The 57671-nt window shown below is 28.3% G+C and carries 51 protein-coding genes, 1 tRNA gene and 1 other annotated feature (1 of these 53 running past the window's edge); of the genes, 10 read left to right on the top strand and 42 right to left on the bottom strand.

Annotated features, from left to right (window positions below; translation table 11 throughout):
* On the bottom strand, nt 1-501 hold the 5' portion of the coding sequence (locus HMPREF2782_RS03710; RefSeq protein WP_070640952.1) for a class I SAM-dependent DNA methyltransferase. It extends 228 nt beyond the left edge of the window; the window shows 501 of its 729 coding nt (coding positions 1-501); the start codon lies at nt 499-501; its stop codon lies off the left edge, out of view.
* Nucleotides 501-3128 (bottom strand): valine--tRNA ligase, encoded by a 2628-nt coding sequence (locus HMPREF2782_RS03705; RefSeq protein ID WP_070640950.1) that lies wholly within the window; start codon nt 3126-3128, stop codon nt 501-503. Before HMPREF2782_RS03705 ends, HMPREF2782_RS03710 begins: the two co-directional genes overlap by 1 nt.
* Nucleotides 3129-3575: 447 nt before the next feature.
* On the opposite strand from HMPREF2782_RS03705, the gene HMPREF2782_RS03700 reads away from it, so the two are divergent.
* Together HMPREF2782_RS03700 and ppdK are read left to right on the top strand one after the other, a co-directional pair.
* Nucleotides 3576-4397, top strand: a complete 822-nt coding sequence (locus HMPREF2782_RS03700; RefSeq protein ID WP_070640948.1) for a pyruvate, water dikinase regulatory protein — start codon at nt 3576-3578, stop codon at nt 4395-4397.
* Complete coding sequence (gene ppdK, locus HMPREF2782_RS03695; RefSeq protein ID WP_070640946.1) at nt 4390-7020, top strand: pyruvate, phosphate dikinase; 2631 nt, start codon at nt 4390-4392, stop codon at nt 7018-7020. Before HMPREF2782_RS03700 ends, ppdK begins: the two co-directional genes overlap by 8 nt.
* A 97-nt stretch (nt 7021-7117) precedes the next feature.
* Here ppdK and HMPREF2782_RS03690 read toward each other — a convergent pair whose 3' ends face one another.
* Genes HMPREF2782_RS03690 through HMPREF2782_RS09495 form a run of 3 tightly spaced genes read right to left on the bottom strand, consistent with a single transcriptional unit; the run spans nt 7118 to nt 9105 of the window.
* Nucleotides 7118-8047 carry a TlpA family protein disulfide reductase gene (locus tag HMPREF2782_RS03690; RefSeq protein ID WP_070640944.1) on the bottom strand — a complete coding sequence of 310 codons (930 nt, stop codon included), beginning with the start codon at nt 8045-8047 and terminating at the stop codon, nt 7118-7120.
* Nucleotides 8037-8963 (bottom strand): 4Fe-4S binding protein, encoded by a 927-nt coding sequence (locus HMPREF2782_RS03685; protein ID WP_083304887.1) that lies wholly within the window; start codon nt 8961-8963, stop codon nt 8037-8039. The genes HMPREF2782_RS03690 and HMPREF2782_RS03685 overlap by 11 nt, the downstream gene beginning before the upstream one ends.
* On the bottom strand, nt 8950-9105 hold the full coding sequence (locus tag HMPREF2782_RS09495; protein ID WP_004839104.1) for a CD1871A family CXXC motif-containing protein: 156 nt from the start codon (nt 9103-9105) through the stop codon (nt 8950-8952). Before HMPREF2782_RS09495 ends, HMPREF2782_RS03685 begins: the two co-directional genes overlap by 14 nt.
* A gap of 104 nt (nt 9106-9209) precedes the next feature.
* Between HMPREF2782_RS09495 and HMPREF2782_RS03680 the strand changes: the two genes are divergently transcribed.
* Together HMPREF2782_RS03680 and HMPREF2782_RS03675 are read left to right on the top strand one after the other, a co-directional pair.
* Entirely contained in the window at nt 9210-9884 is a 675-nt protein-coding gene (locus HMPREF2782_RS03680; protein WP_070640940.1) for a response regulator transcription factor, read from the top strand.
* Nucleotides 9881-11005 carry a HAMP domain-containing sensor histidine kinase gene (locus tag HMPREF2782_RS03675; protein ID WP_070640938.1) on the top strand — a complete coding sequence of 375 codons (1125 nt, stop codon included), beginning with the start codon at nt 9881-9883 and terminating at the stop codon, nt 11003-11005. The genes HMPREF2782_RS03680 and HMPREF2782_RS03675 overlap by 4 nt, the downstream gene beginning before the upstream one ends.
* Before the next feature lie 211 nt (nt 11006-11216).
* Here HMPREF2782_RS03675 and HMPREF2782_RS03670 read toward each other — a convergent pair whose 3' ends face one another.
* The 13 genes from HMPREF2782_RS03670 to hpf form a co-directional block, all read right to left on the bottom strand.
* Complete coding sequence (locus tag HMPREF2782_RS03670; RefSeq protein ID WP_070640936.1) at nt 11217-12632, bottom strand: Na+/H+ antiporter NhaC family protein; 1416 nt, start codon at nt 12630-12632, stop codon at nt 11217-11219.
* Between the two features lie 13 nt (nt 12633-12645).
* On the bottom strand, nt 12646-13866 hold the full coding sequence (locus tag HMPREF2782_RS03665; RefSeq protein ID WP_070640934.1) for a pyridoxal phosphate-dependent aminotransferase: 1221 nt from the start codon (nt 13864-13866) through the stop codon (nt 12646-12648).
* Nucleotides 13867-13902: 36 nt separating this feature from the next.
* Entirely contained in the window at nt 13903-14574 is a 672-nt protein-coding gene (locus HMPREF2782_RS03660; RefSeq protein ID WP_083304886.1) for a helix-turn-helix transcriptional regulator, read from the bottom strand.
* A gap of 756 nt (nt 14575-15330) precedes the next feature.
* Entirely contained in the window at nt 15331-16581 is a 1251-nt protein-coding gene (locus HMPREF2782_RS03655) for a dicarboxylate/amino acid:cation symporter (RefSeq protein WP_070640931.1), read from the bottom strand.
* A 141-nt stretch (nt 16582-16722) separates the two neighbouring features.
* A complete protein-coding gene (gene trpS / locus HMPREF2782_RS03650; protein ID WP_019117433.1) occupies nt 16723-17811 on the bottom strand; it encodes a tryptophan--tRNA ligase in 1089 nt (362 codons plus the stop codon).
* A 34-nt stretch (nt 17812-17845) separates the two neighbouring features.
* Nucleotides 17846-18955 (bottom strand): peptide chain release factor 2, encoded by a 1110-nt coding sequence (gene prfB / locus HMPREF2782_RS03645; protein WP_070640929.1) that lies wholly within the window; start codon nt 18953-18955, stop codon nt 17846-17848.
* Nucleotides 18956-21670 (bottom strand): preprotein translocase subunit SecA, encoded by a 2715-nt coding sequence (gene secA, locus HMPREF2782_RS03640; RefSeq protein WP_039920545.1) that lies wholly within the window; start codon nt 21668-21670, stop codon nt 18956-18958. It lies immediately after the preceding gene.
* A 126-nt stretch (nt 21671-21796) separates the two neighbouring features.
* The gene (gene aroQ, locus HMPREF2782_RS03635) at nt 21797-22231 is read right to left on the bottom strand and encodes a type II 3-dehydroquinate dehydratase (protein ID WP_004839113.1); all 435 of its coding nucleotides are present in this window, start codon (nt 22229-22231) and stop codon (nt 21797-21799) included.
* Complete coding sequence (locus HMPREF2782_RS03630) at nt 22212-23699, bottom strand: shikimate kinase (RefSeq protein ID WP_070640927.1); 1488 nt, start codon at nt 23697-23699, stop codon at nt 22212-22214. The genes aroQ and HMPREF2782_RS03630 overlap by 20 nt, the downstream gene beginning before the upstream one ends.
* Nucleotides 23700-24929 (bottom strand): 3-phosphoshikimate 1-carboxyvinyltransferase, encoded by a 1230-nt coding sequence (aroA, locus tag HMPREF2782_RS03625; protein ID WP_070640925.1) that lies wholly within the window; start codon nt 24927-24929, stop codon nt 23700-23702.
* The gene (gene aroB / locus HMPREF2782_RS03620) at nt 24916-25947 is read right to left on the bottom strand and encodes a 3-dehydroquinate synthase (RefSeq protein ID WP_070640923.1); all 1032 of its coding nucleotides are present in this window, start codon (nt 25945-25947) and stop codon (nt 24916-24918) included. The genes aroA and aroB overlap by 14 nt, the downstream gene beginning before the upstream one ends.
* Nucleotides 25947-26753: a prephenate dehydrogenase gene (locus tag HMPREF2782_RS03615; protein WP_070640921.1), complete on the bottom strand. Its 807-nt coding sequence runs from the start codon at nt 26751-26753 to the stop codon at nt 25947-25949. Before HMPREF2782_RS03615 ends, aroB begins: the two co-directional genes overlap by 1 nt.
* 104 nt (nt 26754-26857) lie before the next feature.
* Nucleotides 26858-27391 (bottom strand): ribosome hibernation-promoting factor, HPF/YfiA family, encoded by a 534-nt coding sequence (hpf, locus tag HMPREF2782_RS03610; protein WP_004839118.1) that lies wholly within the window; start codon nt 27389-27391, stop codon nt 26858-26860.
* A gap of 114 nt (nt 27392-27505) precedes the next feature.
* Between hpf and HMPREF2782_RS03605 the strand changes: the two genes are divergently transcribed.
* The 3 genes from HMPREF2782_RS03605 to HMPREF2782_RS03595 are packed head-to-tail and all read left to right on the top strand — an operon-like array spanning nt 27506 to nt 30886.
* Nucleotides 27506-29416, top strand: a complete 1911-nt coding sequence (locus HMPREF2782_RS03605) for an alpha/beta hydrolase family protein (RefSeq protein ID WP_070640919.1) — start codon at nt 27506-27508, stop codon at nt 29414-29416.
* Nucleotides 29413-30294 carry a YihY/virulence factor BrkB family protein gene (locus HMPREF2782_RS03600; protein WP_070606088.1) on the top strand — a complete coding sequence of 294 codons (882 nt, stop codon included), beginning with the start codon at nt 29413-29415 and terminating at the stop codon, nt 30292-30294. The genes HMPREF2782_RS03605 and HMPREF2782_RS03600 overlap by 4 nt, the downstream gene beginning before the upstream one ends.
* Before the next feature lie 55 nt (nt 30295-30349).
* On the top strand, nt 30350-30886 hold the full coding sequence (locus HMPREF2782_RS03595) for a 5-formyltetrahydrofolate cyclo-ligase (protein WP_070640917.1): 537 nt from the start codon (nt 30350-30352) through the stop codon (nt 30884-30886).
* Nucleotides 30887-30936: 50 nt separating this feature from the next.
* Here the strand turns inward: HMPREF2782_RS03595 and HMPREF2782_RS09490 are convergent, their stop codons facing one another.
* The 12 genes from HMPREF2782_RS09490 to HMPREF2782_RS03535 all read right to left on the bottom strand — a co-directional run bounded on the left by HMPREF2782_RS09490 (nt 30937) and on the right by HMPREF2782_RS03535 (nt 43178).
* A complete protein-coding gene (locus HMPREF2782_RS09490) occupies nt 30937-31191 on the bottom strand; it encodes a hypothetical protein (protein ID WP_070640915.1) in 255 nt (84 codons plus the stop codon).
* Between the two features lie 241 nt (nt 31192-31432).
* Entirely contained in the window at nt 31433-32725 is a 1293-nt protein-coding gene (serS, locus tag HMPREF2782_RS03585; protein ID WP_019117425.1) for a serine--tRNA ligase, read from the bottom strand.
* A 40-nt stretch (nt 32726-32765) separates the two neighbouring features.
* Nucleotides 32766-32931 (bottom strand) — a binding site (T-box leader).
* A 35-nt stretch (nt 32932-32966) separates the two neighbouring features.
* A complete protein-coding gene (locus tag HMPREF2782_RS03580) occupies nt 32967-33629 on the bottom strand; it encodes an NAD(P)H-hydrate epimerase (RefSeq protein ID WP_070640913.1) in 663 nt (220 codons plus the stop codon).
* A 9-nt stretch (nt 33630-33638) separates the two neighbouring features.
* On the bottom strand, nt 33639-34598 hold the full coding sequence (locus HMPREF2782_RS03575; protein ID WP_019117423.1) for an ATP-binding protein: 960 nt from the start codon (nt 34596-34598) through the stop codon (nt 33639-33641).
* Nucleotides 34595-35356 (bottom strand): DnaD domain-containing protein, encoded by a 762-nt coding sequence (locus tag HMPREF2782_RS03570; protein ID WP_070640910.1) that lies wholly within the window; start codon nt 35354-35356, stop codon nt 34595-34597. Before HMPREF2782_RS03570 ends, HMPREF2782_RS03575 begins: the two co-directional genes overlap by 4 nt.
* Nucleotides 35346-35921, bottom strand: a complete 576-nt coding sequence (locus HMPREF2782_RS03565) for a GNAT family N-acetyltransferase (protein ID WP_261668603.1) — start codon at nt 35919-35921, stop codon at nt 35346-35348. Before HMPREF2782_RS03565 ends, HMPREF2782_RS03570 begins: the two co-directional genes overlap by 11 nt.
* Nucleotides 35911-37236: a replicative DNA helicase gene (gene dnaB, locus HMPREF2782_RS03560; RefSeq protein ID WP_070640908.1), complete on the bottom strand. Its 1326-nt coding sequence runs from the start codon at nt 37234-37236 to the stop codon at nt 35911-35913. The genes HMPREF2782_RS03565 and dnaB overlap by 11 nt, the downstream gene beginning before the upstream one ends.
* Complete coding sequence (gene rplI, locus HMPREF2782_RS03555) at nt 37236-37676, bottom strand: 50S ribosomal protein L9 (protein ID WP_026074017.1); 441 nt, start codon at nt 37674-37676, stop codon at nt 37236-37238. Before rplI ends, dnaB begins: the two co-directional genes overlap by 1 nt.
* Nucleotides 37657-39663 carry a DHH family phosphoesterase gene (locus tag HMPREF2782_RS03550; protein ID WP_070640906.1) on the bottom strand — a complete coding sequence of 669 codons (2007 nt, stop codon included), beginning with the start codon at nt 39661-39663 and terminating at the stop codon, nt 37657-37659. The genes rplI and HMPREF2782_RS03550 overlap by 20 nt, the downstream gene beginning before the upstream one ends.
* Nucleotides 39660-40550: a DUF2232 domain-containing protein gene (locus tag HMPREF2782_RS03545; protein ID WP_070640904.1), complete on the bottom strand. Its 891-nt coding sequence runs from the start codon at nt 40548-40550 to the stop codon at nt 39660-39662. The genes HMPREF2782_RS03550 and HMPREF2782_RS03545 overlap by 4 nt, the downstream gene beginning before the upstream one ends.
* 159 nt (nt 40551-40709) lie before the next feature.
* Nucleotides 40710-42281, bottom strand: coding sequence for a catalase (locus HMPREF2782_RS03540; protein ID WP_391486491.1), 1572 nt, complete (start codon nt 42279-42281; stop codon nt 40710-40712).
* A 216-nt stretch (nt 42282-42497) separates the two neighbouring features.
* Nucleotides 42498-43178 carry an ABC transporter ATP-binding protein gene (locus HMPREF2782_RS03535; RefSeq protein WP_261668602.1) on the bottom strand — a complete coding sequence of 227 codons (681 nt, stop codon included), beginning with the start codon at nt 43176-43178 and terminating at the stop codon, nt 42498-42500.
* Between the two features lie 95 nt (nt 43179-43273).
* Between HMPREF2782_RS03535 and HMPREF2782_RS03530 the strand changes: the two genes are divergently transcribed.
* Nucleotides 43274-45391 carry a metallophosphoesterase family protein gene (locus tag HMPREF2782_RS03530; protein ID WP_070640900.1) on the top strand — a complete coding sequence of 706 codons (2118 nt, stop codon included), beginning with the start codon at nt 43274-43276 and terminating at the stop codon, nt 45389-45391.
* Nucleotides 45392-45447: 56 nt separating this feature from the next.
* Here the strand turns inward: HMPREF2782_RS03530 and HMPREF2782_RS03525 are convergent, their stop codons facing one another.
* From HMPREF2782_RS03525 to HMPREF2782_RS03495, 7 genes are all read right to left on the bottom strand, one after another.
* Entirely contained in the window at nt 45448-46224 is a 777-nt protein-coding gene (locus tag HMPREF2782_RS03525) for an enoyl-CoA hydratase-related protein (protein WP_004839134.1), read from the bottom strand.
* A gap of 155 nt (nt 46225-46379) precedes the next feature.
* Nucleotides 46380-47858 carry a DUF1846 domain-containing protein gene (locus HMPREF2782_RS03520; protein ID WP_070640898.1) on the bottom strand — a complete coding sequence of 493 codons (1479 nt, stop codon included), beginning with the start codon at nt 47856-47858 and terminating at the stop codon, nt 46380-46382.
* Between the two features lie 318 nt (nt 47859-48176).
* Entirely contained in the window at nt 48177-49310 is a 1134-nt protein-coding gene (locus HMPREF2782_RS03515) for an FAD:protein FMN transferase (protein WP_070640976.1), read from the bottom strand.
* Between the two features lie 24 nt (nt 49311-49334).
* Nucleotides 49335-49805, bottom strand: a complete 471-nt coding sequence (locus HMPREF2782_RS03510; RefSeq protein WP_004839137.1) for a hypothetical protein — start codon at nt 49803-49805, stop codon at nt 49335-49337.
* Complete coding sequence (gene glgB, locus HMPREF2782_RS03505) at nt 49798-51603, bottom strand: 1,4-alpha-glucan branching protein GlgB (RefSeq protein ID WP_070640895.1); 1806 nt, start codon at nt 51601-51603, stop codon at nt 49798-49800. Before glgB ends, HMPREF2782_RS03510 begins: the two co-directional genes overlap by 8 nt.
* Nucleotide 51604: 1 nt before the next feature.
* A complete protein-coding gene (udk, locus tag HMPREF2782_RS03500; RefSeq protein ID WP_070640893.1) occupies nt 51605-52219 on the bottom strand; it encodes a uridine kinase in 615 nt (204 codons plus the stop codon).
* Between the two features lie 2 nt (nt 52220-52221).
* Nucleotides 52222-53166, bottom strand: a complete 945-nt coding sequence (locus HMPREF2782_RS03495) for an NAD(P)-dependent oxidoreductase (RefSeq protein ID WP_070640891.1) — start codon at nt 53164-53166, stop codon at nt 52222-52224.
* Nucleotides 53167-53254: 88 nt separating this feature from the next.
* On the opposite strand from HMPREF2782_RS03495, the gene HMPREF2782_RS03490 reads away from it, so the two are divergent.
* A complete protein-coding gene (locus HMPREF2782_RS03490; protein ID WP_019117412.1) occupies nt 53255-53653 on the top strand; it encodes a VOC family protein in 399 nt (132 codons plus the stop codon).
* 26 nt (nt 53654-53679) lie between these two features.
* Here the strand turns inward: HMPREF2782_RS03490 and HMPREF2782_RS03485 are convergent, their stop codons facing one another.
* From HMPREF2782_RS03485 to HMPREF2782_RS03465, 5 genes are all read right to left on the bottom strand, one after another.
* On the bottom strand, nt 53680-54153 hold the full coding sequence (locus HMPREF2782_RS03485) for a nucleoside deaminase (protein WP_070606112.1): 474 nt from the start codon (nt 54151-54153) through the stop codon (nt 53680-53682).
* A gap of 93 nt (nt 54154-54246) precedes the next feature.
* A tRNA-Arg gene (locus tag HMPREF2782_RS03480) sits at nt 54247-54323 on the bottom strand.
* A 46-nt stretch (nt 54324-54369) separates the two neighbouring features.
* A complete protein-coding gene (locus HMPREF2782_RS03475; protein WP_070640889.1) occupies nt 54370-55593 on the bottom strand; it encodes a D-alanyl-D-alanine carboxypeptidase family protein in 1224 nt (407 codons plus the stop codon).
* Between the two features lie 8 nt (nt 55594-55601).
* Nucleotides 55602-56435 carry an aminoglycoside 6-adenylyltransferase gene (locus tag HMPREF2782_RS03470; protein ID WP_070606114.1) on the bottom strand — a complete coding sequence of 278 codons (834 nt, stop codon included), beginning with the start codon at nt 56433-56435 and terminating at the stop codon, nt 55602-55604.
* Between the two features lie 78 nt (nt 56436-56513).
* Nucleotides 56514-57092 carry an NUDIX hydrolase gene (locus HMPREF2782_RS03465; RefSeq protein WP_004839145.1) on the bottom strand — a complete coding sequence of 193 codons (579 nt, stop codon included), beginning with the start codon at nt 57090-57092 and terminating at the stop codon, nt 56514-56516.
* A gap of 107 nt (nt 57093-57199) precedes the next feature.
* On the opposite strand from HMPREF2782_RS03465, the gene mscL reads away from it, so the two are divergent.
* Nucleotides 57200-57607: a large conductance mechanosensitive channel protein MscL gene (mscL, locus tag HMPREF2782_RS03460; RefSeq protein ID WP_070640886.1), complete on the top strand. Its 408-nt coding sequence runs from the start codon at nt 57200-57202 to the stop codon at nt 57605-57607.
* Nucleotides 57608-57671 lie beyond the last annotated feature (64 nt).

Raw genomic sequence — 57671 nt, 5'->3', positions numbered from 1 at the left:
AATATTATCCCAAGTATAAAAAATATCTTCATACTCATAAATATAAGATTTTGAGCCAAAAACTTCTTCCATTTTATATTCTGAATTTATATCAAAAATCAAAAGTCCATCCTTTTTCAAATTTTTATAAGAATTTTCTATTAATTTTTTCAAATCTTTTTCTTCCAAAATATAATTTATAGAGTCAAGCAAAATCACAATTAAATCATAGGAATTTTCATTTTGAAAATTTACCATATTATAATTATACAAAGATACATTTTCTTCTTGAAATTTTTTCGAAAAAACTTCAAGCATAGATTTTGATAAGTCTAAGGCGTCAATTTTTTCAAAAAAATCAAAAAAATGATTGGTTAGCATGCCCGTTCCGCATGCTAACTCTAACATTTTTTCTTTTTTTATATTATTTTGTCCGACTAAATTCTTGATATTATTTGCATATTTTTCATAATCAAGGTCAAAGGATAATTTATCGTAAATATAAGCAAAATCTTTATACATTATTTATCTTCTATTTCCTTGTAAGATTCTTGAGTTTTTACAAGTAAGTCTTTATATTTTTCTAATTTTTCACGTTCTTCATTTACAACTGCTTCTGGTGCTTTTGAAACAAAGCCTTGATTGTTGAGTTTTCCTTCTGCTCTTTTTATTTCAGATTCTAATTTTTTGATTTCATCTTTTAATCTTTTTCTTTCCTTATCATAATCAATTAAATTTTTCAAAGGAATATAAATTTTAAAATCATTGAAAATCAAACTAACCGCATCTTCAACTTCTTTATCTTCGCTTATAATTGAAATCTCTCCAGATTTTGAAAGATTTACAAATTGTCCCTTTAAAATATCTAAGAATTTTCTAGTATTTTCATCAGATGAGTAAATTATTAAATCTTGTCTTATTTTTGATCCAAGATTTAAACTTTGTCTTTGATTTCTTATAGCTTTTATAGCCTCAATTGCTCCATCAACAACTCTTGCCTCATCATCAAAATTAAAATCATCCCTAACTTGTGGCCAAGATTCAACTATAAGCATATCTTTTTTATTTGGCAATTGCTTATAAATTTCTTCAGTAATAAATGGCATAAATGGATGAAGAAGTGAAATCATATCTTTTAAAACATAAAGCAAAACTTTTTTAACTGTAGCTTTTTTATTTTCATCATCAGAATTTAATCTTTCCTTGGCAAATTCAATATACCAATCGCAAAATTCTTCCCAAATAAAATCTTCAATCCTGCTTGCAGCAAGTCCGATTTCATATTTATCTAAATTTTTAGAAACTTCTTCAACTACATTATTTAATCTTTTTAAAATCCACTTATCTTCAAGACTTAAATCTAAATTTTTAAATTCGATATCATCATTTTCATCAACGTTCATCAATACAAATCTTGTTGCATTCCACAATTTATTGGCAAAATTTCTGCTTGCTACAATTCTTTTTTCATCATAGCGCATGTCATTTCCAGGAGAATTGCCAGTAATTATTGTAAATCTTAAAGCATCTGCTCCGTATTTATTTACAACATCAATAGGATCAACTCCATTTCCAAGAGATTTACTCATTTTTCTTCCTTGAGGATCTCTAATTAGACCTGTGAAAAGTACATGGTCAAATGGAGTTTTATTTGTATTGTAAAGGGAAGAAAATACCATTCTTATAACCCAGAAAAATATAATATCGTAACCTGTTACAAGAATATCTGTTGGGAAGAAATATTTATAATCTTCAGTTTCTTCCGGCCATCCCAATGTTGCAAAAGGCCAAAGTGCTGATGAAAACCAAGTATCTAGAGTATCTTCTTCTTGAGTAACTTTTTTTCCATCCAAATATCCATTTTCATCAGGATCTTCTTCTGAAACAATAATTTCCCCATCTTCTGTATAGAAAACCGGAAGTCTGTGTCCCCACCATAATTGTCTAGAAATACACCAATCTCTAATATTTTCTAGCCAATTCATATAAGTTTTTCCCAAAGAATCTGGGATTAAATTTAAATCTCCATTTTTATAAACTTCGATTGCATCCTTTGCCAAATCTTCCATTTTAACAAACCATTGTTTTGAAATTAATGGTTCAATTACAACATTTGTTCTTTCACTATATCCTACTGCATGCTCAATTGTTTCAGTCTTTACCAAAAGATTTTCTTTTTCTAAATCTTCAATCATTAGTTTTCTAGCATCATACCTATCAAGACCAGAATATTTTCCATACCCTTCTTTAATTTTTGCACCTTCATCAATAACTACGCATTGACCAAGCTTATGTCTTTTTCCAACTTCAAAATCGTTAGGGTCATGAGATGGAGTGATTTTTACACAACCTGTACCAAATTCCATATCAACATAAGAATCTTCAATCAAAGGAATTTTTCTGCCTACAAGTGGCAAAATTAAATTCTTCCCAATTTTATCTTTAAACCTTTCGTCTTCTGGATTTACAGCAACAGCCAAATCTCCAAGCATAGTTTCAGGCCTTGTTGTAGCTATTGTTATAAATTCATCGCTATCTTCAAAGAAATATTTTATATACCACAAATGTCCTTCTTGGTCTTTGTGATAAACTTCTGCATCAGAAAGAGCAGTTTTTGCTTCAGGATCCCAATTTACAATTCTATTTCCCCTATAAATTAATCCCTCATCATACATTTTTTTGAAAACTTTTCTTACAGCTCTTGTAAGATTTTTATCCATAGTAAAAGAATCACGATCCCAATCGCAAGAAACTCCTACAGTTCTTAATTGTCTTTTGATTGTTCCACCGTATTCTTCTGTCCAATCCCAACATTCTTCCAAAAATTTATCACGACCAAGTTCATCTTTTGATTTTCCTTCGTTTTTTATTTTTTCTACAACTTTTGCCTCAGTCGAAATAGATGCGTGATCTGTTCCTGGAATCCAACAAGCTTCATAACCTTGCATTCTTTTATATCTAATAATAATATCTTGAATTGTATTGTTTAGGGCATGACCCAAGTGTAATTTTCCTGTGATATTTGGTGGTGGCATAACAATAGTAAATGGTTTTTTATTTTCATTGACTCTTGCTTTAAAATATCCACCTTCTTCCCATTTTTTATAAATTTCTTTTTCAAATTTTTGTGGTTCGTATTTTGTTTGCATATTTTCTCCTTATTTTCAAAATAAAAAATTAAAAATAAATAATAAAAAAAGTAACACAATTCTCAAGGACGAGATTATCGCGTTACCACCTATCTTCCTTTTTTATAAAAAAGGCTCTTATTTGCATTCATGCATGCTACATTAAACTATTTCAAAACAACCTTCATAGTTTCAATTTAAAGACTTTCACCAGCCGTCTTCTCTCTAAAAAATTTCCCCTACTACTCCTTTTTGTCAAAGTTTATTATTCAATTCTTTTTCTTATTATATTTTAAATTATTTTTTTGTCAATTTCACTTGTAAAAGTTAATGTTGAAAATTCAAATAATATATTTGTAAAATATTAATAATTATTAGTTTTAATGATTGAAAAATGTTTTCAGCTCTTGGATTTTTGATTAAAAATGCTATAATATTAATAGAATCTTATATTAAAGAGGTGACAGGATGAAGCTTAGTGTAAACATTATCTCTGATACAAGTGGATACGCTACAGAAAAAATTGTAAAAGTATCTCTTAGTCAGTTTAATGTTGAATCAATTACAAATATATATCCAGATGTAAGAGATATAGATTCTCTTAAAGATATATTAAATTTTATAATTGAAACTTGCGATAATTTCATTATCTATCACTCATTTCAAGATTCAAGGATGAATGTTTATATCAATGATTTTTGTGAGCTAAATAATATTACTTATGTTGATATAACCGGCTATTCCATAAGGGCTATTTCTAAAAAACTTGAATTAGAACCAAAGTATGCTTTTTCTGAAGAGTCCCTTTATGAAACTGACCGATTTAAAACATTAAATTCATTAGATTTTGCCATCAAATATGACGATGGCAAAGATTTTAGGTCACTTAAAGCTTGTGATATAGCAATAATTGGAGTATCTCGTTCTTCTAAAACGCCATTATCAATTTATATGGCAAGCAAGGGCTATAAAGTTTGTAATATTCCTATACTTTTAAATACTAGCCTGCCCGATGAACTTTTTGAAATTGATAGCAAGAAAATTTTCGGTCTAACTATCGATAAAAATATTTTAAAGTCTTTTAGGCAAGAAAGACTTAAAAGTTTGGGCTTATCTGGAAAAAGTCAATATTCAGATATAAGAGCCATTCAAAAAGAATTGGACTATGCCAAAGCGATTATGGAAGATTTAGATTGTGTAATGATTGATGTTACATATAAATCTATAGAAGAAACGTCTGATATAATAATTAATCATATTAACAGTAGGAAAGGGGAAAAAAATGACTGAAAAATATGTTTACAATTTTAACGAAGGCGACAAGGACATGCGCTCTTTGCTCGGTGGTAAAGGCGCAAATCTAGCAGAAATGACAAATATGGGAATCAATGTCCCATACGGTTTTACGGTTACAACAGAAGCATGTGCAAGATTTTACAAAGAAGATAAAAAAATTTGGGAAGATCTTAAAAAAGAAATAACAAATCACATCAAAGATTTAGAAGAACATAATGGAAAAACATTTGGTTCAACAGAAGATCCACTCCTTGTATCTGTAAGAAGTGGTGCTCCAATTTCTATGCCAGGTATGATGGATACAATTTTAAATCTTGGTTTAAATGATGATGCTGTTATAGGTCTTAGCAAAAAAACAAACAACGAAAGATTCGCTTACGATTCTTACAGAAGATTTATTCAAATGTTTGCTGATGTAGCAATGGGAATCAATAAAAATAATTTTGAAAAGGTTCTTAGTGCAAAAAAAGTTGAAAAAGGCGTAACAGAAGATACTGAACTTGATGCTAACGACTTAAAAGATGTCGTAGAAAAATATAAAAAAGTTTATAAAGATATTGAAGGAGAAGATTTCCCACAAGAGCCAAGAGAACAATTAGACAAAGCTATTACTGCTGTATTTGCATCTTGGAATAATGAACGTGCAATTTTATATAGAAGATTAAATGATATTGATGATTCTATGGGAACTGCTGTAAATGTTCAATCAATGGTATTTGGAAATATGGGAGAAACTTCTGGAACAGGTGTAGCTTTCTCAAGAAACCCTGCAACTGGTGAAAATAAATTATTTGGTGAATATTTAATGAACGCTCAAGGCGAAGACGTTGTAGCTGGAGTTAGAACACCAAAAGAAATTGCAACATTAAAAGATTCATTACCAGAAGTTTTTGATCAATTCCATGATACTGCAGAAAAACTTGAACAACATTACAAAGATATGCAAGATATGGAATTTACAATCCAAGAAGGACAATTATACTTACTTCAAACAAGAAACGGTAAAAGAACTGCTCATGCTGCAGTAAAAGTTGCAGTTGATATGGTTCATGAAGGACTTCTTAATGAAAAAGAAGCAGTTTTAAGAATTGATCCTAAAGATCTTGATGGTTTACTCCACCCTACACTTTCTCAAAAATCTATAAAAGAAAATGAACCTGTTGCTAAAGGTCTTGCAGCAAGTCCAGGAGCTGCTGTAGGTTACATTGCATTTACTGCAAAAGAAGCTAAAAAAAGAGCTGCAAAAGGTATAAATGTAATCTTAGTTCGTGAAGAAACTTCTCCAGAAGATCTTGAAGGAATGGTTTCAGCAGTTGGAATCCTTACAGCAAGAGGCGGTATGACAAGCCACGCTGCTGTAGTTGCTAGAGGAATGGGAAAATGTTGTGTATCTGGTGCTCATGAAATATATGTAAATGAAGATGAAAGATTCGTAAGAATTGATGGTAAAAAATATTCAGACCAAGACATAATTTCAATAGATGGTTCTACTGGAAATATTTACGTTGGAGCTTTAGAAACTGAAAATCCAAAACTTGAAGGTACATTTGGAGAATTTATGAGCTGGGTTGACAAATATCGTGATATGAAAGTAAGAACTAATGCAGATACACCTCACGATGCTAAACAAGCTTTAGAATTTGGTGCTGAAGGAATTGGTTTATGTAGAACTGAACACATGTTCTTTAAGGCTGATAGAATTTTCCAAGTTAGAAAAATGATTTTAGCTCACAATTTCGAAACAAGAAAAGAAGCTTTAGATAAAATTCTTCCAATGCAAGAAGATGATTTCTATCAAATTTATTCTCTAATGGGCGAAAGACCTGTTACTGTAAGACTTCTTGATCCACCTCTTCACGAATTTTTACCAAGAGGACAAGAAGAAATTAGAACTCTTGCTGAAGATTTAAATATGGAAATATCTGAAGTTAAAAAGAGAATCCTAGATCTTGAAGAAGTAAACCCAATGCTTGGATTTAGAGGACTAAGACTTGGTGTAAGATATCCAGAAATTTCAAAAATGCAAGCTCGTGCTATAATTCAAGCTGCAATGCATTGTCATGAAGATGGAATTAATGTTGTTCCAGAAATAATGATTCCACTTTCATCTGATGTTAAAGAACTTGCTTATGTAAAAGCTCAAGTAAGAGAAGAAATTGAAAAAGTATTTGAAGAAAAAGGAAAGAAAATTGACTACTTATTAGGAACAATGATTGAAATTCCTAGAGCTGCTATAACAGCTGATCAAATTGGAGAAATTACTGACTTCTTCTCATTTGGTACAAACGACTTAACACAAATGACTTTTGGTCTTTCAAGAGATGACGCTGGTAAATTCTTGGATCTTTACTTAGATAAAGATATTTTCGCAAAAGATCCATTCCAAGTTCTAGACCAAAAAGGTGTTGGTTTCTTAGTTGAAACTGCTGTTGAACGTGGTAAAAAAGCAAATCCAAATCTTCACTTAGGAATTTGTGGAGAACACGGCGGAGAACCTACTACTGTTAAATATTTATATAATGTAGGGCTTGATTATGTATCATGTTCTCCATTTAGAGTTCCAATTGCAAAACTTGCAGCAGCTCAAGAAGCAATTGAACATCCAAGAAATAAATAATTTAAAATTAATACAAAAATACCAGAGTTTTAAAACTCTGGTATTTTTGATTCATCAAGAAGGATAATATAAATCTAAATTCGAAAATTTTCATTTTCTACATTTTGTCTTTTATTATTTTTTCTATCATTTCTTTTACTTCTTTGTATTTGTCTTCTTTGTCGATCGCTCCTACTATTGGATCTCCAACTATATTTCCTTCGCTATCTACAAGGATTGATGTTGGATATGACATTATTGTTTCTGTGTATTTTTCAAGTTCGCTACCTTTGTCTATAGTAATATTTTTGTATTTTGCCCCTTGTTTTTCTAGGATTTTTTTAGCTTCTTTTATTGTATCTTCCTCGCCTACTTTGGCTTCTGAATTTATTCCTATTACTTGTCCACCCATTTTTTCTATTTCATCGTTTAATTGTTGTAATTTTGGAAGCTCTCCTACGCATGGTGCACAACCATTAAACCAGAAATTTACGAGTGTTAATTTTTTATCTTTGAATATGTCTTTTGTAACATCATTTCCATCAAAATCTTTTGAATTAAATGTTGGGAATTTTTTTAATTCTTTTGTTGAAACTGCTCCATCTTCTTTTTTGTTTGATGCACTTTCGTTTCCTGCTTTTAATTTTGTTATTTCTTCTTCTAATTTTGCAATTTCTTCTACGTCTTTTGTCAAAAGTTCATAGTCTTCTTTGGATAATTCATCTTTTGCTTTTTCTACTAAATCTTTTAAATATGCATCGTATCCTTTATCTTTATTATCTTCTGCACTTGACTTATCTGCTTTTGAAAATGCTACTTGCCATTGCTTATCGTGTGAAGCTAAGATGTCATTTTGTTTTTTCATCAATTCGTCAATTTTAGCTTTATTATCGTCCATCTTGTTTGACTTATTTGAATTGCTTTCAACTTTTTCTACTGATGATGGATTTGAGTTCATATTGTCTTTGTTTTCTTGTTTTGAACAAGCTGTTAATGCTAATACTAATGTTGCTGATAATGCTAATACTTTTACTTTTTTAAATTTCATTTTTTTCTCCTTTAATGTCTTCTTTTAAATTTTCTTTTTTATTTTCTTCTTTTTTCTTATCGAGTCCAAATTGATATTTGAGGGCACAGGTTGGACACGATGTGATACACATTCCACACCTTATACATTCGGTATGGTTTTGGTCTTTTCTAACGTCTACATCCATTTTACAGGCTTTTACGCATTTTTTGCAGGATATGCACTTGTTGTTGTCAAAATTTATTTTGAATAGGGATATTTTATTAAATAGGGCATAAAATGCTCCCAAAGGGCAAATCCATTTGCAAAATGGTCTAAAAAATATTATTGATAGGATTACAGTTATTATCAAAATTGTAAGTTTTAGGTTAAATAATGAACCTAAGCTTGCTCTTATTGATGTGTCTACTAAGGAAAGCGGGATTGCTCCTTCTAGAACTCCTGCTGGGCAAATGTACTTACAAAAATATGGATTGCCCATTCCCAATTCATTTACCACAAGAACTGGCAAAATAATAACGGCAACTACAAGTATCAAATATTTTATGTATCTTAATGGTTTTAATTTTTTTGTTGAAAATTTTTTGCATGGAATCTTGTGTAAAATTTCTTGGATAAAACCAAATGGACACAAAAATCCGCAAACTAGTCTTCCTACCATTACTCCAACAAAAATCAAAAATCCGCTTATATAATAGGAAAATTTGAATTTTGATGAGCCAACTACTGCCTGATATGCTCCTATTGGACAAGCTCCTGTTGCTGCTGGGCAAGAATAGCAATTAAGTCCAGGAACGCAAATCTTTTTTATATTCCCCCTATAAATTACTCCTTTAAAAAAATTAGGAAGGTGAATATTTGTCATAAGACTTGCTAAAATTTGGATTAGCCACCTAAATTTTGCTATAGTTTTTGATCTAATCTTATCCAATTCCAACACACTCCAGACATAATTTTATCGCCTTGCTAAAGACCGTATCTACTTCTCCACGGAAGGCTCCATAAGAAATAAAACCTATTGCAAGGATCAAAAATCCTATTTGTATATTTTTCTTTTTCTTAATTTCTATATCAATCACCTCTTTACAAATTAATAATAACAGATTAGATATAAATTTTCTGTTAAGATTTTCTTAACATATATTTTATTATGATTTGATATAATACTTATAAAGGAGAGAACATGAAAATATTAATAGTAGAAGATGAAAAAATATTAAATAATACAATAAATAAATCTTTAAAAGATGCAGGTTATGAAGTCGAATCCGCTTTTGACGGCTTTGATGCTATGGAAATGATAGAAATCGAATCTTATGATCTTATAGTTTTAGATTTAAATCTTCCAAATATGGATGGAATGGAAATTTTGAAAAATTTGAGAAAAGAAGATGTTGAAACAAAAGTTTTAATTCTATCTGCAAGAAGTCAAATCCAAGATAAGGTCGAAGGTCTTGATGCCGGAGCAAATGATTTTTTGCAAAAGCCATTTCACTTGGACGAATTAAAAGCAAGAGTTAGATCTCTTACAAGAAGAAACTTTATACAAAATAATACAGAGCTTTCTTTTGATAAGATAAAATTTGATAGTAAAAATAGGACGATTTTTATAGACAACAAAGAATTAAAATTGACAAGAAAAGAATCTGGAATTTTGGAATACTTGCTTTTAAATCAAGGAAGACCAGTAAGCCAAGAAGAATTAATTGATCACGTTTGGGATTCTAGCGTTGATTTATTAAGCAATTCAATAAGAGTGCATATATCTGCCCTTAGAAAAAAATTAAAACAAGAACTTGGCTATGATCCAATCGAAAATAGGATTGGAATAGGATATTTGTTGAGGAAAATAAAATGAAAAAAATGTCATTAAGGCTTCGAATCGCCATTTTAACAAGTATTTTGATAGCTCTTACAAGTTTAACCATGAATTTTTTTATGAACAAAACCGCATATTTTTATATAGATTCTTTGGGTGGATATGTCGATAAAATGGAAAACAAAGAAGATTTGTATATAAATATTGACAAGGATAAAATTGGCGATTTTGATACAAATTTTTCAGACCAAGTCACAATTACAAAAAATAATTTTTCAAAAAAATCTTGGATAATAACAAGTTTAGTTACAATTTTTGGAGGAATAATTTCATACTTTCTAAGCGGAAAATTTCTAGAACCCCTTGATAAATTCTCAAATCAAATTGAACAAATCCAGCTTAAAAATATAACCGATTACGAAGTAAAAGAAAATCCAATAAAAGAATTTCAAAAATTAACCAAATCTTTTAACCAAATGCTAGAAAGATTAAACGAATCTTACAAAAACGAAAGAGAATTTACAGCAAGAGCAGCCCACGAGTTGAGAACTCCCCTTACCATAATAAATTCACAAATCGACCTATTCGAAGAAGAAAATATGGATGAGGATGAAATAAAAAATCTTGTAACAATGATAAAAAACGAATCAGATAGACTTTCAAAACTTGTAACAAGCCTTTTAGATTTAAGCGAATTAAGGTCAGTTACAAGAAACGAAAAAATTGAACTATCATCTTTAATTGAAGAGGCTATTCAAGATTTATCATTTATATCCGACAAAAAAAATATAAACATAGAAAATCTTTGCCAAGAAATATATATAGAAGGAAGTGATTTACTAATCTATAGAGTATTTTATAATTTGATAGAAAACGCAATAAAATACAACAACAATAATGGATTTGTAAAAATTTATTCCAAAAAAAATAATGACTTTGCAGAAATTTATGTAGAAGATAGCGGAATAGGAATAGCAAATAGCGAAAAAGAAAATATCTTCAAAGCCTTTTATAGAATAAAAGCAAACGAAGAAATAGGCTCAGGACTAGGACTTTCCCTTGTAAAAGAAACAATAAAACTTCATAGAGGAAAAATTAAAGTTTTAGACAAAGAAAAAGGAAGCCTAATAAAAGTTTCCCTACCAATTTCTAATTTATAAATAATTTTAAGCACAAAAAAACTAGGCACAAAGCCTAGTCAGAACGTCGACAAACCTACTAATAAATTAGGTTTATCGACGCTTTTTCTATCCTTTTAAAATATTATTAAGTTATTCCGTGTTTAAGGGTTCAGCTCAAACTTGGGTTTGTTTTCAGTATTAGCTCTAGAAAACTAGGGCTTAAAATTTTAAAATCTTATTCTTATAATTATTATTTATTATTTAAAGGCTTATCTAATTCTTCGCCATTAGGTCCTTCATATTTTAGACCCCATCCTGTTAAAACAGCTATTAAAAACACTAAAAATAGCATTAATGTATATATAGACCCTTTTGCAACTGTAGATGGTGGTAATCCACTTAGAGCTGATCCAATAAATACGAATACACTTAGGAATGGAATATTATGTGGTATACCATGCGCAAAACCATCAAGAAGATTTGCTCTTCTATAAGGATGTATATCTGCTTTTTCTCCTAGTTTATTTGCTATTGGTCCAAATGTTAAAATAGAAGCACTTGTCACCCCACCAAATAATAGTGTAGTAAGAACTATTCCAATACCAATAGCTAATTCTGTACCCCTCACTGTTTCGCCTAACTTGCTTTCATATATACTATTTACTAATTTATCTAATGCTCCAGAATTTTGCAATACCCCCATGATGCCAAATACTGATATTACTAGAGTTACTGTTCCCATCATATTGGCTACTCCATCAGGTATAAATCCAACTATAGTGCCATCTTTTACGTGAAAAACATCTTCTAAGGTTATTAATCCTGTAGATAGTCCTACTATAGTTCCCAATATTATTCCAGTAGAAACAGATGCGTATATATTACTTGTTTTAATTGCTACTATTATTAGAATTACAACAGGTATTAGCATTAAAAGTGGTTTTGGATCAACTAAAATCTCAGACGCTTCATTTATTCCTCCATCTCTGCCACCTAATAATGCAAATAATACAAGTGTTATAGAGCCAGCAACAAGAGAGTATTTTAATCTACTCCCCACAACACCTGTAACATCAGCCGGCATTCTATTATGCTTAAATGTTTGAGTGTTTGATGATGCTATAGTTGTGTCAGATATAGGTGCGAGGTTATCTCCGAAAATACATCCACCCATTAATGCTCCTGCTAAAAACATTGGGTTTGCTCCTAAAGACACACCTGATTCATAGAATATAGGAAAAGCTGCAAATAAAGTTCCTATAGAAGAACCTGTCGCTGTTGAAAGAATGCAGCATGAAAGAAATGAAAAAGCTACAAATATTCCACCTTTCATTCCTATCTTTTCAGATAACCAAAGAAATCCTCCAGAAACATTTGTTGATTTCATCAATTGTGAAAAAATCCCAATTATAAAGAGAATTACAACTACTTCAATAGAAGTTCTACTAGATACACCATCAACTACAGAGTTCCAAAATTTATTAAAGTTTTCAAAATCTTTGACAAACATACTTCCAATTATTAAACCTATAAACCCACCAGCTGCAAGAACATGCATATCAAACACTTTAAATATTACAAATACAATCATGCATATTGCAAAAAATATTAACATTGGTATGAAGCTTAAAGTCCAGGAAATTTTAAACTCTAATTTATCTTTCATAATCAATCTCCTTTTATTTTAGTTTAGTTTTACCAAGCTCTATCAAAGCTTGTCTTATTTTGTGTAAAGCTTCTCTTGCTTCGTCATCATCTAAAATAGCTCCACTAACTATCCTTAAATAGCCTTCTCCTTCAGAACCATATGGTGATCCCTCATTTACTAAAATTTTTGCATTTTCAAGAATATAATTATAAACTTCATTAGAAGTTCCTAATTGTTTTACATTTATCCATGTTAACATACCACTTTCTGTAGGTAGTAATTTTGTTCCCGGGATATTTCCTAATTCTTCCTCAACTATATCTTTTCTTCTTTTTAATTTTTCATAAATTTCTGGTAAAATATTATCATCTTCTAAAGCAGCTATAGCTCCGAAGGATGATGCGGTAGATGTTGCTCCAACAACGCTAACTGCACTTCCATATAAAACATCCATTATATGATCATTCGTATAAATATATCCTACTCTGTAGCCACTTAGGCCTAGTCCTTTTGATAGAGAACATACTGTAATAGTTCTTTCCCACATTCCTGGAAGTGTACAAGGATGTACAAACTCAATTCCATCATATATATGGTCTTCAAAAGCTTGGTCAGAAACTAAAATTAGATTATTATCTATAATAAACTTACTCAAAGCCTCTAAAGACTCCCTTCTAAAAACAGTTGTAGTTGGATTGTTTGGATGTGTGATCAGTACCATTTTTGTCTTATCAGTTAAACGCTTTTTAAATTCCTTTATATCAAATTGATAATTGTTTTCTTCATAAATAGGTACTGATACTGTTTTTGCTCCTAGTAGTTTAGGATTTAAAGAATTATTAGGATAACTTGGATTTGGAACCATTACTTCATCACCTTTATCCAAAAAAGGCATCATTGCAAAAATTAATCCAGAGTCTGATCCTGGTGTTACTATGACATTTCTGCCTGGATCTATATTCAGTCCTGTTTGCTTGCTAACTTTTTTTGCTATTGATCCTCTTAGTTCTTTTAATCCAATTGGCATACTGTAGTGCGAAGGAAAACCAGTGTTTATAGCATCTACAGTAGCCTTCATAACTGATTCTGGAATTGCTGGATCAGGGTAAAACACATCAGCCCAAGCCATAATTTTAACACCATTATCCAATAATTTTCCAACATTATCTCCTACGTCTGCTTTGCTGACTTCTCCAAATAATCCACCTTCTACGTCCTTAAAAGCATCTGTCATTAAATTTTTAATGTTCATAAACCACTCCTCCTTAAAACGTTTTCTTATAATTAATTACATACTTCCTAATTTTTGAATATATCTATAGATAGTTTGAGGTGATAAATTAAATAGATTTGCCACACTATTAACAGAATCCTTTATATTAAAAATCCCTAATTTATACATAATGTTGATTGGATTTTTAATATTTTCAACTTCATTAATAGGTACATCTGAATCAGATTCCAGAATGCATCTTCTAATCGAATCATCTAGAAATTTATCTACTGAATCATTCTTATGATTGCTAAAATTTTCTAAAATATTGTCATCTTCAATATCATTATTGAGGTTAATAAGATAGTCTATATCATTTTTCATCTTTAACAGTTTAGAAATGTCATAATTTACACATAGAAGACCAATTAATTCCCCATTGTCATCTTTTATATAATAAGTACTTGACCTTGTAATTTTTCCTTCATTACTTCTTCCAATATAATTTACCACAGAATCTTTTGTTCTATAATTATCTTTAGTTATTATTGATAATGCATAATCGGTTATCCCTCCTCCAACTTCTCTACCAGTAATATGACCATTAGCTACAAAAATAATTGATTCTTTAATATTTTTTAAGTCATGAACTAAAACCTCACAATCTGGTCCGTTAATGTCTGCTATAAATTTTGCTATCCTAATATATTTTTTGAGTATCATTTGATTTTTTATATTATTTTCCATGACTTTATTTTATAATAATATTTTCTCATTGTCAACTATTTTTGATAATTTTTTCTCTCAATTGGCTTTTTACATAATAAGAATATAAATTTTAATCAAGTATGAGCTAATTTATAGCCCCTCTCACACCACTCGTGCGTACCGTTTGGTATACGGCGGTCCAATATTTTCTTGTATCATAATATTTATTACTGATGTATCTATTTAACTTTATTCTTTTTGTATCTGAACCTTGAAAGATGAATACTTCATTCCTTATGTTCCATCAAGTCATAGTACATCCTTTTCAAATATTAAAATAAATATCGTTCCCCTCTTCACTCTATTTCCGTTACAGAAACTTCTTTGCTACTATGGGTTCGCTGAATTCTAACTATTCATTATTACTACTATTTAGCTAGTGAGACCTCAAAGGATAAGCCCAATACTTTCATCGTTTACTTGTGGAATTTATGCTTTGGGTTTCCGGTTAACTTTTGGATCTTTATTATCTTATGCTAGCTTGACAACCTTTACTCCTTATATTCTGTTACTGTTAGTCAAGGCACAATTTCGATATTGCTTCTTCTCTCCTAGGTGTGACCATCTAAAACTTGAAAGTTGCTATTAGATACGTTGATAACTAAGATCTGTAGGATTTTCATCCCAGCACTAGAACATGCCAGTCATACATAAAAACAAACCATAAAAAATTGAGCTGAACCCTTACATCCATATTCCGGATTTTGGGATTCAGCTCAGAGCCTAGTTTTTTAATTAAATTTCTTCAGCATTTATAATTTCATCATTGAAACCGTCTTTGTAGTCATCATTTTTAACTATATGTTTATTAAATATTTTATCTATACCAACTGAGATTGCTGTATCTCCTGATATATTTGCAGCGGTTCCAAATGAATCTTGAGTTAGATATAGTGTAATCAATAATGATGCAAGCTCTCCTTCTGAAGGAATTCCTACAACTGGTAAAAATGGTAGTGCACTCATTACAGCTCCACCTGGTGCTCCAGGGGCAGCAACCATAGCTATTCCCAAAATTGCCATATATCTTAACATTAATAAATAAGAATGATCCATTCCATACATGGTTAAAATTGTAAATGTACAAGCAGTGATTGTAATCATTGAGCCTGGCATGTGAACTGTAGCTCCAAGAGGAATTACAAAATCTCTTATTCCCTTACTAACACTATTTGACTTAGCACATTCTAAGTTTACAGGAATTGTTGCAACAGATGATTGAGTTCCAACTGCTGTTAAATATCCTTTGATTTGGTTTTTGATTAAAACAAGAGGATTTTTCTTTGTATAAAGACCATTTATTATAAATAAAGCAGATATGTATAATAAGTGAAGAGCAATTACACACAAAAATATTTTCCAGAAAATTGAAAGAACTGCAAATACAGAGCCAGTAAATGCCATTTTTGAGAAATTACCAAAAATAAAAAATGGTAATAATGGAACAATAGCTGTTGATAAAACTTTTGTAATTATCTCATTAAATTCTCCAATTAAACCATAAGAATATTCTCCCTTACCATGTTTTCTTAACCAAGAAATTGAAATTCCCATCATAAAGGCAAAAATAATTGCTGATGTAACATCAAAAAATGGTGTGATAGGCACTTCAAAAAATGGATTAACTTCAATTTCACTTGAAGCTTGGATTTTAGCAACTTGATCTTGACTAATAAAAGCTGGGAAAATATTTGAACTCATTAAATAAGATAATGAACCACCAACTATAGTTGATGTATAAGCAATAAGAACAGTTACAGCAAGTAACCTTCCAGCTCCTTCTCCAAGATCTGCTATTCCTTTAGTAACAAAAGCGATTATCATAAGTGGGATAACAAAGTTTAAAAATGCACCGAAAATTGATGAGAATGTAACTGCAATTCTTACAAACCATTCAGGCAAATATAAACCAGCTAAAGTACCTAAGGCAATCGCTATCAATAATTTAGGTATTAAACCAAGTTTTTTCTTTTCAGATTTACTCATAAAAATTTAAACACTCCTTTTTTAGCTATATTTTTATGTAAAATATATAGCTCGTAACGTGACTACCTATCCATTATAGGACATAAAGAAAAAAAGTGCAAATAAAATTGCACTTTTTTAACAAATTATTATCAATTTTTCTTATTTTTGGTTATATTTTCTTTGAAGTTCAGAAATTAAATTATTATCATCAAAATAATTTATGCCCATAGCGTCTTTTACTTGTTCAAGTTTCATTTTTCCATAAGCACTTGCTTCTTTCGAACCATTTTCCATAATTTCAAATAATTTGGAAATATCTTTTTCATAATAAGCTCTTTTTTCTCTAACCGGAACAAGAAAATCTTCCAAAACTTTATTTAAGAATTTTTTTATTTTTACATCGCCGAGTCCACCACGTCTATAATGATCTTTTAATTCATCTAAATTTTTATATTCTGGCAAATATTTTTCAAAATGATAATCTTCACAAAAAGCATCAAGATAAGTAAATACAGAATTTCCCTCAACCTTTCCAGGATCTGTAATTTTTATATGTCCTGGATCTGTAAACATTGACATTACTTTTTTCTTTACTTCTTCTTTTGAATCTGATAAGTAAATACAATTATCCAAAGACTTGCTCATTTTTGCATTCCCATCAATTCCTGGAAGTCTTCTACAAACTTTATTTTCTGGAATTACTGCTTTAGGTTCTCTAAAAATTTCTTTGTAAGTACTATTAAATGAACGAACCAATTCTCTAGCTTGTTCAAGCATTGGCTCTTGGTCTTCTCCAACTGGAACAATATTTGAATCAAACAAAATAATATCTGAAGTTTGGCTAACAGGATAAATTAAAAATCCAGTTGGAAGACTTGTTTCAAAATTTTTAGATTTTATTTCGCTTTTTACTGTAGGATTTCTTTCAAGCCTTGATAGGGTAACTAAATTTAATAAATAAAAAGTTAATTCTGTAAGCTCTTTTACATAAGATTGAACAAAAAATGTCACCTTATTTGGATCAAGTCCAACTGATAAATAATCAAGCATAACTTCTGTAATATTTTCTCTGATTTTTTTTGGATTATCAAAATTATCTGTTAGGGCTTGAGCATCGGCAATCATAACATACATTTTGTCATAATTTCCTTCATTTTGCATTTTAACCCTATTTTTTAATGAGCCAACATAATGGCCCAAGTGAAGTTTTCCTGTTGGTCTATCTCCAGTTAAAATTATATTTTTCATTTTTTCTCCTTTTTAATAAAAAATAAGGGAAAGATTATTCCCTTCCCTTATTAGCTAAATATTCATCTATAAATCCGTCAATATCTCCATCCATTACGCTTTCAACATTTCCAACTTCAAAATTTGTTCTATGATCTTTAACCAAAGTGTATGGATGAAATACATAAGATCTTATTTGATTTCCCCAAGCTATTTGGGTGTAATTTCCTTGAATATCTTCAATTTTTTCCCTGTGTTCTTCTTCTTTAATTTGAGTAAGTTTTGCCAAAAGAAGTTTCATTGCTGTTTCTTTATTTTGAGTTTGGCTTCTTTCAGCCTGACTTGATGCTATAACTCCTGTTGGGATGTGAGTAATTCTTACAGCAGAATCAGTTTTATTAACATGTTGTCCACCAGCTCCACTTGCCCTATAAGTATCAATCCTCAAATCTTTTGGATCAATTTCTACACTCATATCATCATTTAATTCAGGAAAAATATCAACTGATGCAAAAGAAGTGTGGCGTCTTTTTGAAGAATCAAAAGGAGAAATCCTTACAAGCCTGTGAACGCCTTTTTCTCCTTTTAAATATCCATAAGCAAAAGAGCCTTTTACATGAATTGTTGCAGATTTTATACCACCAGCTTCTTCGTTATTTAAATCTGTCACATCAAATTTAAAATTTCTTTTTTCGAAAAATCTTGTGTACATTCTCATAAGCATTTCAGCCCAATCAGTAGCTTCAAGACCACCAGCTCCAGCATGTATTACAAGATAGGCATTATTTTTGTCGTATTCTCCATCAAGCTCAGTTTTTATTTTAAAAGAACCTATTTCTTTTTTTAATGAATTTAAAATTTCTTCAATTTCATTCAAACTTTCTAAATCTTCATTGCTTTCTTCAATTATATCCAAAAGATCAGATTGGTCTTTTAATTCTTCTTCAAAGCTTGTAAAAGTTTTAAAATTATCTTTTTTATCTGACAAATCTGCCATTATTTCTTGAGCTTTTTGGCTGTCATCCCAAAAATTTTCTTCTAGAGTTTGTTGTTCAATTTGTTTTATTTCTGTATTTAGCTTTTCTGGGTTAAGATGAGAGCCAATCATATCAAGATTTTTATCAAGTTCTTTAATGATTTCTCTTAGCTCATAAATTTCTGCCATCTAATTACCCTTGATGTGTCCTTTTTTGGCTTCTCTTTTTAATCTTCTTCTTTCAGCCCTGTTTGTTGCTTCTTCTGGATTTTCAGGATTTTCAAATCCTTCTTCATCAGGTTTTAAAACTTGTTTTCTTTCAATATTTTGTCTGATTTCAACACCCATCATAAGTCTTACAGTTTCTTCTTGGATGGCATTAGTCATTTCTTCATACATATCAAAACCAGTATTTGTGTAAGCTCTTACAGGATCATCATTTCCCATTGCCCTTACACCAATTTCTTTTCTCATTTGATCCATTGAATCGATATGTTCCATCCATTTTGTATCAATTACTCTAAGTAAAACAACTCTTTCAACTTCTCTCATGTTTTCTTCGCCAAATTGTTTTTCCTTATTTTCATATTTTTCTAAGCTTGTTTGGTAAATATAATCTATAAGTTTTTCTTGAGTAAAATCATTTATATTTTCAAACTTCAATAATTCAACAGGAATTGCAATTGATTTTAAATGGTTTAATAAAGCTACCATTTCCCAATTTTCTGGTTTTACTTGTGGATTTGTAAATGAATATACGGATTGTGAGATTGAATCTTTTATCATTCCAAGGATTGAATCTCTCATATTTTCTCCGTAAAGAACTTGTTTTCTTTCGTTATAGATTATTGTTCTTTGTTTGTTCATTACATCGTCGTATTGAAGAACTCTTTTTCTTGTTGCAAAGTTATTTGCTTCAACTCTTGTTTGAGCTTTTTCAATTGACCTTGTAACCATTTTTGAAACAATTGGTTCATCTTCTGGATAATTGTAGTTTTCTACAAATTTTGAAATTTGTTCTCCAACATTAAGCCTAATCAAGTCATCTTTTAATGAAATGAAAAATCTTGATTTTCCTGGATCTCCTTGCCTTCCAGAACGACCTCTCAACTGATTATCAATTCTTCGTGATTCGTGTCTTTCTGAACCAATTATATAAAGTCCACCGACTTCTCTAACTTTTTTGGCTTCTTCATCTATGCCAGGTTTTACTAGAGATTTGTAGTGTTTATATTTTTTTCTTGCTTCTAATATTTCTTGGTTATCTGTTTCTTGGAAGGAGTCAACTTGTTCAAGCAATTCTTCTGAAATTCCTTCTCTTTTCAATCTTTGTTTTGCCATATGATCTGCATTTCCACCAAGCATAATATCAGTACCACGGCCTGCCATATTTGTTGCAATTGTTACAGAATTTAATCTTCCTGCTTGAGCAACTATATCAGCTTCTCTTTCGTGGTTTTTTGCATTTAATACAACGTGTTTTATTTTTTCTTTTTTAAGAGCATTTGATAATTTTTCAGAATTTTCTATTGAAATTGTACCTACAAGGATTGGTTGACCTGTTGCATGTACTCTTTTAATTTCTTCAATTATCGCATTATATTTTCCATTTTCATTTATATAAACATAATCTACATCATCAACTCTTTGAATTGGTTTATTTGTAGGAATTTCTACAACGTCTAGATTATAAATTTCTGAAAATTCTTCTTCTTCTGTTTTTGCAGTACCAGTCATTCCTGATAATTTATCATACATTCTAAAGTAATTTTGGAAGGTAATTGTTGCAAGAGTTTTTGATTCTGATTGAACTTCAACGCCTTCTTTTGCTTCAATTGCTTGATGAAGACCATCTGAATATCTTCTTCCTTGCATAATACGTCCAGTAAATTCATCTACAATCATAACTTCGCCATTATTTACAACATAATCAATATCTCTTGTCATTGTAGTGTTTGCTTTTAGGGCATTGTTGATGTAGTGAGCAAGTTCAAGATGTTCTGGATCTGATAAATTTTCAATTCCAAAGAATTTTTCTGCCTTTGCTGTACCTTGTTCTGTAAGGTTTGATGATTTTCTTTTTTCATCAACTAAGAAATCCACTTTTTCTACAACAAATTCCCTATCAAATGGATCTTGATCTAAATCTTCATTTGGATCTAAAATTCTTCCTTCAAGGCCTTTTATAAATTCATCCGCTTTTACATAAGTATCAGTTGATTCATCGCCTTCTCCAGAAATGATAAGTGGTGTTCTAGCTTCATCTATTAAAATTGAGTCAACCTCATCGACTATGGCATAGTGAAGTCCTCTTTGAACCATATTATCCTTATAAATAACCATGTTATCTCTTAGATAATCAAAACCAAATTGGTTGTTTGTTCCATAAGTTATATCACAGTTATAATTTTTTTGTCTTTCTGAATTTGTAAGTCCATAAATTATACAACCTACTGTAAGACCTAAAAATGAATAAACTTTTCCCATCCACTCTTGGTCACGCTTTGCAAGATAATCATTTACTGTAACTATGTGAACGCCTTTTCCATCAAGGGCATTTAAATAAGCAGGAAGAGTTTCAACCAAAGTTTTTCCTTCTCCTGTTTTCATCTCTGCAATTTGTCCATTATGTAGAACAATTCCTCCAAGTAATTGAACAGGATAGTGTTTCATACCCAAAACCCTATCACTTGCTTCTCTTACTGTTGCAAATGCCTCTACCAATAAATCATCAAGACTTTCTCCCTTGTTTAATCTTTCTTTAAATTCATTAGTTTTATCTTGTAACTGTTTATCTGTTAATTTTTGCATATCTTCATCTAGTGCCAAAATTTTATCAACCAATTTTTGGTTGTTATCAATTTCTTTTTGACTAAATGATTTAAATATATTTAATAACGCCAAATCTTTCACCTCTAATTCTCTGTATATCCTACCCTTTTTATAAGCTTTTGGCAATAAGTTAGGATTAAACTATCACAAATATAATATTAAATGAAAATCAACAAATTGTAAAATAAATTTACAAATTTATTTATCATAATTTTCTTTTAAAAAATCAATCGCTTCTATATAACCATCAAAGCCCTTGCCTTTAATAGTTTTTTTGGCAAAATATGAAACATAGGATATTTTTCTAAAATCTTCTCTTTTATTTACATCTGTCAAATGCACTTCAACTGTTGGAATATTTACAGCTTTTAGTGCATCCAAAATTGCAATTGATGTATGGGTATAAGCTGCTGGATTTATTACGATTCCATCATACAAATTATAAGCTTCTTGAATTTTATTTATAATTTGTCCTTCAGAATTTGATTGGTATATTTCAATTTCAATGTCCTTTTCTTTAGTGTATTCTTTTATATATTTTATTAAATCTTTATAATTTTTTGAGCCATAAATATTTTTTTCTCTAATTCCAAGCATATTTATATTTGGTCCGTTAATTATCAATATTCTCATAAAATTTCACCTCAATTTCCTTAGCACATTCCAGCAAATTATTATTTTCCACCTCAAAATCTTTAAAACTGTCATATAATTTTTTTCTCTTTTTATATAAATCAAATAAATTATATTTTTTTGAAATAGGTCTTCCCTCTGTTTCTAGATTTTCTAAATTTCTTTTTACTTCTACTATTAGAGAATTTTCTTTTAGGAAATAATAATTTTCTTTTCTTTCAACAACACCTCCGCCACAACTTATAATAAGAGAAGTTTTTTTTGAAATTTCTTTTATTATTTCACTTTCTTTTCTTCTAAATTCGTCTTCCCCATATTTATTAAAAAATTCTTCAATATTGCCATATTTTTTTACAAATTCTAAATCAATATCGACAAGTTTTCTATTCATATTTTTTGCTAAAATTTTTCCAAGACTGGTTTTACCTACTGCTGGCATACCTATTAGGGCAATATTTATTTTTTCTTTATAAATTGATTTTTTTATTTTTTCAATCAGCGATTCATCAATTTTTTTATCTAAAAACAATTCGCTTGCTTTTACTGCTTGAGCAAGCAACATATCAAAACCTGTTGCATATTTTATATTTTTTTCTTTGGCACAAGCTATAATTTTTGTCATATATGGATTGTAAATTAAATCTACAACTGCCTCCAAATTTTTAAAATCATCAAGCTTAATTTCTTTTAAATATTTTCCATTATTTGGATACATTCCAACAGGAGTTGTATTTATTATAATTTCAAAATCAAAATAATCTTTTACATCTTTAAAATAAGGTTTATATTTTCTTGACAAAAATACTATTTTTTTCGCACCTTCATCTTTTAAAACTTGGATTACAGTTTTTGATGAGGCGCCTTTACCTAAAATTAAGCATTTTTTATCTTTTACATTTATTTTATTTTTTCTCAAATTATAAGAAAATCCATAATAATCAGTATTGTAGCCGTAAAGTTTTCCATTTTTATTTACAATTGTATTTACTGCTCCAATTTTTTCTGCTTTTTTTGAAACAAAATCTAGATACTTCATTACTGTTTTTTTATAAGGAATTGTTACATTTATGCCTTTAAAATCTTTTCTTTCAAAAAAATAATCTAATTCTTCTTCTTTTTTTTCAAAATATTGGTAATCATAAAAGGCTATTTTTTCGTGAATTATTTTTGAATAAGAATGAGCTAAACTTTTTCCCAAAAGTCCATATTTTTCTTCTTCCTTTTGTAAATTTTTCGATTGATCCATAATTTCTTGGAAAATAGGAAGAAAATATTCTCCGTATTCAGGGCTTTCCTCTTTTATTTTTTTTAAAATTTCTCGCTCTCTTTTTGGATCGTAAATTTTTTTATTATGGGAAATCTTGTAGGCTCTAACTTTTTTTGAAAGGTCAAATCTTTTTTCTAATAATTTTATAATTTCTTCATCAATTTTATTAATTTGATTTCTAATCTCTTTTAAATCTTCCATTTAAGCTCCTAAATACTCAATTTTCCCTCCTAATTTTTCAAAAGTTTTAAAAAATGAAGGATAGGATTTGTTTACTGCCTTATAATTTTTTATAATAATATCATCTTTTGCCATTAAGGAAGCGATGCTTGCTGCCATTACAATTCTGTGATCGTTAAATGAGTCGACTGTTCCAGATTTTATTTTCCCTGAAATTTTTAGATTATCTCCAACAATTTCGCATTTCGCTCCCAAATCATTTAGCATTTTTGAAGTTGATTCAAGCCTATCGCTTTCTTTAAGCCTCAATCTTTTTCCATTTGTAATGTAGGAAGTTTTATCTAGGTATGTTAGAAGAACTGCAAGTATTGGACAAAGATCTGGAATTTGAGAAATATCTATTTCAAGTGTCTTATTTTCATTTTTGCAAAGTTTTATTTTTTTTATAATATTTACAATTTCCCTATCTTTTTGCAAGGAATCTTCTTTCAAATTGTTAATTTTTATTTGAGAATTTATAAGATTTGCCCCATAAAAAAAGGCAGCATTTGACCAATCGCCTTCTACATAATAATTATTTGGCGATTTTATTCGTGGATTTTCTATAAAATAAGAATTATTTTCTTCTTTTACATCTACATTAAAATCTTTTAAAACTTCTCTGCTTATGTCAATATAGCCAAGCGATTCGGGTTTTTCTTTTAATTTTATCGATGTTTTTCCAGATAATTTGCTTGACGCAAGCATAATTGCGGTAATATATTGACTGGATTTATTTTCAAAAAATTCAAAATCGCCACCTTGTAAATTTCCTCTCATTGTATAAGGAATTTTATCAGATGAAATTTCAAGACCATGCTTTCTCAAATTTTTTATTAATTCATAATTTGGTCTTTGACTTAATCTTTCCTCTCCAATAATTTTTACCTCTTTTGCAAAATGATTTGCCACAGCTGTAAAAAATCTTAGTGAAGAACCCGACTCGTACATATCTATTGTGGCTTTTTCTATTTTTTCTTTTGGAGGAGTAACTTTTACAAAATTTTCAAATTTTTCAATCCCAACTCCCAAATTTATTAAAGCATCAATAGTTACATTTATATCTTTTGAAAATTCATTAATATAAATATTTGTAGGATTTTCGCAAAGACCTGCCAAAATCAAAGCCCTATGTCCATATGATTTTGAGGAAATGGCGTCAATTTCTCCTTCAAGCCTTGATGGATGAATTAAAATATTATCTGTTTTCATAAATTTTCCTCAAATCCTTTAAATCTATATTTAAAATTTCGCAAGTTCCAAGATTTCTCACAACAATTATATTTATCCTGTCATTTCTTGATTTTTTATCAACCATGCAAACTTTTAATATTTTTTCTGTATCAAAATCAATTTCTTTATCAAGATTATATTTTTTTAACACTTTTATAAAATCATCGTAAAAACTTTCGTAAAAATTTTTAACCATAATTTTCATACCAAGAGCAACCGCATGGCCATGGCTTATTTCAAAATTTGAATTTTTCTCTATAGCATGAGCAAATGTGTGGCCATAATTTAAAATTTGCCTAATACCAAAATCTTTTTCATCATCTTTAACCACATCTTTTTTTATATCCAAGCATTTTTTTATAATTGATGGGAGATTTTCGTAAGTTTTACTTACATTTTCTTTTGAAATTTCATCAAAAATAGACTTGTCCCTAATCATTCCATATTTTATAGCCTCAGCCAAACCATCATTAAAATAATAATCCGATAGAGTTTTTAAAAAATCTGTATCTATAAAAACTTTTTTGGGTTGGTAAAAAGTTCCACACAAATTTTTTCCTGCCTTCAAATTCACAGCAGTTTTTCCTCCAACTGATGAATCAATTGCTGATAAAAAAGTAGTTGGAATTGAAATGTAATCAATTCCTCTAAGATACAAAGATGCAACAAGTCCAGAAATATCTCCTACAACTCCTCCACCAAAAGCAATTACTAAATCAGACCTTCTATATTGATTTTGTGCAGCAAATTCTAAAATTTTTATCAAATTTTCTGTCGATTTAGAATTTTCTCCGTTTTTTATTATAAATTCTTTATAAAAAAATCCATCAAGCTCTTTAATTATTTTTTCTTTGTGGATTTTATAAACTAAGTCATCGCTTATAATTAAAATTTTTGAATTTTTATAATTTTCTTTTAAATATGTATTTAATTTTTTTATAATATTTGAGCCTATTTCTATTTCATAGGGATTTATCAAATCTACACTTAATTTCATTACCACATCTTCTTTCTTGTGTCATTTCCTTTTTTTAGTTGGGCTTTTAATTTATCTACGTCGTTATTTTTCAAATCATTTTTTAATTCTTCCAAGTTTTCCATCATTGTATTTATGTCCTCAATCAAAAAATCCTTGTTTAATAAAAATAATTCTGACCATAAGTTTTCATCAATCTTTGAAACTCTTGTCATATCTTTTAAACTCCCAGCAGAAAATCCATCATGGTAAATGCTTTTTTGATTTAATACATAAGCATTAGAAATCACATGACATAGTTGAGATGTAAAAGAAATCATTTCATCGTGTTTTTTGGGACTTGCCTTTACAAATTTATTAAATCCAATTTTTTTAAATAAAGAAATTTCCTCATCATCTAAATCATCAACATAAATCATCGAAGCATTTTTGTATAAATCTTTTAAAGAAGATTCAAAGCCATAAACTTCTCTACCAGCCATAGGATGAATTGATTTATATACGAAAGAATATTTTTCTGATAATTTTTTTATATATGGATACAAATTATTTTTTACTCCAGAAATTTCCATAACAGTTTTGGATAAGTATTTATAATTTTTTCCAACAAAATTTTTTATGGTTAATGGATTTAAACAAATAATTGTAAGATCCATTTTTTTTAATTCATTCTTATCTTCAATTATTTTTATACCAAAATTCTTGGCCGATTTTTTTGTTTTTTCATCAATATCATAGCCATAAACTATATTATCACTATACTCTATAAAAGCCTTAGCAAAAGAACCGCCCATTAATCCTAAACCAACTATAGCAATTTTTTTCATTATTTATCCCTCATATTTAAATATTTTTATTTATATTATATCAAAAATATTTTTAGTGAACACAAAAATACTGCTGCAAAATAATTTGCAGCAGCTAATTTATTTTATTCGGGAATAATTAATCCGTAATGTCCATCTTTTCTTTTATATACAAGTCTTGTTTTCATTTCTTCATCATCTAAGTATATAAAGAAATCGTGATTTAATAATTCCATTTGCATACAAGCTTCTTCATCGCTCATAGGTCTTAGAACTATTTCTTTTTGTCTTTTAATTTTTGGAATATTTTCTTCTTTTCCTTCTTCAATGTTATCAAAGGATTCAAATTTAATTGATTCACCATTTCTTCTATTTCTTTGTAATTTTGTCTTTTGTTTTCTAATTTGACGAACCAAAGCATCTATTACTTTATCAATTCCTGTTGAGAAATTATCATTTACTTCCTCAGCTCTTAAAATTGTTCCGCCTTTAAGAAAAATGGTTGATTCAACTTTTTTTAAATTACCTTCAGTAGAAAATTTGAGGTCCATTTCTTCTTCCTTGTTGAAATATTTGTCAAGCCTATCAAATTTTTCCTTAGCTTCTTCTTTTAAGCTTTCATAAACATTGATGTTTTTACCTTTAATATTTAATTTCATATTGAACCTCCGTCCTTTTGATATTATATATATACCCCCGTAAGTTTAATGTAAACCTTTAGTTTTTTCTTTATTAAAATTTATTGTATAATGAGATAAATGCAAGGAGGAAAAATGGAAAAAACAAAAATTAATGATATTTTAACTTATGATTTTTATTCAAGTCTTGAAATATCTAATGACGAAAAATATTTGGCTTTTTTAAAAACAAATGCTAATTTAGATGAAAATAAATACATTTCTTATCTTTATCTTTTTGATATAGAAAAAAATAAAAAATATAAAGTTTCTGATAATAAAAATATTGGAATTTTTATTTTTGATGAAGATGATAATTTAATTTACAAGGAAAAATCCGACGATAAATTTGATTATTTTTATAAAAAAGATAGGTCAATGGGAGTTGGAAGTTTAGAATTTAAAATTGATAAAAATGTTTCATATATCAAAGATTTAAAAAACGGATATTATTTGATAAAAGCTTCTGACAAATTAAGTGAGGACGAAAAGAAAAAACAAAAGGAAAATTCTTTTTATAAGGAAGTTACCAAATTGCCTTTTTGGTTTAATTGCATAGGTTATATAGATAATCAAAAACAAAGTCTTTACCTTTACAAAAAAGAAGATAAAAGTCTTCAAAAAATAAGAGATTTTGAAAATGAAAGTCTAAATGCTTTTGCAATAAATAAAAACGCAAATAAATTAGCTCTAGTTTTGGGAAAAAATGATAATAAAGTTTCAAGGCTTAGAGATGATTTGATAATTTTAGATTTAGAAAATAAGGAAGAAAAAATTATAATCGAAAATGAATTTGCCTATTACGATATATTTTTTAATGAAAAAGATGAAATTATTTTTGTGGCAAGTGATATGAAAAAAGGCGGAATAAATGAAGACGCCTTTATTTACAAAGGAAATTTATCTGGAGAATATAAAAAAATAAGTCCTGATGATTTTGATAAATCTTTTGGAAATTCAATTGGAAGCGATGCAAGGCATGAAGCTTATAGGACTTTTTTTTACAAAAACAATAAATTTTATTTTGTAGTTACAGAAAAAGAAGAATCAAAACTTTATTCCTTAGATGAAAATGAAAATATAAAACTTGAAATTTCTGATTGTGTTGAAGATTTTGCAATAGCAAATGATAATATTTATTATTTTGCCATGACAGAAGATAGAATTTCCCACTTAAAAGAAAAGAAAAATGGCAAAATTTTACTTGATAATAAAATAAATTCATCACTTGGAAAAATTGAAGAATTTTTCTATGAATCAAATGGTGATAAAATTAGAGGATTTGTTCTTTTGCCAGTAGATTTTGATAAAAACAAAAAATATCCTACCATTTTATCAATCCACGGCGGACCAAAAACAGAATTTTCAAATATTTTCCACCACGAGCACCAAGTTTTTGCAAATGATGGATATATAATTATTTATACAAATCCACACGGTTCAAGTGGAAATGGTGTAAAATATTCTGATATTAGAGGAAAATATGGAACTATTGACTATGAAGATTTGATGAATTTTACAGATTTTGCTATAAAAAAATATCCACAAATTGATGAAAATAATATGGGAGTTTATGGCGGATCTTATGGTGGATTTATGACAAATTGGATTGTTTCACACACGAACAGATTTAAGGCTGCAAATTCTCAAAGATCAATTTCAAATTGGACTTCATTCTATGGAGTTTCTGATATAGGATATTATTTTGCACCTGACCAAACAGGAGCAAATCCTTGGGATAATTTAGAAAAAATGTGGGAGCAATCTCCTATTAAGCATGCAAAAAATGTAAAAACTCCAACAATGTTTATTCATTCTGACGAAGATTATAGATGTCCATTAGAGCAAGGTCTTCAAATGTATACAAGAATAAAAGAAAATGGCGTTGATACAAAAATGTATATTTTTCACGGAGAAAATCACGAATTGTCAAGATCTGGAAAGCCAAAAGCAAGAATAAAAAGACTAGAAAAAATTAAAGAATGGTTTGATGGGTACTTGAAATGAAAGGAAAAATAAAATCAAAAAAAACTAAAAAATTTATTTTTACCCTAATCGAAAGAGCAAAGTCCCACGATATTATGACCTTGGCGTCTTCTCTTTCCTATTATTTTTTGTCAGCTGCAATTCCCATGCTTTTGGTTTTATTAAATCTTGTTACAAAATATATGAAAGGTAACGAAGATGTGATTGTAGAATTTATTGAGCTTTTGCCAGAAACAATAAGAGGTGTAATTTTGATGCTTGTAAAATCAATCATTAATTCATCATCAGTTTCCACACTTTCTACAATTACTTTAATATTTGCTCTTTGGTCAGCATCAAAAGGAGTTTCAAAAATAATTCTTGCAATAAATGTAGCTTACGGGCTTGAAGATGATCATTCCATGATAAAAAATAAAATATTTGGATTCTTATATACCTTTATCCTTATTTTTATCCTAATATTTTTATTTTTGCTAAGAATTTATTCAAATGGAATTTTAAACTTAATAGAAAATGTATTGCAACTTGTAAATTCTTCATTTTCTCTAGAAAAATTTACTTGGCTAATCAATTTAGTTTCTGGAATACTTCCGCCAATAATTTTAATTCTTGGCCTAAGCCTTTTATACAAGTGTGCACCTTACAATAATTCAATAAAAATAAGCTTCAAAGACGCCTTTGTCGGCTCAATTTCTACAACAATTATGATTACCATAACAAGCTTTGCCTATTCATTTTTCTTAAATAATATGAGCAATATGTCTGTTATTTACGGAGCTTTGGCAGGAATTATAGCCTTATTAGTTTGGATGCTTTTATTTTCATTGACAATAATTTTGGGAGCAGAAATCATTGCAGCCTATATGAAAACAAAAAATAAATTTACAGGATTAAATTAAGAAAAAAAATTTTAAAATTATTGAATCATAATATAAAAGATTTTGGAGTGATTTAATGAAAAAAGAACTAAGACGTTATTTTATAAATAACAGAAAAAAAATCCCAAAAAACGATAAAAAAAATTGGGATGAAAAAATAAAAAATAAACTTTTAAAAAGCGATTATTATAAAAATGCCAAGTCGATTTTTATTTATTATTCAACAGAAGATGAAATTGATACAAAAAAAATAATAAAACAAGCATTTTTAGATAAAAAGGAAGTTTATATACCAAAAATTATAAAAAAATCTGAAATGATTCCAGTTTTGCTCACTTCATTTGACGATCTTATTGATGGAGCATATAAAATAAAAACATCAAAACTTGAAAAAAGTTTGGAAAAAATAGACCTTACCATAGTCCCAGGACTTTCCTTTGACAAAAATAAATACAGACTTGGCTACGGCGGAGGATATTATGATTATTACATAAAAAATCATAAGTCCTTTTACATCGGTTTATTTTACCAAATAAATAAATCTTTCAAATTAAATTTCGATAATTTTGATCAAAAATTAGATTTAATAATTACTGATAAAAATATATTCTAAAGAAAAAACTCTAAAGTTTTATTTAAGACTTTAGAGTTTTTGTTTATATTTTAAAAAATTATAGATACTATAGAAAATATAGAAGCACAAATTATAAGTAAATTCCAAAATAAAGATTTGTTTTTATATACCAAAACAAAATTTACAAAAAATATAATATAAAAAACAAGCATAATGAACTTAGCTAAATTTTCAGGCACATTATATCCAAAATAAGAACTAACTATAATGAAAATCATAGCTATAGCGAAAATCGCCCTTATAGTTTTATAGTATAAATTATCCTTTAACATTTCAAAATTCATATCATTTCCCCTCGTTACGAAAAATTTTTGAGTATTTATTCTTGATTTATATTGTAATTTTATTATAAAGAAAATCGTAATCATTATCAATAGCTTTTTTAAAAATTTCTATTTAGCTTCTAATAAAATTTTTTAGTAAATTTCTGCTAGAATTTTTTATTTTAAAATTCAAAATAAAAAAAGACAGCAAAGATAATTTTCTACTTAACTCTACTGCCTTTTTAATTTAAAATCTTAATATTTATTTTTTATTTTTTGGAACAAGTTTTTCCATTCCGCCCATATACATTTGTAATGGTTTTGGAATTTTAACTGATCCGTCTTCTTGTAATAAGTTTTCTAAAAATGCAATTAACATTCTTGGAGGAGCTACTACTGTGTTATTTAATGTGTGAGCAAAATAATTTCCTTTTTCTCCTCTTAATCTTATTTTAAGTCTTCTTGCTTGTGCATCTCCAAGATTTGAACATGAACCTACTTCAAAATATTTTCCTTGTCTTGGGCTCCACGCTTCAACGTCGCAAGATTTTACTTTTAAATCTGCCAAGTCTCCTGAACAACATTCGAGTGTTCTTACAGGAATTTCTAATGATCTAAAAAATTCTACTGTATTTTTCCATAATTCATCGTAAAATTTCTTTGAATCTTCTGGTTTACAAATTATAACCATTTCTTGCTTTTCAAATTGGTGGATTCTATAAACTCCACGCTCTTCAATTCCGTGAGCTCCAACTTCTTTTCTAAAACATGGAGAATATGATGTCATTCTTAGTGGCATTTCATTTTCATCTGTGATTGAATTTATAAATTTACCAATCATTGAGTGCTCACTTGTTCCGATTAAATATAAATCTTCGCCTTCGATTTTATACATCATATCTTCCATTTCAGCAAAACTCATTACGCCTGTAACAACGTCAGATCTAATCATAAATGGTGGAATGTGATATTCATATCCCTTGTCAATCATAAAATCTCTTGCATAAGAAAGAATTGCTGAATGAAGTCTTGCAATATCTCCTTTTAAATAATAAAAACCTGCTCCTGATGTATCTCTTGCAGAATCTAAATCAATTCCATTAAAGCTTTCCATAATATCAACGTGATAAGGAACTTCAAAATCTGGAGTTACATTTTCGCCAAATCTTTCAATTTCTACATTTTCGCTGTCATCTTTTCCTATTGGAACTGAATCGTCAATTATTTGTGGGATAACTTGCATTTTTTCTTTTAATTGGTCTTGGAATTTTCTTGTATCTTCTTCGATTTGAACAAGTCTATCATTTATATCTGAAACTTCTTCTTTTACTTTTTCAGCTTCATCTTTTTTTCCTTGGCCCATAAGAGCACCAATTTGTTTTGAAGTTTTATTTCTTTTTGCCCTTAAATTATCTCCCTCAGTTTTTACATCTCTTAATTTTTCATCAAGCTCAATTACTTCATCAACCAAAACTAATTTTTCATCTTGAAATTTTTTCTTGATATTTTCTTTTACAAAATCTGGGTTTTCTCTTACAAATTTTATGTCTAACATATTTCCTCCTAATTTTTTTACAATAAAAAAATCTCATCCCAAAAGGGACGAGATTATCGCGGTACCACCCAATTTAATGAAATAAATTCATTCACTTTAAATTTATAAGCTCAAAGACGGATTCATTAACTTTCGCCAAAGATTTTCACCAACCATCTTCTCTCTAAAGGTTATTTTTAATTACTACTTCTTATCACAGCTTTATTCAATTAATAGTAATATACTTTTATTTTTATTTTTTTCAAACATTAACAAATTTTTCAATAGCAATTTGAGGAAGTCCTATATCACAAACTACAGTTTTATCCCTAAAATAATTATCTTCATAAAGACCTTTTTTTAAAATTTGCATACAAACAATTAAGTCGCTATCAACATAAGATCCATAATTATTTTCCCCATTTGCATCAAAACCTGATGGCAAATCAATAGAAATCGTGTAAATATTTTTTTCATTTATCAAATCAATTATATTTGCATAAATTCCAGAAACAGGTCTATTTAAACCAGTTCCAAATATTCCATCAACAATCGTATTTACCCTATCAAGATTTTTTCTTAAAAAATTCATATCTTCAATCGTTTCAATCGAATAAATATTTTCTGTAAGATTTTTGCAAGCATTATAATTTATTATAAAATCTTTGCTTGCTTTGTTTTTATTTCCAATAATATAAATATCACAATCTTTAGAAAGGGCAAGCAAATTTCTAGCAAGAGCAAGTCCATCAGCTCCGTTGTTTCCACAAGAAACAATAAGAGCAAAAGAGTGTCTTATATCAAGATTAATATTTTCCATCACAGAAAGTGCTGCTCTTTCAACCAAACACAAAGACGGAATTTTAATTTCATTTATTGCATAGCTGTCAATATTTTGCATGGTTTCACGATCTACTAAAAGCATATTTTACTCCTAAAATAAAAGTCTTAAATCTTCTCCAAAAATTTCCATTACATGGCTTGAACCAATAATTCTTGAAAAAATCCTATCTCCATAAAACTCCATTAGCTCATCTTCAGAATAATTTGATGAAAAAATAATTGGTTTTTTATTAATCATCCTATCATTAACAATTTCAAAAAGATTTGATTCATTAGAATTTCTGTCATTTTCGCTTCCCAAATCATCAATAATTAAAAGGTCAGATTCAAAAATCAAATCATATCTTTCTTTTAATTCCTCTTTTCTTTCAGAAAAAGCATACAAATAATCATTCATAAATGAAAATAATTTTGTAGCTGTAAGATAAAGAACTGAATAATTTCTATCCAAAATTTCCTTAGCAATAGAATTTATCAAAAAAGTTTTGCCCCTTCCAACATCTCCAAATATATAAAGATTTTTATAATTTTTTGAGAAATTTTCAACATACATTTTTGCATCATTTTGAATTCTAATTATGTTTTCATAGGGACTAATTGGATAATCTTTGTAAAGATTTTTAGAATATAAATTTGCGTTAAATGTTCTAAAATTTTCTCTTTGAACAAGCCTACTAATATTTGATTGGGAATATTTTTTCTCTATTATAAGTTTTTTTCTACACCTACAAATTTGTGTATTTACAAAACCTGTATCCTTACATATATCACAATGATAATGGATTTTTAAATAGTCTTTTGGGTAAGAATTTTCAAGTAAAATTTCTTCCTTTTGTCTATCAAGCTCTTTTAATTTTTTCTTTAATTCATCTACATTAATTCCTTCTTGAGCCTTTGTTATTGCCATTTGCCCAAGCGATGCAATAGTTTTGTCAATAACTTTAATTCTTGGAAATTTTTCATATATTTCTTTTTTTCTTTTTTCTTGTTCTTCTTTATTTTTTATTCTTCTTTTTTCAATTATTCTTGAAATATTGTCATTGGGACTCATCTTATATCCCCTCCTTCAAGAATTTTTTTAAATCTTTCTTCCCTTGCCTTTTGGGCATAAGATTTTTCATTTGGATTTTTATTTTTTGACCTATAAACTTTTTTTGCACTCTTATATTTTCTTGGAGATTTTTCTCTCATTAATTTCGCTCTTTCTTCTTTTATTTTTAAGTCATTTAAGGAAAAAATACTTTGATCTCTCCAAGTTTTTAAAAATCCCATTACATATTTTACATCAACATTATTTACTTCTTTTGCTTGCCTAAAAGCTTCTGTAACAAGCTCAGGATCTTGTTTATATTCATCTAAAGTTTCGTGAATCCTTCTAATATCTTGTGGAGTAAGCTGTCTTTGAATAATTCTTTCAACCTGATTAAACATTACAGATTTTCTTTTTGAAGTATCAAGCATATTTTCGCTTGCATTTTCCTTTGAATTTCCAAAATAAGCTTGTCTTAGAGAAATTATTTCAAGATAAAAAGTCCCATCGCCCCTATCTTTTTTTCTAAATACTCCCATATTTGTCCAATATGAAATTATTTCGTTCATTTTTTCATCATCAAAGGCAAGTTGTCTTTTTATTTTTTCTAAATCAACTTCTCCACTAGATTTTAAATCCTTATATAAAAGCAAAAAAACTTTTAGGCTATCTCCGTCTGCCATGGGTACGTATGTATTTAAAAACATATTTTCAAATGATGTTTCTCCCATATCCAAACTCAAATTTTGAATTTTAAATTCCAAATTATTACCTTCCATCTTTTCTTATTTTCATTTTTGTAATAAAACTATAAATTTTGCCATTTTTCATTAAAAAATATTTATCGTCAGGATATATTTCTTGATTTTCAAAAATTTCTATTGTATCGCCACATTTTTTAAATCCTAATTTTTCATACAAAGAAATCGCTCTTTTATTAAAATTATTTACATCAAGATAAAGTTCATTAAATTTTAAATCCTCAAAATAATAATCAAGTAAGATTTTCATAGCCTTAAAACCATAACCTCTTGAAGTATATTGTGGATCAAAAACAATTCCCAATTCACTTTTTCTTAAAATCGGATTATAATTTTTTAGACCGATAAAGGCAATAAAACTATCATCGTCAATTTTTCTTACTGCAAAATATCTTTTCCTATAAATATTTACATTCATAAACCAAACTTCGCAATCAATTTGAGAAAAATTTCCATAATTATAGCCTTTTAATCTTTCATCCTCATTCATTGACCATTTTCTTAATTCATAAGCATCATCTAAGTCTAATTTTTTTAAATATATCTTATCGTCTTTACCAATTATTTTCATTTTATTTTTCATCATGACTTAGGTCTTTAAAAGTTGTGCATTGTTTGTGGAAAAATAATTCCATAAGACCAGTTGGACCATTTCTGTGTTTTGCCAAAATTACTTTTGCCACATTAGGATTATCATCTACGTCATAATAATCTTCCCTATACAAAAGCATAACAACATCAGCATCTTGCTCGATTGCTCCTGATTCACGAAGATCTGATAAAATTGGCTTGTGATCAGATCTTTTGTCAGCCTCACGCGATAGTTGGGCAAGTGATAAAACTGGGCAATTTATTTCTTTTGACAAAGATTTTAAACCTCTAGAAATTTGTGCAATTTCTTGTTGCCTATTATCAAATCTTCCCTCGCCAGTCATAAGTTGCAAATAATCAATTACAATTAAATCAAGTCCTTCTTCTGCCTTTAATCTTTTACATTTACTTCTAAGCTCTGACAAAGTAATTCCTGCAGTTTCATCTACATAGATTTCTTTTTCTTTAATTTTTGTGATTGCATTTATAATTTCAATCCACTCGTCAGCTTCCAAATTTCCTGTAATAATTTTTTCAAGATCAATCATAGAAACCATAGAAATTAATCTTTGATTTAATTGATAAGTTGACATTTCTAATGAAAAAAACGCAACAGATTTGCCAGCGTTTGCCGCATTCCATGCCATAGTAAGACCAAGAGCAGTCTTTCCCATCGCAGGTCTTGCAGCAAGTAAAATTAATTGGGAATTTTGAAGACCTGACAGTTTATCATCAACACTTGAAATTCCTGTCGTAACTCCAGTTATTTTTCCTTCATTTAGACTTAAAAGTTCAAGTTGTTTTATTGTTTCATCCATAGTTTCAGAAACTCTTACAAGGCCCTTATCAAGATTTTTTTGGCTTATTTCAAAAATTTTTGATTCTGCCATTTCTATAACTTCTTTAGCATCTTTTTTTTGCTCGTAAGATTTTCCAACTATTTCATCACACGCGCTTATTAATGCTCTAAGGAGAGCTTTTTCTTTGACATTCTCACAGTATTGATCCATGTTTGGAGTATAAAATGAGGAGAGTGTTATCTCTACAATAAACTGCTCTCCTCCAACTTCCTCCAAGATGTTTTCTGATTTTAATTTTGATATAAGACTTACTTCATCTATTTTTATATCTTTTTGATACATATTAACTAAAGTCTTATAAATTCTTTGGCATCTTGAATCATAAAACTCATAAGGCTTTACTAATTGTATAGCCTGATCTATGGTTTCACTTTTTGTAATTATACAACCAATTATGGCCATCTCTGAAGAAATATCACTAGGCATTTGCCTAAGATTTTCTTCCATTATTCTGCCTCAACCTTCACTTTTAATTTTGCAGAAACTTGTTGGTAAAGCTTAATTGTAACTTCATAATCTCCAAGTGAATCAATGTCAGCCTTGTCGATTTTTTTCTTATCTACTTCAATATTTTTTTCATCAAGAGCTTTTTTAATATCCATATTTGTAATTGAACCAAATAATTTTCCATTTTCTCCAGCTTTTACCTTGATTATAACTTCTGTTTTTTCAATTTTTTCTTTATTTTCCATTGCAGCTTTTATGTTTTCATCTTCTTCTTTTTTTAGTTGTTTAAGATGTTCATCAAGCTTTGCTAAATTTTCTTTATTTGCTTCTACTCCAAGATTATTTGGTAAAATATAATTTCTAAAGTAACCTTGCTTTACATTTACAACTTCGCCTTTTTTGCCGATTTTTTTAACATCTTCAGTTAATATTATCTTCATTTTTTTCAACTTCCTCCTCTAAATATTCTTTTATAGCTTTTTTAAGCATAACTTCTGCTTCTTCTATACTCATATCAAGTTGGGTTGCAGCTGAAGTTAAATGTCCTCCTCCGCCAATTCTTTCCAAAATTAATTGAACTGAAATATCTCCCAAACTTCTTCCTGATATATGGATTTTATCATTTGATCTTGTCAAAACAAAACTTGCTTTAACACCTTTTATATTTAATAAATCATCAGCAGCTTGACTTGCTATTAAAGTTGAGCCATCCATTTCTCTATTAAAATGACCTATTGCAATAAAATCATTTACCACTGTCGAATCAGCTATTACTTCTGATTTGTATTTTACTATTTCAAAATCATCTTTGAACATTCTTTTTATTATAATTGAATCTGCTCCCCATCTTTTTAAAATTGATGCGGCTTCGAAAGTTCTTACTCCTGTTTGATAAACGAAATTTTTTGTATCAACAGTAAGTCCTGCAAGAAGGGCTTCTGCAACTGGAACTCTTGCCTTAAATGATTCATCAAAATAATTTAAAATTTCTGTTACAAGCTCGCTTGCACTTGATGCATAAGGCTCAATATAAGAAATTGTTGCATTTCTTATATAGTCATTTCCCCTTCTGTGATGATCAATTATTACAATTTGTTCTGTCTTATCAATTAATGATGGAGCTTCTGTAGAATTTTTTCTGTGATTGTCTGTCACAATTACCAAAGAGCCTTGATCCATCAATTCCAAAGCTTTTATTTCTGTAACAACATTTTCTCTAAATCCTTCCAAATCTTCAACAGTTCTATTGTAAATATTTTCTATTGGTTTGTTTACTTCATTTAAAACAAAATAACATTCTTTGCCAATACTTTTTATTCCTTCATAAATTCCAAGAGCTGAACCAAAAGAATCCATGTCTGGATTGTTATGTCCCATTACAAAAACTTTTGATGATGTTTCTACCATTCTTTTTAAAGCTTGAGATATAACACGACTTCTTACTTTTGAAATTTTTTCTGTTGCTTTTGATTTGCCACCAAAATATTCGTAATTATCGCCTTCTTTTATTACAACTTGATCGCCACCACGCGAAAGAGCAATATCTATTGAAATTCTAGATTCCTCGTAAATATCAATAGGTTTTGAACCTGATAAACCTACACCAACAGAAAGAGTTGGTTGAATAGAATTTCCTTTTTTAACTTCTCTTACCAAATCCAAAATTTTAAATTTACTATCATAAATTTTTTTGTAATCATCATAATGAATCATTACCATGTACCTATCATTTTCATATTTTCTTACCATGGCACCATATTTTTCAAAATAATTCATTATAATTCTATCAATTTCTCCAGTTAAAGATGATCTATCACTTGCCTTTGTAGATTGTCTTAAATCATCAAAGTTGTCAATATACATTGTCAAAACAACAAGGCGTCTGTCTTTAAATATTTTTTTGATATTCTCATCAGATGTATTATCAATTCCATAAACAAAAGTAAGCTCATCATCAAATTTTTCTCTTTTTATTGTAGAATAATAAAATTCATAAACCTTATCGTAAATATCAACAGTTATAGGATCCGTTGATTGTTTAGAAAAATCTATTTGGCTAAAATCTGTTATAAAATTATTTACACTTTTCCCTATTAAATTTTTCGCCTCAAACAATTCCTTAAAATTAGAATTATGCCACTTAATTGTTTTTCCATCTTCTAAAATAACAATAGGAAATGGCATTTGAAATACAACGTTTTTAGTTATTTCATCAAAAGAATAATCCAACTCATCAATATATGCTTGGAAAAAATCCTCATTATTATCATCTATTTTTTTAATATAAAAATATAATAAAACTACAAGGATAAGTCCTATAGTTGCAAAAATTTTCTCATAAAAAAACAAGATTATCGAAATAATTAGAGGTAAGATTAGTATAAAAATATAATTTTCTTTCGTAAAATACCTTAATTTTTCCTTCATGCTATCCTCGCTTTTCTTCTTAAATTCAAAAATACATCAATAAAACCTATTATGGCTATAATTTCTGATATGTAAGCAAATAATATAAATAATAAAAACCAATTAATTATTCTTGCTGCTTTGCTTTTCCTTAGCGATACAAAATAATCAATCAACAAAACCCCATTTACACAAAATAATAATTTAAAAGCCATAATTGAATTTAACAAAATAAATTCATTTGAAAAAGATAAAATTTTACATAATATTACTGAAATAATTAGGCAAATAAAAATATCTCTTAAATCTTTTATATCAATTCTAATTGTGTTAATTCTTCTTAAATCCCTTATATTTTCATTTTTATAATTCAAATAATTTCTAACAAGTTTTAGTGAAATCATGCTGTAAATCAAAGAAAAGAAAACAAAAACCAAAGGTATTGCTTTAAGACTTTTTCTTATTATTACTTTATTTATTTTGAAATTTTGATCTTTAAATATTTTTTCTGTCGCATCTACTAAAAAATTAAAATTAATATCTGACTTAGAGTAAAGATACCCAATAATTGTCAAAGATAAAACTGAAAAAATTATAGTAAGTACTTTCAAACTATACTTATCAGTTTTATTTTTCTTAATTAAATCATATAAAACATTTCCATAAATTATCATAGGAGACATTAAAAAAATAGTCATCCTTATATTTAAAATTGCAGAAAATAAACCTGTCGTAAATAAAAATATCATTTTATTTTTATCATTTAATTCCCACAATTTTATGGCAGTAAAAATTGGAATAAAAAATGCAAATACCAAAAAACGCGTTGATAAAAATGCTAAAACAACATTTATTAAACCAAAAATTATTGCTCCTAATTTTTTATTTTTCTTTAAATAATCATTCATAAAAATCCTTTCTATTTTTTAGGATGTTTATCACATAGATTATACGATTTTTGAAAAAAAAAGCTAACATTAAAAATCAAATAACCCCTAAAAATACAAAATGAAAATTTTGAATTTCAGGGGTTGATTTATGATTTTAATTAATTATTTTTATTTGATTTATAGTAAATATGGATCGTCTTCTGGTTTTATAAATTTTTTAGGATCATAGTCTGTTTTTATTTCTTTCCATTCTTTCATAGATAAATCTTTGCTAGGTTTATCCAATTCTTTATGAGCATTGTTTGCTTTATAATTTGCTTGTCTTGAATCCCTTTTACTTAATTCTAAATCAACATCGTTAATGTCAATTTCTAAAACCTTAGCAAGTCTTTCTCCATAATCTTTATCTGCTTGATAGCAATGATTTATCCATCTATGTTTAATTTGTAGCGTAGTATCTTTCATGTGTCTTGCAGTATTTTCACATAAAACTTCTTTTTGATCGTCTGTCATTGCTCTATAAAGCATTCCTGGTTGAGTGTAATAATCTTGATCTTCTTTTCTATAATCATATCTATAAACATCTCCACCATCTTGTTTTGGCTCATATCCCCTAGGATCTTCTTCCCAATTTCCATAAGAATTTGGTTCATAGTGATTTTCTCCACCAAGATTTCCATCAATTCTCATAAGACCATCTCTATGCCAAGGATGATAATCTTTTTTATTCATTCCCTTTGGAGAATTTACTGGAATTTGATTGTGATTAATTCCAAGTCTATATCTTTGTGCATCTCCATACATCAAAATTCTTGATTGCAGCATCCTATCTGGAGAAAATGAAATTCCTGGAACATTATTTCCTGGACTAAATGCAGATTGTTCTACATCTTGAAAATAATTTTCTGGATTTTTATTTAATTCAAATTCTCCAACTTCGATGAATGGATGATCTTTTTTTAACCACATCTTTGTTAAATCAAATGGATTTACTTCCATATTATTAGCTTCATCTTCACTCATAACTTGAATATACATCTTCCACTTAGGATATTTCTTTTTTTCTATAGCCTCAAAAAGATCTCTTTGATGTGAATCCGGATCCATTCCTTTTACTTTTTCAGCTTCTTGGTCTGTAAGATTTTGAATTCCTTGTTGGGATCTAAAATGAAATTTTACCCAAGTTCTTTCATTATCTTCATTAATTAAAGAATAAGTGTGAGAACCAAACCCATGCATATATCTATAAGATGATGGAATTCCTCTGTCACTCATTGTAATTGTTACTTGAAGAAGAGATTCTGGCAACGAAGACCAAAAATCCCAATTGCTATTAGGACTTCTCATGTTATTTTTTGGATCTCTTTTTACAACGCGATTTAAATCTATAAATTTCATAGGATCTCTAAAGAAAAATACTGGAGTATTATTTCCAACTAAATCCCAGTTACCTTCTTCTGTATAAAATTTTAGAGCAAATCCTCTAATATCTCTATCTGCATCTGCAAATCCTCTTTCTCCTGCAACAAGAGAAAATCTTGCAAACATTTCTGTTTTCTTTCCTACTTTAGAAAAAATTTTTGCCTTAGTATATTTGCTTATATCATTTGTAACTGTAAAAGTTCCAAAAGCTCCTGAACCTTTTGCGTGCATTCTTCTTTCAGGAATAACTTCTCTATTAAAATGAGCATTTTTTTCAAAAAGCCAAGTATCTTCAAAAACTATTGGACCTCTTCTTCCTGCTGTCATTGAATCTTGATTATTTTCTACTGGAGCTCCAGAAGCTCTTGTAATTTTAGGATTTTCGCCTTTAGTATTATTTCTACTAGGTAAGTTGTCTCCTAAATTATTTTTATCCATTGGATTTTTTTTCATATTCCCTCCTTCTTAATAAAATATTTTCATCTATTTTAAATATACCCTAAGAAGAACCTTTGAAACTTAGAAGATTAGAAGAAATATCTTTTAATAATTTAAAATATTTAAAATTTTATTTCTGTATTCAATAAATTTATCACTTGTCCTATCTCTTGGATAGTCCAAATTTATATCTACAACTTCTTTTACCCTACCAGCTCTTGGCTCCATTATTATAATTTTTGTAGACATATAAACAGCTTCTTCTACATCGTGAGTTACCATAATCATTAAATTTTTAATTTCTTGCCACAAATTTAAAATTTCATCTTGCAAATTCATTCTTGTAAAAGCATCAAGGCTTCCCAAAGGCTCATCAAGTAAAAATATTTCTGGTTTTGAAATCATAGTTCTAATCAACGAAACTCTTTGTGCCATTCCACCTGATAATTCTTTTGGATAAGAATTTTTAAATTCTATTAGTCCGACTTTTTTTAGCATTTTATCAATTTCTTTCTCATCAATTTTCTCTTCGTTTTTTAATGATCCAGAAAATCCTACATTTTCTCCAACGCTTAGCCAAGGAAAAAGCCTAGGTTTTTGAAAGACCATGCCCTTTCTTGATGACGGTTTATCAATAATTTTTTTATCTAATAAAATTTCCCCTTGGCTTGGTTTTATTAAACCAGAAATTAATTGTTTTTTTATTATGAAATCAATTATACGAATTCCTATTAATTTAGTAAAAATTAATTTTAAATTTTTTCCAAATAAAATTAATAATTGCAAATCAAAAAAGGATCTAAAATTTATAATTCAATATTTCTCCTTATTTTTATTTTTTACTTATGGTATATTAAAATTAAGAAAAAGGAAATGATAGTATGGAAAATAATAAAAAAATAAGCCTAAGCATTCTTTCTGATATTCATATTTTAGCAAGATCTTTGATGGCTAATAACAAAGAATTTAATATGGCTATCAAATACGATAGAAAATTTTTGGTTGAAGGCGAAGGGCTTTTGAAAAAAGCATTAGAGCTTGCAAGTCTTAATGATAGCAAATATATAATAATTCCTGGCGATTTGACAAAAGATGGAGAAAAAAAATCTCATCTTGAAGTTATGGAAATTTTAAAATCATGGACCTATAAAAATCCACAAAGAAAAATATTTTTAATTCCAGGAAATCATGATATAAATAACAAGCAAGCTTTTGATTATAAAAATCTCAAAAAGACTGATTATATTGAACCTAGAGAATTTTTTGAAATATATGATTTTTTGTACAAAGATAAGGTTTTGGAATTTTATAAAAATTCTAATATTTTCAAATCTCATCTAGATTTTGTAAATAAAAGATTTAACAGAGATTTTAAATATTCTTATTATTGCCAAGGATATGGATCTTATCTTGCAAGAATTGATAATAATTTAGAAAATAAAAATTCTCTAACTTTACTTTTTATTGACACTTCGATTTATTCTTGTGATTATGAACAAAATCATAAGGATGGCAAAACAAATGTGGTTGGAGCCCTTGATAAAAATGTTATGAAATGGGCGATTGAAAAAATTGATGAGGCAAAAGCTAGAAAAGATATGATTTTTGTAATATCTCATCATGCTTTTATTCCAAATTTTAGAGATCAAAGACTCGTCTTGGGACCTTTTATAATAAAAAATTGGAATGAAAAATATATTGACGATGATCCTAGAATAAATGATAAGCTTCCAATTGAAGTTTTAGCAGATATGGGCGTAAAATTTTTATTTACAGGTCACTTGCATGAAAATGGAACTGCAAAATATAAATCTGTTTTGGGAAATGAAATATTTAATATTCAAACTGGTTCAACCGTAACCTATCCTCTACCAATAAGACACATAAATGTTTTGGATGATATAGAAGAATTTAATGGATTTTCTGTTGATTTAAAAACTCAATTAATCAAATCTTTTTCTTACGAAAATTTATCAGGAGAAACCATAAAAATAGAAAATTCAATTGCCTACGCTTTAGAAAATCAATTATCACTAAAAGATGTTTTGTTTAATTATGTTCATTCCATGGCAAAAAATCCTATGATTTTTGAAATGAATATTAAAAAATTTTTAATTGATAGGATAAACACAGCTTTAAAAATAAATCTTCCAAAAAAAGGATATATAGGAGAAATTTTAAAATTTTACAAGGATAAATTCCCAATTCATATTGAAAAATTAGGCTTTATAAATATTTATGATGCAGATGGGGAAATGTTTATAAAAATTGATTCATACAGGTCTCACGCCATAATAAAAGCAAAAGATTTGGAAGAATGCCTAGAGATTTTGATTGAGCAATTTGAAGAAAAAATAATGACAACAGACAATATAATTTATTATTATGATAAGCTTATGAAAAAAGGTATTTCTATGCCAATTTCAAAAGACGGACATAGCTTATATGATTTTTCAAATTATATTTACCAATACAAGGCGCTTGATGAAAAGACAACTCCATCTTATGTAGTTGAATTTATGGCAAAATTAAATAATCCAAATTATTCAATCACAGACCAAATAATTGATTATTGCCAAGATGAAATTAATGAAATTTTTGAATTTTTAACAAAAAATATAAGATTTGAAATTGATGGTTCAAAAGATAAATTTTTTGATAAATTAGTTTCTATAAAGGGAATATTTTTTAATAGCTCACTTAGATATTTAAAAAGAAAATCAAATAATTTGTTCGACCTTCTAACTTTTATTTCCAAATTTATTTTGAAAAAAAGAAGGGTTGAAGGCGTCGACCTTGCAAAGTATATAGTAAATTATAAAAAAATCACAAATATAAAACAAAATTTAGGTAAAAAAATGCTCGGAAGAGCAAATCTTAGATCATATATAATAGATTTAGTAAAATCAATCAACAACGAAGTAATTGAAACTTACGAAAATGAAGATTTAAATGAAAGAGATCATTATTTTTCTTATGTGGAATACGAAGATGAATAAAAAATGGGGCTTTTGTAGAAATAATTTAATCCTACAAAAGCCCCTAATTTTTTTAATTAAAAATCAGATAAATCTGCTTTTCTTTTTTCAAGGAAAGCTGTCATGCCTTCTTTTTTGTCGTGAGTTTCAAAAGTTGATGCGAAAGTATTTGCTTCTAATTGAATTCCTGTGTGAAGGTCAGATTCTACTCCAAGATTTATAACTTGTTTTGCAAGTGTTACAGCGTAAGATGCTTTTGAAATAATTTTTTCTGCCATTTTTGTACAATAATCAATTAATTCTTCTTTTTCAACAACGTGATTTACAAGACCAATTCTGTAAGCTTCGTCAGCTTTTATAGAATCTGTTGTAAAAATTAATTCTTTTGCAATTCCTTTTCCAACAAGTCTTGGAAGTCTTTGAGTTCCACCAAATCCTGGAATTATTCCAAGACCAACTTCTGGTTGACCAAATAGAGCATTTTTAGATGCAACTCTAATATCACAAGCCATAGAAATTTCACAACCGCCACCAAGAGCAAAGCCATTTACAGCTGCAATTGTAACTTGTGGCATTTCTTCAAGCATATTAAAAGTTTCATAAGCAAGCATACTCATAGCTCTTCCTTCTTGTGGTGTAGCATTTACCATTTCAGAAATATCAGCGCCAGCTACAAAAGATTTTTCTCCGCCACCTGTAAGAATTAAAACTTTTACATCTTTTCTATCTCTTATATCTGAAAAAGTTTCATTTAATTCTTTTAAAGTTTCTGAATTTAAAGCATTTAAAGCTTTTGGTCTATCAATAGTTACATAAGCAATTTCATTTTTTACATCTACTTTTACGTTATTCATATTTTCTCCTTTAAGATTTTTTTAAAAACGCTTTCTATAAATTCATCTTATAACATTGATTAATTTTTGTCAAGCAAATATAGTAAATAGAATTATAAATTAATTCGAATTTTTTAAAAATTTGCAAATAAAAAATCCCCTTATCGGGGAATTTCTTAAATATTTAAATATCCTTGTGATAAAACTGGATCTTGGGTGAAATTAAAGTGCATTTTTAAAAGAGTCTTTTTGTCGCTGTCGTTTAAAATTATTGTTGAGTGAGCATCAAGTCCTTTTAGCTTATTTAAATTTTCTAGTGCCAAATGACTTACTGGATTTGTTGTTGCTGATATTGAAAGAGCTATCAATACATCGTCAACTGATAAGGACTCCTCTTTTTGTTTTAAAATATCTTCTTTTAATTTCAAAACTGGCTCTAATATATGTGGAGATATTAATGGAATTTCGTCATTTATTCCAGAAATTTCTTTTAAGGCATTTAAAATACATGCAGCTGGAGATGACATTAATTTTGATTTTTTGCCTGTAACAATTTTTCCGCAGTCAAGCTCAATTGCAAAAATTTCTGAATTTTTTTCTTTTTGTTTTTCTCTAGCTTTTATGGCAACTATCCTATCTGATGATTCTAAATTTAGTCCGCTCATCAAAATTTCTATTTTTTCTACAGGTTTAAAGTCGGATTTTGCAAGTTTAAAATCTACTAGGGCATTGTAATATCTTCTTATTATTTCATTTTCACAGGCCTTTATTGTTTCTTTCTCATCGTCGATACAAAAACCAACCATATTTACTCCCATATCAGTTGGAGATTTGTAAGGGCAAACTCCTGAAATTTTTTCAAACATTTGTTTTAAAATAGGAAAAGCTTCAACGTCCCTATTATAATTTACCGTTGTTTTTCCATAAGCTTCAAGATGATATGGATCAATCATATTTACATCGTTTAAATCGGCTGTAGCTGCTTCGTAGGCAATATTTACTGGATGTTTTAAAGGAAGGTTCCACACTGGAAAAGTTTCAAATTTTGCATAGCCTGCGTTTATTCCTCTTTCATTTTCCAAATACATTTGTGAAAGACAAGTTGCAAGCTTTCCACTTCCAGGTCCTGGCCCTGTTATAACTACCAAGTCCCTACTTGTTTGTATATAATCATTTTTTCCAAAACCATCTTTGCTTATAATATGAGGAATATTATTTGGATAACCCTCAATGTCATAAGTCTTATAATTTTTTATATTTAAACTATCAAGATATTTTCCATATTTTATAGCTGATGGTTGGTTATCGAATTGAGTTATTACTATTGAATTTACAAAAAATCCCAAATCCTCAAAAGAAGTTTTTAGCCTTAAAACTTCTGTATCATAACCTATATCAAGATCTGATCTGATTTTATTTGATTCAATATCATTTGCATTTATTACGATTACAATTTCTGTAATATCTTTTAATTTTTTTAACATTTGTAATTTAGAATCAGGCAAAAATCCTGGCAAAACTCTTGATGCGTGAGAATCATCAAATAATTTTCCACCAAATTCAAGATACAACTTATCAAATTCTTTTATTCTTTCCTCTATTTTTTCCGACTGGATTTTTATATATTTATCATTATTAAAAGCTTTTTTTATCATTCCTACCTCCTAAATACAGATTATATTATATACTAGATGAAAAAATTTTTGAATATTTTTATAAAAAAAAGATGCGAAATATCGCATCACAGATTCTTTACAAAATATACAAATCCTCATGCTAAGAATATCATACGGAAAAAATTGATTTGATTTCAAATTTTAAAATTCGTCAAAAAAACGCACTGTTTGAGCGTTAGCGAGTTTGCGTTTTTAGAATTTTGGAATTTAGAAATCAACAATTTTTGAAGTCCGATATTCGTGCTTGAGGGTTTGTATATGATTTAAAATGCGAAATATCGCATTAAATTTTTTATTTTATTTTTCTTTTACTTCGTATTTGTCCCAATTTTCAGTTTTAAATGTATTGCCATCTTTGTCAATCCAATAAGCTTCTGCATTAAATTTTTTGACTAATTCTTTTCCTTCTTCCAAATCTTTTATAAAAAGAGCTGTTGAAAGGGCATCTGCATAGGCAATATTATCTGTTATTACTGAAACAGATTTAAATTTTGTTGATGGATAATTTGTATCTGGATCTATAATGTGATGATATTTTTTTCCATCAATTTCAAAATATCTTTCATAATCTCCACTTGTTACAACTGATGTGTTATTTACAGAAACTACTGAAGCGTAAGGATGATCTTCTGATAGTGATGGATCTTTTATTGCAATTTTAAATTTCCCCGATGGTCTTGTAGGATTTTTTCCAATTATTGCAACGTCGCCACCAACTGATAAAATTCCAGTTTGAAGTCCTTTTTCCATCAATTCTTTTTTTATTAATTCAGTTGCGTAGCCTTTTCCAATTCCACCAATATCAATTTGAACATTTTTATCATTAATGTATGCTGTTTGATTTTTTTCATCTATTTCTATGGCATCTATATTTCTATATTTTCCTGATTCTTCGAGCTGTTTGTCTGATGGAAGTTTTATATTTTCTGGATCTTTTTCACTTTTTTCTCTTAAATCAAGCCATATTTTTAAAACTCTGCCGTATGCAATGTTTATATCGCCATCAGTTTCCTTGTACCATTTTTTTCCTTCTTTTAAAATATCAATTATTTTTTTGTCAACTTTGACTTTTTCTTTTCCAGCATTTTCGTTTATAGTGGAAAAATTATTTATCTTATCAAATTTATCATAATTATTAAATAATTTATGATATTCTGCCATTCTTTGTTCAACTATATCTTTGTATTTGTTAAATTCTTCTTCATTTTTGCAATAAGCAGTAAAAGTTGTTATTGTGTCAAAGTATTCATAAATTGTTGTATCAAATTTTTTCAATTGATTTTCGTCAATATTATTTGAATTGTTTGAAGAAATTTTCTTATCAGCACTCATTTCACTTTTAATATTGCTTTTTGCTTCTGGTTTAACTTTTTCAATTTTTTTATTACATGATGAAAGTGCTAAACATAAGCCTAGCACCACACAAGTCATTTTTATTTTTTTATTTTTCAAAATCTAATCCCTATTATATAAATCTATTACTACCATATCTTTATTTACTTTAATATCTTCTTCATTTGCCCAATTTAATAAAATAGCTCCAGCAATTTTTTCTCTAAATTCTTGGAGTTTATTTTCAAGTCCTAGCTCATAAATCAAATCCAAAAATTCCTCGTCAGCTGAGTATTCATTATAATTTTCAAAAAGCCTATCCCTATCGACGCTTCCCAAATAATCCATAAAAACTTCTCTTGCAAGTTTTTTATTTACAGCTTCACGACCAGGCATACAAACAAATTCGTCCATATTATTTTCAATATCAATATAAGATTCTTCTATATCGTCATTGTTATCCATATCATCATTTATTCTTATCAAATCCAAAGTATCAAGATTTAACCAAATATTTTTTAAATATGAATTATCCCAAATTGTCCATTTTTCTACCAACCAAGAAAGATTGATAGCCTCTTTGTTTCTACTCATTTTCTTTTATTTCAAAAACTACAGCCTCATATTCCCAAAGCTCTAGCTCAAGATTTTCCCCCTTATTAATTTTTATATTTTCTCTTTTATATTTATCTCCACCATATTTTTCAGAAAGACTATTAATTTTTTCAACAAAAATCAAATTTTCATCATAAAAAATCGGATAAGATTTTTTGTAAGTATTAGTCATATTTAATACTACCAAAAATCTTTTATCATCTGCAAGTCTTTCGTAGGCAAAAACAGAATTTATGTTGTCATCAACAACTTTCCACAAAAATCCTTTTTCATCAAAATCATTTTTGTAAAAACTTGGATTGTCCTTGTAAAGGAAATTTAAATCTTTCACAAAATTTTTAAAATCTGAATGTATTGGAAATTTTAAAATATCCCAATTTAAAGATTCATTTTCATTCCATTCATCAAAAGTTGCAAATTCATTGCCCATAAAATTTAATTTTTTGCCAGGATGAGTCATTTGATAAGTATTTAATAATTTTAATTGTTTAAACCTATCTTCATAAAAACCGTTCATTTTATTTATCATAGGTTTTTTTAGATGAACTACTTCGTCATGGCTTAATGGTAAAAGAAAATTTTCTCTGTAAAAATAAAACATAGAAAAATTAATTTTTCCTTGATACATATGTCTGTTTATTGAATCAACTTCAAAATATTTGCAAGTATCATTCATCCATCCCAAATCCCACTTGTAATCAAAACCAAGACTATCTTGTGAATTTTTTCCTGTTACAAATTCATAAGATGATGAATCTTCTGCAATTTTCATGAAATTTGGATAATCATTTGAAAGATCTCTGTTTAATTCTTTTAAAAATTTAATATTATTAGGATTTACTCCCCTATTTTTATTTCCATCATAATAAATCATATTAGAAACTGCATCAATTCTTATTCCATCGAAATGACAATTTTCTATCCAAAAATTAATAGCAGATTTCATAAAACTTCTCACATGACCTTTTGAATAATCAAAATTCAAACTTCCCCATTCAGAATATTGCAAATCTTTATAATCAGATTCGTAAAGACTTGTTCCATCAAAATATTTAAGGGCATAATAATCTTCTGCAAAATGAACAATTACAAAATCAAAAATTACTCCAATATCATTTTGGTGGCAAATTTCTACAAATTTTTGCAAATCTTTTATAGAACCATATCTTGATGACATAGCAAAAAATCCTGAAACTTGATAGCCCCAAGAAGGATAATAAGGGTGTTCTGTAATTGGCATAAGCTCTATGTGAGTATAGCCCATATCTTTTACGTAAGAAATTAATTTATCAACTATATCCAAAATATTTGGCATAGAATTATACCTTAACCAGCTTCCCAAATGAATTTCATAAATATTTACTGGTTTATCAAAATTTTTTTCTCTTTTTTTCATCCATTTTTCATCAGAAAAATCATAAGATGTATCAATAATTTTTGTAGCAAATTCTGGAGACATATCAAAATATTTTCCATAAGGATCAAATTTTTCAAATCTATTTCCTTGGCTTTCTATAACATATTTATAGTAATCGCCCTCTTTTGCCTTAATAAATTTATAAAAATATCCATACTTTTCATTTTTAAACATAGGAATTTCTTGCCAATTTGAAAAATCCCCTTTGATTAAAACCCTATCAGCTTTTGGAGCATACAATCTAAAAACATATCCATCATCTTTTTTTATTGATCCAAAAATTTTATGGCCTAACTTGGAATCGCCATTTAAGTAGGATTCTATTTTTTTATAATCTACATCAAGTAACTTCACTTCCATTTTATTCCTCAATCAAATCTTCGATATGCTTAATTAAAATATCTATTCCTCTAGTATTTTTTGCTCCTCTTGGAATTATTATATCTGCATATTTTTTTGTTGGCTCAACATATTTTTCGTGCATTGGCTTTACTTGTTTTATATATTGAGTCAAAACCGATTCCAAACTCCTAGATCTTTCTTTAGTATCTCTTAGAATTCTTCTTTGAAGTCTTACGTCACTATCCGCATCAATAAAAACGCAAGTATCCAAAATATTTCTTATTCTCTCATCATACAAAACCAAAATTCCTTCAATAAGAATTATTTTTTTGGGAACAACATGAATAGTTTCTTTGCTTCTAGTATGAATATTATAATCATAGGTTGGCATATCAATTTCTTTTCCAGCCTTTAAAGCCAAAAGATCCTTTAAAAACATTTCATTGTCAAAAGATTCTGGTTTATCATAATTTAATTTTTCCCTATCTTCAAAACTAAGATCATCATGTGATTTGTAATAATTGTCATGTCCAATTACATATAAATCTTTAGAAAAATAATTTTTTATATATTCAACAATAGAAGATTTTCCACTAGCAGATCCGCCTGCTATCGCTATAATTTTTGTATCCATAATTAATTTACTTTATTTACGATTTTGCCATCAAGAAACTTATATAAATTATCAAAAACAATCTCACATCTAATATCCATAGCTTCTTGAGTTAAAAATCCTACATGATTTGTAAGCACTGTGTTTTTTGCATTTCTAAGCGGATAATTTTTATCAATCGGAGGTTCCATATCAAAAACATCAATGCCAGCCCTTAACTTGTCTTCATTTAATAATTTTGCCAAATAATCATTGTCAACAATTGGTCCCCTTGCACAATTTATCAAAATTGCCTTATCTTTCATAAGATCAAGCTCATTTTTTCCAATAAAACCACAAGTTTCTTTGTTTTGAGGAAGATGAATTGTAACAATATCAGAATTTTTCAAAAGCTCATCAAGGCTAACATACTTTGCGCCAAGATTTTTCACTTCATCTTTTTCACTTCGACTATATGCCAAAATATTTGCCCCAAAAGCCTTAAATAATTCAATAACTCTTATTCCAATTTTTCCTGTGCCAACAACTCCAACAGTTTTTCCTTTTATAATTTGACCAATGAGCTTAAAAGATTCATCTTCATACATATTTTTTCTGTTTTCATTAAATTTTCTCATAAGAGAAATTGCAAGACCAAGCACAAGCTCAGCGACAGAATCATCAGAATATCCGCTGGCATTTTCTACGATAATATTTTTTTCATTACAAGCATCAATATCAACATGATTAAAGCCAGTAAATGCCACATCAATTAATTTTAAATTTGTATTTTCAATTACATTTTTTGAAAATTTATTATTTGTAATTATAGCTACATCGCTGTCTTTTAATCTTTCAATTATTTTTTCATCATCAGATGCGCTTTTTTTGAAATATTGAAATTCATGACCAAGTTTTTCTATTTTTTTCTTATGACTTTCAATTATTTTATCATCAACGAGCAAAGGATCTATTAAAGAAATCTTCATTTACGCCCCCTTTATATTTTATTAATAATTTTTTATCTTGATATTATTATACTATTATGTTAAATTTAATTAAAGAAAGGAATTTAATATGGCAGTTGGTATATCATTTAAAAATGGAAAATGCTTGGAGGCTATTGAATATTATTGCGATATGTTTGACCTTGATCCGCCCGAAAAAATAATCAGATATTCTGACTTTGAACAGTATAACTTTCCCGAAGAAATCCGAGATCGAATTTATAATTCAAAATTAGAAATTTATGGAAATAATGTATATTTATTTGACACAACTGATGATAAGCATTGGACAAGTGGAAATAATGGAAGGGTTGTTATTGAAACAAACAGCGAAAATTTATATAAGGCTTATTCAAAACTTGAAAAGGAATCAAAGGTATTAATGCAACCCCAAACAATTAATAAGAAATTATTTACAACCTTGATCGATAAATACAAGGTATTTTGGCAAATTATTGCTACAATTTAATTTATTTTAAAAAAGATTCTTAACCTTTATTGGCAAGAATCTTTTTTCTTTTTATTTCTCAATTTTTTAAAAAAACTTTGCAAAAGCTCTAGGCTTTCTTCTTTCATCAAACCAAATTCTGCATCTAAATAATGCAGTTGGCTTCTGTCTCCTGTAATATTTGTGTTTGAACCGCAAGCTCCTCTTTTTACATCGGCAAGACCTATAACTAATCTTTTTATTCTTGAATTTATTATTGCTCCAGCACACATGGAACAAGGCTCCATTGTTACATACATTGTGCAATCTTCTAATCTAAAATCTCCAACATACTTGCTCGCCTTATCAATCGCAAGAATTTCTGCGTGCTTTAATGCAGATTTTCCTTTGTAAGTATAGTTGTGACTTCTTGCAATTATTTTTTCATCTTTTACAATCACACAACCAATTGGAACTTCATCTTCTAATCTTGCAAGTTTTGCCTCGTTTATGGCTTCTTTCATATAAAAAATATCATCCATTTATTTCTCCACGATTTTAAAATATTTTAAAGTTTTATTCAACAAAAAAAGCTATCGCTCATTTTTTAAAAATTTGCAATAGCTAAAAATATTTGGCGTCCTGAAGAGGATTCGAACCTCCGACACCCGCCTTAGGAGGGCGGTGCTCTATCCAGCTGAGCTACCAGGACCTACCTCAATAGTATAGCAGAAAAGATAGAAAAAGTAAAACTTTTTCTATCTAGCTATAATACATTCTACCAAAAAATTACAAGCATCTGATACTGTTCTTTTTACTCTAGTAAAGTTAGATGCCTTTTGTTGATCTTTTTTGCTTATCAAATTAACTTCGTATGATTTGTCCTTATATTTTATGTAAGCCTTGCCGAGTTTTTCATTTTTTTTGATTGGTGCTTTTATGTCTTTATTAATTTTAATTTTTACACTTGGCATTGCTTTGTCTTTAATTATAAAGCCAACTGTTTTTTCTGGATATAATTCTACATATCCTTCTTTTACAGAATTAACTTTTATTGAATCGCTAGGCAAATCTTTATCTGTAAGTTTTTTATAATTAAAATATCTTGAAACGTAATAGATTAAATCGGTCATAGCTGAATTTCTAAATTCATTTTCTTCAGCTCCCATCACAATTCCTATTGCCCTAAATTCATTTTTTGGATCAAATTTGTTCATATCGATGGTTGTTGTAAGACAATGACCAGCTTCTTCTGTTGTTCCTGTTTTTAATCCATCAACGCCTTTTATTTCGTCCCTAAGTGGAATAGTTGATTTTTTGTGAATATCTTTTTTATTATCATTAATCTCATTTATTTTTGAATATTCTAAAACATCTGGATACTTGTCAACAATTATTCTTGTAAGTTCAAATAAATCTTTTGCAGATGATGAATTTTGTTTATCATCTTCCGTATTTATTCCTGATGCATTGTAATATTTTTGACTTTTCAAATTTAATTCTTGGGCTTTTTTATTCATTTCATTGGCAAAATTAGCTTCACTTCCTGAAATTGTACTTGCCAAAAGATTTGCACAATCATTGCCACTAACTACCATAAGACCTGTGAGCAATTCTTTTATTGTGTATTGTTCGCCTTCTTTAATTCCCATTGCAGAATATTCTGGCCCTGTTAAGTCTTCGGCTTCCTTAGTTCCCTTAACCTTTGTATCAAAAGAAATTTTTCCACTTTCGATTGCATCTCTTGCAAGTAAAAATGTCATAAGCTTACTCATTGATGCTATTGGATAAGTTTGATCTGCATTTTTTTGATAAAAAATATCTCCACTTTCTTGATTTCCAATCAAGTACGCCTTTACAAATTTATCAGCACCAACAATATTATCTCCTTCTTTTGCTACCGTATCATCAGCAAAAGTTTTGATTGGAGAAAATATAAACAAAAACGCCAATAAAAATGCTATAATTTTTTTCCTTTTCATTCATCCCCCTAAACTTGTAGCGATTCCATTTTTTTATAATTTTTTCTCAAAAGCTTTAGTGTATAAACATCATCTTTTTTTGGATAAGAAAAATCGAATTTTTCAGAAAGTTGCATACCAATTTTTCTAAACAATTGGCAAGCTGCAAAAATTGCCCCATAAATTTCAGTAATATCATTTGTTTTAAAGGTCAATAACAATTCTTCCTTAATATCAGCTTCCAAAGTATGAATTAAATTTTGTCCATACTCCCCAGCATCTTTGCCCTTATTAAATTTGTCAATTATATACCAATTTAATAATTTATATAGATAATCCCTTACACTTTGCATTCTATAACCTGCACTAATAAGATCTCTTGACATAAGATTAAAAGAAACATCCAAACAGCTTGAAAAAAAGTTCTTACAACACTCATCAAATTCAAATTCACGAGCAAGACTATAAACAATATTTTTCTCACCAATTTCTTCTTCTAAATTCATTTTATCACAAATAAATTCAATACTTCCCGGACACAATTTTATAAAATCATTTGCCTTATCTTCCACAATTAAATTTATGGAAATTTTTGTAGAATCATTAGTATAAAGTTCGAACTTTGTAAATTGTTGATTTTTTTTATCAAGCTCAAAAGAATCTTTTCTTTTATTAATCATTGCATAATCATCAAAAATATTTTCCAAATCCTCTTTGATTTTTGAAATAATAATATCACTCAAAACAAGATAAATATTTGCAAAATATTCATTATTATTATCTTCCTTTACAAAAAAAATCGCCTTGACTTTTTCATTAGATTTGGAATAATCTTTTAATTTTTCTATAATATAACTTTTCATAACCACATCTTTCTTTCTTACAAACAATTCTCCTATAAACTAATTTTACCACAAATTATAAATCTTTATAAGAAATAATTATTTATAAAATTTCAAAAAATCTTTCAAAACATTTGCAGTCATTCCCCATATAACAGGTTTTGTATTATAAAAATAAAAAGTATGGTACCTTTGCCAAAAATTATAATTTTTTCCATTAGGAATTTTTTCAAAAGGAAAATCATCTGGCAAATCCATTTTGAGTTTTGCCGTATATTTTTCTGGAGGATTTTTTTTCAAATAATCAATAGAAACCGTAAAAATAGAATCAACTTCCATATTATAAGAAATATTTTCAAAATTTTTATTAATTCTTCCATAATAAGCTTTGATTAGCCTATTTGAAGATGATAAAATCATAGAAGAATAACCAATCAAAGAAATATCTTTTTCGTCCAAATTTAATTCTTCCCTACATTCCCTAATGGCAGCCATCTCAAATTTTTCGCCTTCATTTACTCCACCACCTGGAAAAGAAACTTCGCCAGCTTGGGAAATAAGATTACTCCTAACTTCAAATAAAATATGGTCTTTTCCATCAATATTTATTATAGGAATAAAAACAGCATATTTAGATAATTTTTTATAAAATTCATCATCAACTTGTAAATTTTTCATAATTTTTTTCTCCTTGTAATCACTATACTATTTTTAAAATATTTTCTATCCTACACATTTATAAAAATATTGGTATAATGAAAACAAATAAGAAATAAGGAGATATTATGTGGAAAGAATTTAAAGAATTTATTTCAAAAGGAAATGTAGTTGACTTGGCAATAGGTCTTATCATGGGATCTGCTTTTACTGCAATTGTAAGTGCAGTTGTAGATGGAATTTTGATGCCAATTATTTCAGGACTTACAGCAGGAGTTGATTACGAAGATTTGGCAGTTAATTTTTTTGGAGCAAAATTACAAATAGGTAGCGTTATAAATGCAATTATTACATTTTTAATTATTTCATTATTCCTATTTTTAATTGTAAAAGCATTGAATAAGGCAAAAAAAGAAGAAGTTGTAGAAGCTACAACAAAAATTTGCCCTCACTGTAAATCAGAAATTAATATAGAAGCAACAAGATGTCCAAATTGTACATCAAAACTTGAAGGATTTTCTGAAGAAATTAAATAATTTTTAAAAAATAAAGCAGGCATAAAGCCTGCTCAGACTGTAGACAAAGTAGATGAAAAATGCA

Source organism: Anaerococcus sp. HMSC068A02, from assembly GCF_001811125.1.
GTDB classification, from domain to species: Bacteria; Bacillota; Clostridia; order Tissierellales; family Peptoniphilaceae; genus Anaerococcus; species Anaerococcus vaginalis_C.
The sequence above is the reverse complement of the archived record's forward strand: the minus strand, read 5'-3'. Positions and strand labels throughout refer to the sequence as shown.

Excerpts from the sequence above, each read along its gene's own strand:
- HMPREF2782_RS03705 (WP_070640950.1), bottom strand. The coding sequence starts at position 3,128 with ATGCAAACAAAATACGAACCACAAAAATTTGAAAAAGAAATTTATAAA.
- HMPREF2782_RS03700 (WP_070640948.1), top strand. The coding sequence starts at position 3,576 with ATGAAGCTTAGTGTAAACATTATCTCTGATACAAGTGGATACGCTACA.
- ppdK (WP_070640946.1), top strand. The coding sequence starts at position 4,390 with ATGACTGAAAAATATGTTTACAATTTTAACGAAGGCGACAAGGACATG.
- HMPREF2782_RS03690 (WP_070640944.1), bottom strand. The coding sequence starts at position 8,047 with ATGAAATTTAAAAAAGTAAAAGTATTAGCATTATCAGCAACATTAGTA.
- HMPREF2782_RS03680 (WP_070640940.1), top strand. The coding sequence starts at position 9,210 with ATGAAAATATTAATAGTAGAAGATGAAAAAATATTAAATAATACAATA.
- HMPREF2782_RS03675 (WP_070640938.1), top strand. The coding sequence starts at position 9,881 with ATGAAAAAAATGTCATTAAGGCTTCGAATCGCCATTTTAACAAGTATT.
- HMPREF2782_RS03670 (WP_070640936.1), bottom strand. The coding sequence starts at position 12,632 with ATGAAAGATAAATTAGAGTTTAAAATTTCCTGGACTTTAAGCTTCATA.
- HMPREF2782_RS03665 (WP_070640934.1), bottom strand. The coding sequence starts at position 13,866 with ATGAACATTAAAAATTTAATGACAGATGCTTTTAAGGACGTAGAAGGT.
- HMPREF2782_RS03660 (WP_083304886.1), bottom strand. The coding sequence starts at position 14,574 with ATGGAAAATAATATAAAAAATCAAATGATACTCAAAAAATATATTAGG.
- HMPREF2782_RS03655 (WP_070640931.1), bottom strand. The coding sequence starts at position 16,581 with ATGAGTAAATCTGAAAAGAAAAAACTTGGTTTAATACCTAAATTATTG.
- trpS (WP_019117433.1), bottom strand. The coding sequence starts at position 17,811 with ATGAAAAATATAATTTTAACTGGAGATAGACCAACAGGAAAACTTCAC.
- prfB (WP_070640929.1), bottom strand. The coding sequence starts at position 18,955 with ATGGCAGAAATTTATGAGCTAAGAGAAATCATTAAAGAACTTGATAAA.
- aroQ (WP_004839113.1), bottom strand. The coding sequence starts at position 22,231 with ATGAGAATATTGATAATTAACGGACCAAATATAAATATGCTTGGAATT.
- HMPREF2782_RS03630 (WP_070640927.1), bottom strand. The coding sequence starts at position 23,699 with ATGGAAGATTTAAAAGAGATTAGAAATCAAATTAATAAAATTGATGAA.
- aroA (WP_070640925.1), bottom strand. The coding sequence starts at position 24,929 with ATGAAAACAGATAATATTTTAATTCATCCATCAAGGCTTGAAGGAGAA.
- aroB (WP_070640923.1), bottom strand. The coding sequence starts at position 25,947 with ATGAAATTAAGTGTAGATTTGATAAATCCCTATGAAATAGAAATAGGC.
- HMPREF2782_RS03615 (WP_070640921.1), bottom strand. The coding sequence starts at position 26,753 with ATGAAAAAAATTGCTATAGTTGGTTTAGGATTAATGGGCGGTTCTTTT.
- hpf (WP_004839118.1), bottom strand. The coding sequence starts at position 27,391 with ATGAAATTAAATATTAAAGGTAAAAACATCAATGTTTATGAAAGCTTA.
- HMPREF2782_RS03605 (WP_070640919.1), top strand. The coding sequence starts at position 27,506 with ATGGAAAAAACAAAAATTAATGATATTTTAACTTATGATTTTTATTCA.
- HMPREF2782_RS03600 (WP_070606088.1), top strand. The coding sequence starts at position 29,413 with ATGAAAGGAAAAATAAAATCAAAAAAAACTAAAAAATTTATTTTTACC.
- HMPREF2782_RS03595 (WP_070640917.1), top strand. The coding sequence starts at position 30,350 with ATGAAAAAAGAACTAAGACGTTATTTTATAAATAACAGAAAAAAAATC.
- HMPREF2782_RS09490 (WP_070640915.1), bottom strand. The coding sequence starts at position 31,191 with ATGAATTTTGAAATGTTAAAGGATAATTTATACTATAAAACTATAAGG.
- serS (WP_019117425.1), bottom strand. The coding sequence starts at position 32,725 with ATGTTAGACATAAAATTTGTAAGAGAAAACCCAGATTTTGTAAAAGAA.
- HMPREF2782_RS03580 (WP_070640913.1), bottom strand. The coding sequence starts at position 33,629 with ATGCTTTTAGTAGATCGTGAAACCATGCAAAATATTGACAGCTATGCA.
- HMPREF2782_RS03575 (WP_019117423.1), bottom strand. The coding sequence starts at position 34,598 with ATGAGTCCCAATGACAATATTTCAAGAATAATTGAAAAAAGAAGAATA.
- HMPREF2782_RS03570 (WP_070640910.1), bottom strand. The coding sequence starts at position 35,356 with ATGGAAGGTAATAATTTGGAATTTAAAATTCAAAATTTGAGTTTGGAT.
- HMPREF2782_RS03565 (WP_261668603.1), bottom strand. The coding sequence starts at position 35,921 with ATGAAAAATAAAATGAAAATAATTGGTAAAGACGATAAGATATATTTA.
- dnaB (WP_070640908.1), bottom strand. The coding sequence starts at position 37,236 with ATGGAAGAAAATCTTAGGCAAATGCCTAGTGATATTTCTTCAGAGATG.
- rplI (WP_026074017.1), bottom strand. The coding sequence starts at position 37,676 with ATGAAGATAATATTAACTGAAGATGTTAAAAAAATCGGCAAAAAAGGC.
- HMPREF2782_RS03550 (WP_070640906.1), bottom strand. The coding sequence starts at position 39,663 with ATGAAGGAAAAATTAAGGTATTTTACGAAAGAAAATTATATTTTTATA.
- HMPREF2782_RS03545 (WP_070640904.1), bottom strand. The coding sequence starts at position 40,550 with ATGAATGATTATTTAAAGAAAAATAAAAAATTAGGAGCAATAATTTTT.
- HMPREF2782_RS03540 (WP_391486491.1), bottom strand. The coding sequence starts at position 42,281 with ATGACAGCAGGAAGAAGAGGTCCAATAGTTTTTGAAGATACTTGGCTT.
- HMPREF2782_RS03530 (WP_070640900.1), top strand. The coding sequence starts at position 43,274 with ATGGAAAATAATAAAAAAATAAGCCTAAGCATTCTTTCTGATATTCAT.
- HMPREF2782_RS03525 (WP_004839134.1), bottom strand. The coding sequence starts at position 46,224 with ATGAATAACGTAAAAGTAGATGTAAAAAATGAAATTGCTTATGTAACT.
- HMPREF2782_RS03520 (WP_070640898.1), bottom strand. The coding sequence starts at position 47,858 with ATGATAAAAAAAGCTTTTAATAATGATAAATATATAAAAATCCAGTCG.
- HMPREF2782_RS03515 (WP_070640976.1), bottom strand. The coding sequence starts at position 49,310 with ATGACTTGTGTGGTGCTAGGCTTATGTTTAGCACTTTCATCATGTAAT.
- HMPREF2782_RS03510 (WP_004839137.1), bottom strand. The coding sequence starts at position 49,805 with ATGAGTAGAAACAAAGAGGCTATCAATCTTTCTTGGTTGGTAGAAAAA.
- glgB (WP_070640895.1), bottom strand. The coding sequence starts at position 51,603 with ATGGAAGTGAAGTTACTTGATGTAGATTATAAAAAAATAGAATCCTAC.
- udk (WP_070640893.1), bottom strand. The coding sequence starts at position 52,219 with ATGGATACAAAAATTATAGCGATAGCAGGCGGATCTGCTAGTGGAAAA.
- HMPREF2782_RS03495 (WP_070640891.1), bottom strand. The coding sequence starts at position 53,166 with ATGAAGATTTCTTTAATAGATCCTTTGCTCGTTGATGATAAAATAATT.
- HMPREF2782_RS03490 (WP_019117412.1), top strand. The coding sequence starts at position 53,255 with ATGGCAGTTGGTATATCATTTAAAAATGGAAAATGCTTGGAGGCTATT.
- HMPREF2782_RS03485 (WP_070606112.1), bottom strand. The coding sequence starts at position 54,153 with ATGGATGATATTTTTTATATGAAAGAAGCCATAAACGAGGCAAAACTT.
- HMPREF2782_RS03475 (WP_070640889.1), bottom strand. The coding sequence starts at position 55,593 with ATGAAAAGGAAAAAAATTATAGCATTTTTATTGGCGTTTTTGTTTATA.
- HMPREF2782_RS03470 (WP_070606114.1), bottom strand. The coding sequence starts at position 56,435 with ATGAAAAGTTATATTATAGAAAAATTAAAAGATTATTCCAAATCTAAT.
- HMPREF2782_RS03465 (WP_004839145.1), bottom strand. The coding sequence starts at position 57,092 with ATGAAAAATTTACAAGTTGATGATGAATTTTATAAAAAATTATCTAAA.
- mscL (WP_070640886.1), top strand. The coding sequence starts at position 57,200 with ATGTGGAAAGAATTTAAAGAATTTATTTCAAAAGGAAATGTAGTTGAC.